Here is a 40,452-nt window from a genome sequence, read left to right as displayed (position 1 = left end):
ACAGCCTGGCAGAGCTTACCGAGGAAGAGGCCGCAGCGCTTCGGGCATGGTATGGTAATGCTGCTTCCAATGCTGAGAAGTCAATTGCCCTCGCTGTGATCCGGCAAGCCAAGGTGATGAACGGCTGGATCGAGTGCGATTGCCTCACCTGTCGGCTCCAGCCCCTCCTCGCCCCGATCCGGCAACAGCACACCTATACGCTGCGGCGATTGACGTCGAAAGACGAAGACCCTGTTCGTCATAAGGAGCGGCCAAACCACACAATCAGTTGCCCTTTTCACGTGGATAAGGACGCGACGCCAGCGCTCATCGATCGTAGCTACCACATTCGGCCTCTCCGAAAGTCCGATCGGAGTTACATCGACGCATTGCCGGCCATTCCCGACCGTCTTGCTGACGTCGCCGAGCACGACATCAATCGCTCGACGGAGCGAAACGACAGACCGTCGAGGCTCGGTGGCATCCTGTGGCGGTTGCTCGACGACGCTGGTGTGAACATCGTTTCTCCCCTGCAGGATGAGTACGATCTGACACTACGAAATCAGTTGTCAAAGCTGCGCGCCGCCGCCAAAGAACTTCGAGTCTTGAGAACATGGTCACTTAATGCCCTGCTGTCGACGTGGGCGGCCGATTATTGGGCAACTGACAGCCGCTGGCAACGCCTGCTCGAAACCTCGCGTCCAGACTGGCCCGGAAAGCTTCGTCGCACGGGCTTCATGCTGCTGTATGCGAAATCCATATCCGTTCAGACAATCTTGCCGGCATCGTCCTCGCGACCAATCGACGTGATCGGGAAAGTGCGGCAGCCGTTGCGCGGTGACCCGGCGCGGCGCGGCCCATTCCTTACTTTGCTAAACGTGGACTTCGGCGACGATGACGAGGGACCAGCCAGGGCTGTCCAAGCCTATGCCCAGCCGGTCTACAATGGCGACACATTGTATCCGGTGGAATCCGGTTTTGAAAGAGATGTGTGCCATCTCCTGTTCTGGCTTCAGGGGTCCCTGTTGGAAGGCGTTCCTGATCTCCGTATCAAGATCACCAAGCCGCTTTTTGCGACCGAAACACCGCTTGGGCCCTGCCGGCCGGATTTCATAGTTGAGGCAACCTACAAGGAACATACGCCCGCAACTTTGATCGTCGAGGCCTTCGGCATGGAAACTGATGAGTATCGCGAGGCCAAGGAAAAAACCGTTCCGCGCATGAAGCAGCTCGGACCGATGTTCAGTATCTTTCCCGAGGATCTAACGGAGGCAAATGCGCAAGCGACAGCGAAGCGCCTGCAAGGTTGGGTCATCGACAATGTCCGGCACATGTGAAGCGTAATTGCAAGGATTTCAGGTATGCGCAAAAAACCGTCAGGCAGGCTATGGACTGATTTTCAGCTTAATAATATCAGGCTATAGCCGTGTTTTGATACTTTCCATTTCACGTTATAAGCTGATCCCAGGTTTGTGGAAATCAGGCTATGGCCTGATGTGGCACTGGCAGGCAGGGCAACGTGAAAAGCGATGCCCGCTGGGGAGCCCGACTACGGCTCGACGAGAGGCTCGACGGGCTTAGGCCGACCGACCGCTCAAAGGCGCCGCCGAAGGGCGGGGTGCGCGCGTTGCGCGATGCGATCGGCATGACCGGGGCGCAACTCGGCGTGCGAATGGGCATCCGGCCGCAAACCGTCGAGACGATCGAAAAATCCGAGGCGGCAGGTACGATCCAGCTGAACACCCTGCAGCGGGCGGCCGAGGCGCTCGACTGCACTCTCGTCTATGCACTCGTCCCGAACACAGCGCTCGAAGCGATGGTCAATGCGCGCGCACGCAAGATCGCGGTGCGCGAACTGCAGCGCGTCGCGCATACGATGCGGGTGGAAGCGCAGGGCACGGACGATCCCGATCTTGAAGCAGGTATCCAGACCTATATCCGCGACCGGCTTTCCGACCGTGATCTCTGGAACGAGACATGGCCGATCTCTTTCAAAAGCCGGAGGATGCGAGACCGCTCGATCCGCAGGAACGCGAGGCCCTGCTGCAGAGCTGGATCACGCACAGGAAGGACCTCAACGAAGCCGAGCAGGAGAACATCGTCGAAGCCGCCGCTATCAATGGCTGTAGGTCAGCCCGCAACGAACTGGTCGGCTCTATGGATACTCATCCAGCTCGCGCTTTGCCGCAGCAAGGAGGGCATCCTGAACCGGCACCAGCATGTCTTGAGGGCAACTCCCAAACATGCGCGTTACAAGTTCGTCCGCGAGATCAGACAGTGTTGGCTTAAGCCTCTTTGGAAACAGATGGTCGATTTTGCTCTCGTCAGCACCGAGGCGCCTGAGCTCAACGCGCATCGTTCTCAGTTCCATTTCGCGCTCCTTCACCATCAGCCAGAAGCCCGGGTCGGCACGGGCCGCGGAAACGATTCGTTCGAGATGCCGTTCATCGGCGATATGAAGCGTCGAGAGGCGCTCGATTTTGGCCATGGTTGGTGTTCTCCTGATGCTCGGGCACCGCGACCTGACTTGGTCTGGCCCTGTGAACTACGATTGATCTGAGGCCAGCCAGCTACTCGTTCCCCGGCATGCTATCGGGCGCCGCCTCATCTTCGCGCAAAGGATCGCGCGCAGTGTCTGCGAACTCGCGTAGCCATGCCTTCGAACTGTCCTCCGTCAGCTTGCCTGAGAGAGTGTCTATGAGGAGCTCAACGTCCGCGTTCAGCGTTTGTGGCTCAACCACATTTTCCGCAGCCTGCAGGAAGATGATGTCATTCAAAGCCTGAAGTTCGCCTCCGAATGCTTCTCTTACTTCCTGGCGTCGGAGAATAGGAGAACCGGATGCGCCATCCGGATAATTCTGCCGCCTTGTCGGAGATCCCGGGTAGAAAGATTGGCCAAGCTTTTCTTCATCGACATCGAGATCAATCTTATCGGCGTTTTTGACGAGGGCTTCCTTCGGCTCACCACGTTTCTCTCTCCGGCCAGCCGCGCTATGCGAGGGTTTACGTCCCGGCTGCGGCTCATCGCCAAATTCTTCTTCTACCAGGCCTGCGGCGCGGGTCTCATCGAGGTCCAGACGGCGACGCAGCTCGTCAAGAGAGGAAATATAAACGTGACGAACGCCGTCCTTCACGATGTAGCGAAGATCTTGCGGCTTCCGGACCCGCTCGATGGCAGCCAGATCGATGTCAGCTCCGAATTTCAAGCCGGCCTGATCGCTGGGCGCGGCTATATCCGGTGCGGCTGGCGTGACGGACCCGAGGCGGTCACTGTCGGCTATCGTCCACTCAACAGGCTTCAGACAGGGTTTCGATACCATCTTGAACTTGCGGACTTTCGCGAACATACGCTCGCCCCCGGCGTCCAGTTTCATGATCCGCATCAGCGGCATGCCGGTGACCTGCAGGATCGCCTCTTCCGGTTTCATCATCATCAACGTGTTCAACGGAAGGAGATCGACTGACATCGGCACCTTCGAGATTGATCGCTGACGACGGCCATGGCGATGGGAATAGGACGATTGTTCGACCCATTCCGTCGTCTTTCCGGCCGCGAGCGAGACCGCCATTGCATCGTCCTGGTTCTGGAAGTTCATGAAGACCTTGATCGTCGATGCTCCCATCAGAATCTTCTGTCCGGACCGCTGGTACAATCGCTCCAGCTGGGCACCGTCCTGAAGGATAAAGACGAACCGCACCCCGTTCTTGCGGATCAAGGGGGCGAGCGTCAGCACCGTGTCAATGCGGCCACCATTGCCAAACTCGTCAAGCATCATCATCACTTCGTGCTCGCCATCGGGCAAAGGACCCATTTGAACCAGCTTGTCGGCCATTTGCTGGATGAACATCGAGATCAGCCGCTCATAGATCTGGATGGCATTCCAGTCGGCCTGGATATAGATCACCAGCTTGCGCTTCCGTATGGTATCGACCGGAATGGTGGTGATTGATGTCAACGCCTCCACGAGCGGGTTCTGCAGGAAGTTGAGCTTGGCGACGATTTCGGCCGCGATCCCCTCACCCAGCTTTTCGTGCCGGCCGGCAAATTTGGTGAGCTGCATACGGGTCTGGTCGGAAAGGACCGTTTCGTAGTTCTCCAGCAGCTGAACAATCGCCGTACGCTCGTCGGACATCGAGTTAAGGATACGGTACAGCTCGCTTAGCGACTTGCGGGTGTCGGGGCATTCGAGCACGAAGCCAAGCATGGCGGTGAGCAGAATCCGGGCGCTCTCCTCCCAGAAATCGGAAGAATCGGAGCGAAGCCGCTCCGGTAGCAGCATCTGCGTCAATTTCTGGAGGTCGGTGATGCGCTGGTGTGGGTCCGTACTGATCAGGTCAAGCGGGTTGTAACCGTCGGTAAATTTCGATCCTGGCGCCAGCAGAAAAGTCTCAAATCCCTTGTCCTTCAGAAAACCGGAGGTCTCCTCGAACAGCTCACCGCTCATGTCGAGCACCACCTGCGAGCCCTCGAAACTCATCATGGAGGGAATGACAAAGCCACGCGACTTTCCCTGTCCGGGGGAGCCGATCAGCATTACATGCTGGTCACCATCGTTGCGAAGAAGAAGTCCTTGCTTGAGACCAAGCACGATCCCGTGTTTGTCGCGCAGGCGAAAGTCTGCCGCATCCTTGAGGGTGGCGAGACGGGCCCTGCCCATGATCATCCGCTGGCGTTTCTGGATTGCTGCACCAATCGGAAACCCCACCAGCGCGCCGGCGGCGGCGAGCCCCACGAGTGTAGCCTGGACCGTCTGCCGGGAAGGCCGCTGATAGACCCCGGCTGTATCCGTCGTTCCGAACGGCGCCTGATACATTGCGGCAAGATGGCTGCCGTAGTAGCTGGCGATTTCGGCATGTTCGCCAGCCTTCGTGGCGACGAGATAAAAGGCAAAGCCGTAGATAAATGCGCCAGCCCAGGCGGCGGCAAAGATCAGCGCGGTCAGCGCAATCAGGCTGAACATCGAACGGACATGCAGGAGGTAAAGGATCTTGCGCGACAACGCCCTGCCGCCCTTGAGCATCCAGATGCATATCAGGAAGAACAGGAAGGGTGATGCAAGCGTGAATGCCAGAAGCGACAAACCAAGCGTGTTGCGCGTATGGATGATCGACCAGGTGTAGCGAGCGGCATCAGCGAACCGCACGTGGCCAACATAGTCGAAATACGACAGTGAACCGAAGGAAACGACATAGGCGTCGTAGATCAACGTGAAGAAGGCCAACCATATGCAGACCACGCCAACCAGCGCGACAGGCAGTGTGAGAAAAGACAGTTTCTGGAGACCCGTCCATTTCGGGCGATCAATCTCTCCGTCCGTGTATACGCTGGCCATGTTCATCAACCTCGTCGGCAAAATAAATCTCGCTGACACCGCGACCGCCGGCGGCATCGCTCTTCTTCAACTGAACTACGATCGGGATGATCGAGCGGATGTAGCGGATGATATCGTCGCGTTCCATGCGGACATTGCTGTTGAGCACCAGCGTCGACAGCCGGTTGAACGCATGATGCGGCGAGTTAGCGTGGATCGTTGACATCGAGCCGGGGTGACCGGTGTTGATGGCATTTAGAAAATCAAACGCCTCGTCTCCCCGCAGCTCGCCCATGAAGATACGGTCGGGCCGAAGGCGAAGCGCCGTGGCGAGAAGGTCGCCCATTGTCACCCTCGCCTCCCCTTGTCCGCCCTTCGATACCAGCAAAGAAACGACATTTTCCTGGCGTGGCTCCAGTTCGGCCGTGTCCTGCATGAGAATGAACCGCTCATGGTCGGGGATTGCGGTCAGCATGGTATTGAGGAAGGTTGTCTTACCGGTGGAAGTCCCGCCCGAAATCAGCATGCTTCGATGATTGGTGGCCGCCAGTTCCAGAAAATCGCGCGTCTTTCCGATCCGCAACAGTCGCGAGAGCTCGATATCGACATCATCGAGATAGTCGTCGCCGGTTATCTTTGTGAAGCGGAAAGCGCCCGCTTCCTCATAGTCGTTGAGGTCGAACCGTCGGATAAACTGCTTGCGGATCGAGAAGGCGTGACCGGTTGCCGAGGTCGGGCTCAAGACAAACTGGACGCGTTCGCCTCCCGTCAGCGTCGCCGAAAGAAGTGGATTTTCAGCATTGATCGTCTGCTTTGTGAAGGAGGCAGCGCGAGAAGCCATATGGCGGATGACATCCTGATCCAGTCCGTCGATCTCGTGGCGCACCATCCGGAGCTGCCCGATCTTCTCCAGCCAGACCTCGTTGCTGCGCTGGCAAGAGATTTCGACGACAGCGGGATCGTCGAGGAATGACCGGATCGGTTCCAGCGCCTCGGTCAGAAAGTGCTGTTCGGCGGAAATCTGGGGGCGCGCATTCATTTGCCGTATCTCACCTTGCGCAGCCGCTCGAACTCTTCGCGGACCGGGTCAGGATAAAGGCCGGCAAAATCGAGGTCGCGCGTCACGAAAACATTGATATCCGAGCCCTGCGGAATGTGGATGGTCGGACGAATGTTGCGGGAATCCTCAAACGCTGTAGATGCAATTTGCTGGATACCCGATGCGATGGTTTCCGCCGCAATCGCACGGGCACGGTCCTGTGAGGTCTCACCGTTGTCCTGTGGAATGCGCGTGACACTGCCATTGTCGTTGACGATGGTGATGTAGCGATCTTGCCTCTGGCCAAGCTGCGCAATGTATTGTGTCGCGCCGCCGATCAGCGTCATAAGGGCCGGCGGTCCGAAACGTTCCCAATTCTTTCTGTCGACCATGCCGGTCATACCCGAACGGCCAAGACGGTCCGTCCCATAGGAACCGAGCTGCACCGAGACGCCGTCGCCGCGGATCATCCGCGTCCAGACAATCAGGATCCGCTCCTGCCCCCTCTGGACGCCGGACTTGTAATCACCGATCAGCGAGGATCCGGCGGGGATAAGAATACGACGGCCATCGAAGGAATAGACGTCCTCACGCACAATCCCCTTCACCATCCCGGCGAGATCGGAGTTGATGGCTGTTTCGAGCGTACCGCGGATCATCGTGCCCTGCGGTATCCAGGCATCGGTACGGCGATTTTCTGTGGCGGCCGACACCTCCACCCCCTGTCCGCCCATCGCCTTCAGGAAGGCCCGATCGCCATCGACAGCCCCGCCGCCATCTCCAGTAACGGTATTTGATGCACTGGCCGTGCTACTCGCCCCAAACGGACCTGCGCCAGCAGCGTCGGACGACGTCGCCGAAGCGCTTCTCGTCTGGTCGGATTGGTCGAAGACCATGGCGGAGGAGCGGACGCGCTCCAGCAACTTCGCCTTCCGCTCCAGCTCAATGCATTTCGGGTCGTCGGGATTTTTGCCCCGGGAGCAATCGATGTCCGCAGGCGGTGCGACAGGAGCTGAGGCCGGCACCCGCGGCGCCGGTGGTGGCGGAGGCGGAGGTGGTGCTGCGGGGACTTCGACCGTGGGCAGCGGTGGCGGTGACGGCGTCCGGAACCCTTCATTTCTCGGTGTCTGGACCGGCCGGAATTCCTCGCGAGGGGTCGTGTCGATCGGCGGCTCTGCCTCCCCACCCGCCAGAAGGAAATACAGGACGACACCAACGCCGGCGATGCTGGCGACGACTGCAAACGGGCGCATGAGGCCTATACCACCGCGCCTGACCTGTCCGCCGATGGATGCATCAGCGTCGATGGAATGGTAGTTGGGATCCGACATGAGCGCCTCCTATCTTGATTGCGATTGTTGGTTGGATGTCCCGCTGCCAATTCGCTTCGGCGATACCGCGCCCTCGATCGGCGCCGGTATATCGGCAGGCGTTGTCCTCAGATTGAAAAGGCAGGTTTCGGCTTCGGTACCAAAGCGCAGCGTCCATTGCCGCGAGACCTTGTCGATAACGATGTAGTCGGCCTCGCGGCGATAATTCACCAGGCTCTCGCGGCGCCTGCCATCGACGATGAAGATTGCCGGGATGTCACCGGTGAATTTCATGAAGGTCTTCAATCCATCGTCGAAGACCCAGAGCGGTTTGGCTCCGTCACTGCCCTTGAACCCGTAGTCGTAATTGACCTTGTCGCGGCGGATGTTCTTGATGTTCGGATTGCGCTGGGCTGCCTCAGCCTGTTTCCAGAGCTCCGCCGTGCCTTTGAGGCCCGCGTCCTCCGGATAGGTGAACCGCAGCTTGAAAGTCTGGTTCTGCATCGCCTTGCTGTCGTTGACACGCAGGTCAAAGGAGTAGGTCCGCTTCGTCGTGACCACCGACAGGTTAGTGGCCGCATCCTTCTCCATCGGTTTCAGGGTGAGCGAGCGCCGGTCGGCCGAGGTGAGGATCTGCCAGGAGACGGTGTCACCTGCGACAACCTGCGTTATGTCCTCATCCGCGCCGAAGAGGATCGTCGTCACCAGCCCGTAGGTGCCCGTCACGAGGAAGACCTGCTCGGCCGAATAGGGAAGTGAGCGGATTCTCGGGTCGAAGCGACCCGGCCTGGCAACCAGCTCAGCATGCGCAACCAGTGGACCCAGCAGCATGAACAAGGACATTGCAACCATCCGCCGCATCATGGCGCGATCCCTGACGGCATGGTCTCGGGCACTCTCGCATACTCGGTCACAACAAAGCCAAGAGGATTAAATAGACGGACCCGGTTACTGGCGGAAAGGTTGATCTGCCGGTAGCGTATCGTCGCCGACCAGCGCGTGATGACATCGCCGCCACGGCGACGTTCCCTTGTTTCGAAGCGAACAGCCATGGTCGATGGATTAAGCGGATTGACCGAGAGGATTTCCGGGCGGATTTCTCCGGTTGCGCCGAGCATCTTGACCGGTCCCCTCGGATTGGAGGGGTTCATCCAGTCCTCGTAGTCTTTGAAGGCCTGCGAACCGGGTTCCGACCACAGCGCAATCATGTCGAAATTATCCGACAGGTAGCGGGGATCGTAGGTTTCGCGGCGGATCACGTAGTTGCCAGCGAAAGCCGCGCGCACGGCCTGATTTTCCGAGACCGTCGCACGGTCTTTATCGAGCGTGGTCACCGTCTCCATGTAACCGGTATTCCGGTCGACGATCAGCGGCACGACCTCGGTGCGAACGAGCGGAAAGAGTTGCGCCACCGAAAACGACAGCACGCCTGCAACAGCCCAGCCGGCCACGGCAAACCCCAGCAGGATGATGCCGATCAATGTGCGAAGCGAACGGTTCTTCTCACCCCAGGAAAGGTGCTGGTCGTAGATGTCCTGCGGCCCGGCAACCTGGTCGGTTGGTACGGCTCGCAACTGCCTTCTGAACAATGCCACGTTCTATCCCCAAAATCATGATCGTCGTTAGGTTTGCGGGCTACGTCGTCGGTGAAAACCGGCTTCCATATGGATAAGCTGGATTCGACCCGCGCATTTCTCGCCTCATTCACCGCTGCGCCGGCGCATGGTCAGCATCCGACCGAGCGCTCCGGCACCTGCCATCGTGCCGCGGCCGGCAAGTGCCGCCGCCGTCAACGCGCCTTTTGGCCCAGCCATCATGCCAAGGGCCACTGCGGCGGCCTGCCCGCTTCTGGAAGTGCTGGAACCGAGTCTCGCGCGAGCCGCGCCATATATCGTGCTGGCGCCGCCTCCGCCGGGAGTACCTGACGTCATCGTGCCGTAGGCAAATGTTCTCGCGAAATCAGGAACCTGGAAAATGAAATAGGAGATCAGCGCCAAGTAGAGCACCATCGCCAGCACGATCGCGAGCGCATTTTCCTTGGTCGCCATGTCGCCACTGATCGTGTCCATCATGCCGATCAAAAAGCCGAACGACAGCCCAGCCATGACATAGGTGAAAAGCAGCATGAACATGCCGTAGGCGATGCCCCTCACCCACGCATCGAAGACGAAACGCGTGATACCGAAGAAATAGGAAAGGATGGCGATTGGGCCGATAGCCAGCATGACTGCGGTGATCATCTTGGCGAACAGCGTCACGCCGGTCAGGATGAGCAGCATCGGCAGCAGGCCAAAGACCAGTACGATGAAGACCACCACTGCACCGGTAACGTTCGGCAGCCATCCGGATTCATAGGAATTGAACAGCTGCATGGCGAAGTCGTAGACCTTGCGCGACATGCTGGCGACTTGGCTGGCAAGATCGGAGCCGGCGGATTGCCCTCCCATCGCCGAAGAAATGGCAGCCCCAAGATCCTGCGGTGACGTCAGCACGAACTGGCCGATATTGTCGTAGAAGGTCGCCCAGGACATGACCAGCGCATAGGCAAGCGCGAGTTTCGAGGCCGTGATCGCCATATCCTGAAGAGATACGCTCGACAGGCCGAGCGCGCCCCAAAGAAAGTAGAGAATGAGAAACAGCGCCAGGATAGACGAGACCAGATTGCCGTTCTCGGCGAACAATCCCCAGGCCCTCTCAAGGGATGCCTCGTTGATCTTGTCGAAGTATGAGAGTGCGTCGCCATAAAAATTGACCGCATAGCTGACCGGATCCATCATCCCCCCTGAAAGGAGTTGACGGGTCGCATCGGACCGCAATCGTTGTTGACGATGTCCGCGAGCGCTTGCTCCGGTGCCGTCGACTTCTGCCCTGTCTCGTAGGCGAGAGCCGGTATGGGGTTCTCATCGGCTGAGCATTTCGCCAGCTGTTCGAACTTGCCCGCGCATCCGGACAAGATGATAAGGGCGAAGACCGGAGCCGGGAGAAATCTCACTGGTTCTGCTCCTCGAATGCCTGTAGCTGGTCGCGAATCGAAGCTTCGCCCGCGCCACCACTGCCATCGCGCATCACGCTGTCGGGAAGCGTTGCGAACGTCTTGAGGTTCTGGGATGAGGTTGCGAGGGCCGCCTTATACTGCTGGTTCAGCAGCATCACCTGGTTGTTGAGCGAGCCGACGGCCTCGTTGGCGGTCTGGTTGCCCTGCAGCACCATCTGCGTGTTCTGTTCGAGCGCGCCCTTCAGATCCTGTGCCGTGCCGATCTGCTCCGTCGCCTGCATGAAGGCGTTCTGCCGGTCCTTGGTGGCGCTGTTCATCGCGTCAGTAAGGGCAGTCAGCGTCGTCAGCGCGTTGATGCCTTGCGAATAGGCTTGATTGGCGCCTGAAAGCTCGCCTCCCTTGACGGTATCGACAACCATTTTCACCAGATTGAGCCCATTGATCAGCTTGGCGGCGGTGTTTTGGAATTCACCGCTGATGCCGCCGAACAACGCTTCGTTTCCCGACAGGATGCTGTTGAAATCAGGCGCCTGGCCCATACTGAATCCATTGCCGGTGGCGAGCTTGGCAAACTGGCTTGCATCCTGTGACCGGTCGCCAGTGATCGCCTGAAGCGTCTTGATCGTATTGTCCTTGACGATCGACGTGTCGCCCTGGATCTGCTTCGAGAGCTTTTCGATCTCCTGGCTTATTGCGATATTGGCCGCGTCTTTGACGGGGACCTGCGCAAAGGCGTGCGACACAGTGGTGATGCTGAGCGCTGCGGCAACAACGATTTTCTTCATCTGCCTGTCCTCTCTCTCTCTTCCTGTTCAATTTGCCGTTGGCCTGGCGTCAACGACTGTCACGAGCCCAAGCGCCGGATCCTCCAAAACCGAGAAGGTCGCGACATCGCCAGTGGCGCGTGCCTGCTCCTGAAGGTCCTCGAGCCAACGCTGAATCTGATCTGTGGTGGCGGTTGTTGGCACCGCAAAGCATCGGGTGCTGCCGGTATCAATGACTGTCGAGGGGCACTGGACTTCAGCCATGACGAGGGAACCATCGTGGTCCTTGGCGTTGCCGCCTCCCGAGCCGCGCAAGGCCGCAGAAGAAGACTGGAGCCCAGCCTGTAGACGCTGCAAATATTGCTGGTTTGCCGCCAGCGATTTTCCCAGAAGCTCGTTCCAGACTGAACCGCGTTCGACCTGCGCCTGAGTATTGCGGTCGACCGCCTTTTTCAGCTGCTCCCCGCATCCGCGCGCATCACTGACGGTTTCCGTCTCGACATCATCGCCCGACGGGGTCCGGTCGCCGTTCTCAGCCTTGTTCCGGCTGTAGTAGGCCGAGACTTTTTTGACGTAGTCTTGTGTCTCGGGAATATTGGGTATCCTTCCGTTCTGGAGGGACTGACGATAAGGCCCGGCATTGTATCCAGCGGCGATCAGGTCGTAGCGATTGCCGAACATGCCCTGCAGTTGCTTGATGTATTTGACGCCGCCGCGGATATTGTCGCGCAGGTCGTAAGGGTTGACGCCAAGTCCCGCCGCAGTCCCAGGCATCAGTTGCATGACGCCGGTCGCGCCAACCGGCGAGCGCGCCGATTGGCGGAAGCGTGATTCCTGCTCGGCAATCGCCAGCGCAAAATTGGGATCGACCCCCTGGCGGATGGCCTCGTCCGCCACCATACGGGCGACTTCCTGCTGGCTATGCGTGCGTTTCGACGGGCTGGCAGGCGTGGTCTCACCGGCCATGCCCTCGGCCGAGCAATCCGCCGGCGCGCCGGAGCCCTGCCCGGGCGCAACGCTGTCGGTCGTTCCGCCTGACGCACCCTTCAACGCTTGCGTATCCGACTGATAGGTCTTGTACCAGTTCTCCGTCGCCTGCTGGATATTGCGGCGGGCATTGTCGATTACCGGGACCTGCGCGACCGCAGCGACCGGTGTAAACATGCTGGCCAGTACCACCGCGCCGACGGTCGCCAACTCAGGAAGTCTTGCGTTTGTCATCGGACACATCCCCCTCCCAGTCGCAGAATTTCGAAAGCCAGGTCTTCGGATCGTTGCCATATTCGTCGAGCAGCATCTCGACCTCGCGGACGGTCTCCTCGCGACCGGACAGGACCTTGATGAACTCCGGCATGTGGGACATGTCGACACGGGCGATGACGCTGCTCTTTGCCTGCTTGATCAGCATGAAGCGCGAGGCCGGATCGCCATTCTTGACCCAATCGAATTCAGCCCTGGAAAGACCGAAATGCTCCATGTAGGAGTTTTCGTCCGCCTTTGGATTGGCGAAAAAGATGTTCGTCGACGTCTGTTCAATGATCGTCCGGCTGACGCTCGACTGCACCACGTCGTCGGCCGACTGCGTGCCGAAAATGACGAGACCGTTCCGTTTCCGGATGGTCTTGAAATAGTCCTTCATGGTGCGTTTGAATTCGTCGTCGTCGAGCAGCTTCCACGCCTCGTCCATCAGGTTGATGATCGGCGCCTTGCCGTCATAAACCTCGTCGAGCCGATGGAACATGTAGAGGAGTGCTGCCGTGCGCACCGAGGGATCGTCGAGGATAGACGTCATATCGAAGCCGATCATCGGCCGGGAGACATCGAGATTGTCGTCGGCATTGTCAAAGAGCCAGGCATAGGGTCCGTGATCGACCCACTTGTCGAGCCGCGCAATCAGGCTTCCCTCCGTCCGCTCGCTGCCCGCCAGCAGGGCGCGAAGTGACGACAGTCGACGATAGGACCGGTCCTTCGTCTTCAGGACCGACTTGATCGCGGTGCGGATGATGGTCTCTTCCTGTGGTGTCAGGCTTTCGCCTTCCTTCGCCGGCTTCAGCATGAAGCTCAGGAGACGATAGAGAAAGACGCGGTTCTCCTCGGTATCGTCGAGGAGAAGCGGGTTCCATCCCGACGGTTCGCCGGGTTCGAGCGTCATGTAGGTTCCGCCCGCCGCCCGTACCATGATGTCGAGGCCGCGGTCCTTGTCGAAGACGATGGTCTTCAGACGCGGGCTGACGCGGTAGGCCTGGAGGATCAGGAAGGCCATGATGACGGTTTTGCCGGAGCCGGTCGGCCCAAACACCGTCGTATGCCCGACATCGCCCTGGTGGAAGTTGAAGAAGAACGGCGTCCCTGACGTCGTCTCGAATATGGTGATCGCCGGGCCCCAATGGTTGCCGTCCGGCTTGCCATAGGGATAAGCGTGGAAGCTGCTCAGGCCCGCACAATTGAGCGTCGAGATAACGGCACGACGGGCTATATAGGCCTGATTGCCAGGAAGCTGCGCCCAATAGGCCGGCTCAGCGTTTAGATCCTCGCGGACATAGGAGGCACCCAACGCACCAAGTTCGTTGCCAATCAGGGCGACGCCGTCGTCAAGCTGGATTGCGGATCTCGCCACCGGCATGACCGTGAGATGATGCTCAGCGAAGGCAACCCGTTTCCTCGCCAGTTCATCGCGCGCAATATCGAGACTGGCCTGGACGCTGGAACCGCCCTCATCAGCTTTAGACAGCTGCCGATCCAGGCGTTCGATACGACTTCTCGCCGCAATGTCGTCGATAAAGGACATCGACTGCGTCAGCACCATCTCGAATGGAAGCTTAAGGATATAGTCGAGCATGCCGGCGCCGGTCTCGGGCGGATACTCCTTCAAGGAAACCATTGCGGCATAGCGGTCATCGCCGGGCGTATCGCCCTGAAGATGGATGGTCCGGTTGCCGATCGATGTGCGACGCGCCGGCAGCATCGCATCGATGGGAAGGTTGCCGAGCCGGATCGGCCGGACACGGCCGCCGTTCAGCAGCGTGTAGAAGAATTCGCATTGTTCCGAAAACCAGATTTTGGAGGTTCCCTCCTCAACCTCCATGCTTTCAGAAAAGTCGCGATAGATGGTCTGGCCGTTGCCCAGGTCCACTTGCACGCGTTGCACGTCGCGGAGGACTTTGGGTCCATAGGCGGCGAGCGACTTTTCGAGCGCTTTCGTCGCCTCGACCAATTTATCCCGCATCGAGCGAAACTGCTCCTTGCGAACGACATCGCCGCCGATGCCCATGATGCGGGACAGCGCGGACCCTTGTTTGAACAACGGGCGCACGACGAGCGAGATATAGGTGTCGTTGACGAACATCTCGTTGCGAGAGATGCTCGCTTGATACACATCGTCCAGTCGCTGGATGAAGGGGTCGGTGAATGTTGCCGGCAAGGACGGTGCGACCTTGCGCCTGACGACATGGGTGTAGGCCGCGAAATTGCCAATCGAGGAAATGGCGCGAAAAGCCGAGTTGCGCTGCCGATGCAGCATGTTGATTGTTTCGATGTCGGCCGTTTCGAACGAGAAGCCTGTGAGACGCAGGGTCGATACCAGGCAATCGTTCTTTAACCGGATAATGCCGTTTTCGATCGGAACGTAGAAGGGAACGTGGGTTGAGATACTGCGATCGGCGAAGATCTCCCAGCCCTTTGATAAACTTCCCTTCAGCGATCTTGCCATCGTGCTCATCAGTCAGGCTCCGTAGGTCCGGATGCCCCCGCCGAGTTTGCGGCCGAGGGGATTGACGCCGCACATGCTGAGGCGACCGAGGATGTCGAAGAACCAGAGATCGAGTTTGACCGTCAGCACATAAAGAATGCCGTGCAGGATGACGAAGGAGACGGGAAACCACAGGATGGAACCCAGCACCATGAACACCATCAGCGAGACGAAGCATTCCGCCAGGAAGTAGGTGTACGGGATCCCCATTACCGTCGGCGGCCGCGTGAGGGCCAGGATGACGGGATAAGATTCGATATAGTCGTCCCCGCAAGAAGTCTTGTTGCCGGAGTTCGCCATGTTCACGATCCGGCGCCAGCTAAGAAGTCGACAAGCTCAGCGGCAGCGAACATGCCGGCGAGGCTTCCACCGACTCGCAGAAGCGCGCCCCAGGACCAGAAACCAAAGGCGGCAGCCAGGAACATGCCGATGAACGCGATCGCTCCGACGGAGCGGCCGAATGCGCCAGTGAAGAACTGTACCAATCTGTCGGCAGCATTCTCCAGGGCATCGAGGCTCTGCGCTGCCGCCGGCTCGTATTGACTGACGAACAGCACCGAGGCGGCAAGCAGCACCATCACCGCATGGCCGGCCCACTTGCGTTTGACCAGGGAGCGGCAGGTGACGCTGCCAACAAGAATTGCCATGACCACTATGTTCATTGAAGTACCTCTTCCTTGACGATTTTGACCGGGCCGCCGCGTTGCGCCGCGTTCAGCGGCTGTGGGAGGCGGCTGTCCGACGCGAGCGGGCTTGCAACTGAGAAGACGAGCATCGGCGACCTTGCCCGGTCGGCCGGGCCTGAGCGGCGGTGCTGATTGGATTGAGAGTCAGGTGTCGGAGCACGTGTAGGGGGCTGGGAGCTTGCCGGCTTGCCGGTGTAGTAGCCGACAACACGCGTCACATAGTCCGCGGTTTCGCGGATCAGCGGCAGGGATTGATGCGCATCAACGCGGGGTTCTCCGGCATTGTATGCGGAGGCGATCAGCACAGGGTTGCTATACTTGTCGATGAGCACCCGCAGGAAACGCGTGCCTGCACGAATGTTCGGTCCGGGATCGGTGAGGTCATGGACGCCAAAGGCCTCGCCGATGTCAGGCATGACCTGCATCAGACCGATGGCGCCGGCCGGACTGACAAATGCGGGATTGAACTGCGCGTTTTCCGCGCGCATGATCGAGAGTACCCAGTTCGGATCGACCTCCTCCTCAACCGCAATTTCCACCGCAAGGGCCGCGTAATCTTCAGGCACGCCGGAAAGCAGGTCGGGACGGGCTTGCGTCCTTGTGCGATCGGAAGGCGTTTGGGGTTCGATGGCCGGATTGGCAGACGGATGAACGGCGTTTGCGTCAGACGAGAAGACACTGATGGGAGAGAGCACGGCGCGGTCGCGCCGTGCTCTCATGCTGCCGGCCGCTTCTCCCGGTAGCTTTGGCGTACTGTCGTCAAGTTCAGTCGCTGGATCTGCAACAAATGACAGATTTGCGGGAACTGCGTTGGTATTGGCCTCTCCCCAAAAACGCTCATTGAAACTGGTGAGGTCGATGCTTGGCGGTGGTTGTGGGTCAGCGTCAACGGCGAGTGCTGACAGCGCACCGGGCTCACTTGAGATTCCGCCCGCGAACCGGAAGGACCAATCGGCATGGTCATGGTTCTCGCCGATCTTGAACGGGTCGCTCTCGGCGGACGTTGCGGCAAGACATGTCGCCAGGAGCACAGACGTTACCGCAGGCCAGACTGCTATTTGTAACACTCTGGGTCGCGGTCTCATCACAGAAGAAAGCGGGCTGTCATCCATTCCGAACCAGTCCATAACTTGTACTTCAATACAAGTTATGGACTGCAATCCGCGCCGGAAATCAACTGAAAAATATAACTGGAGTACAAGTTTTATCCCGAAGGTCGATATCGTCTTGAAAAATATTCCACAAAATCAATCGTGTAAGCGCGACCAACGATCCGGCTTCCATCGATACTCGATCTGGTCTCGATCGCCCAGGATGCGCGCCAAACGAACAGCGGTTCCACCCTTGACCAGCACCGAACCGGCATCGGCACCTGACTGCCCGTGAGAGATTCGGCATGTGAAATTGGGTAGTTCCCGTTGAACTCTCGAAACCGGCCAGCAGGCAGTGATCTGATAGCGAGAACCATCGAGGTTCGTCGCGAGGTCACGTGAGACCTGCTGTACCGGGCCGAGACGATGGCGCCCGAACTGTGTACCGTAGTCAAGTTGGCACTCGACGATATTGCTGGGATAGTGCCGGCAAGCGGTCAAACTAAGATAGGCATACGGTGCTGGCGGCAGCGGGCGTGAAGACTGGGCGTGCTGCCCGCATGCGGCCAATGGAATTGTTATGGCCAACGGCCAAAACAGCGTTTTGATGATTCGCACGGCGTAGCTCCTAAATCTGCTGCTGATATCCGGCATGTTCGAGGGCTTCGAGAAAGAGGTCCCGGGCAAGACCACAATAGGGCGACGAAGGCTGCGCCAGGTGCAGTTGGGTTAACACCAACCCGAGCGTTCCAATGGTGGCTGTCACCTCCATGAGATCATCATTGAGGCCATCGCGAAGCAATTCGTGGCCCTCTTGGCCTTTGACCACAAACGCATAGTCGTTTCGCGCAACACTGTGCCAAAGTTCAAGCGTGCCGGTTTCGCCGCTCTGGGTTTCGGTGTCGCAGATGAGCATCATCGCGTAGTCTGGAAGACGAAGGTCGCATTCCTCGATCGAGGTTCCACCACTAAACTCCGTGAGCGACACCGCAGATGAGAACAGTAGCAAACGTTCGTTGACCAGAAGCCGCCGTTGTCCGAGGCGCACAAAGCCGTTCATGACGCCCGAACGAATAACTTTTGGCGCGAGACTTTCCTCGCAGTGCTCGCAGACCTGCACCAACTGATCGTTCCTGAAAGAAAACGTGTTGTGGAAACGACCGAGAAGGAAGCGCTCGATATTGTCGGTGCGACCGCCGAGCGACTCGACGAATGCGAACGCACCAAACCGCGTCCAGGCTTGCTTGACATCACTCTCAGCCGATAGCCCTGCGATGCTTACCAGGCTGGATGGACCGGCCACGATTCCCGCGGTCCGCGTCTCCACACCGCAATGCGGGCAATCAATGCTGACTGGCACCCTGTACCATTCCTTCGTCAGAAGCGATCGGTGGCTTGTCAGTGGGAAACCCGCCTTGCTATTTTACTGGAAGAACTCGCAGAGATCAGTGCATAGCCGACGCTCGTCGCCTTGCTGCAAGAAAGAAATGTCATCGAACATGCTGAGAATACAGCGACAAAACTTGCACTTCAATACAAGTTTGTAGCAGTCATAATCGAAACGCTCAAGATGGGGAAGTCAGGTTTGGTGGTGGAACCGGCCCAAAGCAATCCGGTCGTGTTCCACTGAGATTCGCGGGTGTTGCGCCGACCGCCTTGGGGCTGGAGAATTACCGTTCGGACACATCCTCGACAGTTGCGCTTTCCGGCTAACGAGGCTCGCCCGACGGAGTTCGCCGGACGTCAATGTCTCGACCTTAAGCCCAAGCTGTACAGCAAATTCAAACGGCAGCAGAAACATTCCTTCCAGAACACTGGGTCGTTTCAGGTCGAACAGAACTAACGCATCGGAAACCAAAACGGACACCGTTCAAGCCGCCACCTGGTCCAGCCTCCGGTCGAGTTCGCGAACGGAAATACCAAGCAGTTCAGCAGCCCGCGTTTCGCCGATAACGCCCTCAGCTAGGGCGCGGAAGCACAGGCGCTCGAAGCGCCTGGGCTCTTCTACTTCAGGAGCCAAGCTTTCCGGCTCCTCATAGGGCGCATCGCGCCATCCTCTTTCTGAAAAGATCTTGAAGAGTCGTGTGCAAGCAGCCTGACTGATGATGCCGAGATCCTGACAACGGTATGCAAGCGCCTGGACGCTCACACCGAAACGTTTCTTCAAAGCAACCAGCTCTCCAATGCTGATCGACGATCGATGCGCGCCAACCTCTGCACGCAAAACATCGGCCGGCATCAGGAAAGCGCCAGCGAAGCGATGTGCGGCTTTTTCCTCGTCAACCCCGTCGCACGGCGCAATGACCATGTGCCCCAATTCATGTGCAAGGTTAAATCTTTTGCGCTCGGACCAGGTGCTGCGCTTGACGACAATCACTCGCGCAGCTTCGCGCTCCTTACGTCGAACCTTGGCGGCGAGCCCATCCACACTGTCGAGATCGAGTGATAAAACCTTTATTCCTCGTTCTTCAAGCAACTCTGCAAGCTGTGGAATCGGATCGTTGCCGAGACCCCAATCGTCGCGGACGGATCGGGCCGCATCCTCGGCATCGCGAACATCGGTGACTGGATGCGGCGCGCTCCGTGGCTGCTCCCACTCTACGCTCCGCAAATGAAGCAGGTCTTCAACGGCAAGATAGCGCTCTAGCATGTGGATGGCACGCGCCTCCAGCGTTGCTACTTCCTTGGAGGACGTTCCTACTTTTTTTCGGAAATCTACACCCTCCAGCGAAAGCTCATCGTCACTGAGAAGGTATTCTTCCGAGACGGCGAGGGCCTTGGCCAACGCCATCAGAATTCCAGAACTTGGCATGTCCTCGTTTCGTTCATATTTTCCAATGGCTTGCGCCGAAACGATCCGCTCCATGGCATCCGCAAGAGCGCGCAACGAGAATCCCGATGCCGATCGGGCAACCTTAAGCTTGTTTCCGATCATGATGGCCTCCTTGTAACTGTCAGTTTCCATAACGCTGGGCATAACTCACATCTGTAAACCAAGTTCCCTTGCAGGTTGAAGAATGCACTCCCATATCCGGAGCGCTGCGGCGTTTGGCCCACCTTTGTAAACCGGACAATAGGGCGCCGCGACTGCTGCCGCTATGGCGAGTTGCAGGCGGACAAGACGACAAATGGAGCTGGATATGGCGGGTACGGACGATCAGGTTGAGAGATTTCTTCAGGCGATGGCGGAGGAACTGGCCATTCCGGAATCCCGGTATGAGCAGGCGGAAAGAAGCTATAGGTCTCTCGGCGACTGGTTTCATCGGCCTGAAAGCACGGTTCGCAATTTTGATCCGACCGTTTACGTGCAGGGATCGTTTCGACTCGGAACCGCAATCCGGCCGATAAACGATTCCGAGGAGTATGACGTCGACTCGGTTTGCGAGCTCAAGAAGCTTGCGAAAGGTGACCTTACCCAGTTCGACCTGAAACAGCTTCTTGGTTTCGAAATCAAAGCCTATCATGATGCCAAAGGCATGACGAAGCCTGTGGAAGAGGGTAGACGCTGCTGGGTGCTTTCCTATGCCGACGGTGCGCAATTCCACATGGATATCGTGCCTGCCCTTCCTAACGGGATGGAACAGCGACTTCTCCTGGAGCGTGCCCATTTCGACGTACGTTGGGCAGATACTGCCATCGCCATCACCGACCGGGAAGTCCCGACCTACAGGCAGAAGACGTATGATTGGCCGCGCTCCAATCCTAAGGGGTACGGGGAATGGTTCAAGTCACGAATGGCCGTGGTCCTCGCGCGGCGGAAGCGGGAGCTGGTGGAATCGTTGCGCCAGCGAGGCGTGACGGCGAGCGTCGAGCAACTACCGGACTTCCGCGTACGCACACCGCTGCAAGCCGCGGTGATGATTTTGAAGCGGCATCGCGACAATATGTTCGCTCACGAGGCCGACTTGAAACCTATTTCCGTCATCATCACGACCCTGTCTGGCCACGCGTACGGTCAGGAGGACACCATTGCCGGCGCTCTCTTCTCCATCCTCAACGCAATGGATCGATATATCCAGCATGACGGGTCCAAATTCATCATTCCAAACCCGACCGACCCTTTCGAAAATTTTGCTGACAAGTGGGAAAAGAACCCGCGCAAGGCCGAGGCCTTCTTTCGATGGCTCAACCAAGCACGGGAAGACTTCGGTCGGGCTGCCCGTGCCGCGACGTTGCAGGGTATGAACGAGGCGGTGTCGGCCCGTATGGGCGCAGCATTGTCGGATCGTGCCACGCGCCGCATCGGCGGCGGCAGCGGGCTCCTGAGGGCGGCGTCGGTGGCTCCCATCGCGCCGGTCGCAGCGATTCCGTCTTTTGGAAATGCCGCTCGGGTTCCCACTACGCCGAAGGGATTTGCATGAGCTGGTGGCTTACCGACGTTGCCCGTGCGAAAGCCGAGCGAACTGCGATCGCGCAATTGTCTGAGCGCGATGGCTGGTTGTCGGGTATCTCCTGGCGGCTGGGAGATGATCTTCATCTGATCGTGGATTTCGACGTGCAACATGGCGCAGAGACGTTTGGTCTCTCCATGACATATCCGTCCACCTTTCCCGACACACCACCAATGGTGCAGCCCCGCGATGAACGGCGCCTTTCTTGGCATCAGTACGGCCCCGGCGGTGAGCTCTGCCTCGAGTTCAGGCCGGACAACTGGGCTCCTTCGATCACCGGCGCAATGATGGTTGAAAGCGCCCATCGTCTTCTGTCAGGAGAGCGGCCAGGCGAAAACGAGCCCGGTATCGTCCGCTCAGCGCATCAGGCATCAATCGGCAGGGAGACCCGTGGGGAGTTTACGCGCTTCATTCTTAACGACAGCGCCGCGACGGTTCTTGCAGCTTTGCCCGTTGATGTTCCGACAGCCATCACCGTCTGGGATCGGCTCGCCAAGCCAACCTGGGTCGCATCGCTCATGAGCGTAGGTGAAGGAGGGATTTTGTGGGCCCAGAATGCGCCGCAACCCTCGCACTCCTCGGTCGCAAATGGGTTCGTTATCCGGACAACGCGAAATGTTGACCGCTTCCGCCTAAGCCCCAAAGATTTCGCCGAAGTGATGCCGGTAGAGTTTCCAGACCTGCTGGCAAAACTTCCCAAGAACCCATTCGATGGTTTTGTGTTGCTTGGAAACGAGAACCATTGGGTCGCGCTAAATCTTTACCCCTATGAGGGCAAACAGAGTGTCTTTGGCTATAAGATAATTGTCGCCCCAAGCGTCTCCGGAAGGCTGCCTGCGGGTTACGCCAGCTTGGCCCAAAAGCGGATCGCAATCGTTGGCTGCGGTTCTGTGGGTTCAAAAATCGCAAGCACGCTCGCGCGATCTGGCGTAAGCAATTTCACGCTGGTCGATGACGATGTCTTCTTCCAGGCAAACCTTGTCAGGAATGATCTTGATGCGCAGGCAATCGGTCAACACAAGGTCGATGCGCTTGCAGCCCGCCTGCAGAATCTGGTGGCAAACGCAGACATTTCCGTTCGGCGGATTGCACTCGGTCAGCAGGAAAGTGCGGGGTCGACAGAGTCCGTTATGGAGGAGCTGGTCCAAGCCGACCTATTGGTCGACGCGACGGCAGACCCCCGTGCGTTCAACCTCGTTGCAGCCATTGCCCGTCGTCATAGCAAACCCATGGTCTGGTGTCAGGTCTTTGCGGGCGGAATCGGCGGCATCATTGCTAGGGTCCGCCCGGGGTTTGATCCGATCCCTACCGAAGCGCGCAGCCAAATCCGCGCATGGTGCGATAATCATAACGTGCCCTGGATCGCCGCAACCGAAACGGACTATGGGATCGAGCGAGATAACGCCCCACCGTTGATCGCCGATGACGCTGATGTCAGCGTGATTGCCAACCATGCGTCCAGGTTCATTCTGGATATTCTCACGCGCGAGCAAAGTGTCTTTCCTTGCTCTGCCTACGCGATCGGACTGGTGGCCGAATGGATTTTCCGTGCGCCCTTTGATACCTGGCCAATCGATCTTCGGCAGGAAGGTGACTGGGGTGGTACCCAGGAACTGGCTTCATCCGAAGAGCTCAAAGAGCTCCTTGCATCGCTGTTTCCGAAGGTGAATGCGTGATCAGGATCACACTCTCCAGGCAGATCCGTGATCGCATGAAGTTACCGTTGAGACGAGCCGGATTGCGTGAAATCGGCGGCATTCTCATGGGACAGGAGATTGCAAGCGGCCATTTCTCCGTTCTAGACTTCTCGGTGGACGAAGCGTCAGGAGCCAATGCCCACTTTGTGCGTGATGCTGATCATCACCGCCATGCGCTGGATGCGTTTTTCGACCGAACAGGTCACAATTATCAAGCATTCAACTACTTGGGCGAATGGCATTCCCATCCAAGTTTCTCGGTTCGGCCAAGCCTCACTGACGTGCGCTCCATGCAGGAACTGGTTGATGGTGAAAGAGATATCGGTTTTGCCGTGCTCCTGATTGTGAAGCTTGGGTTCTGGGGCCGTTTCAATGCATCAGCGAGCCTGCACCGGCGTGCACTCCCGCCTGAAATGATCGACCTGCGCGCAAATTGAGGGGCATCGCGATGAACTGGAATACACTAGATTTTGTTGTTCGATCTTTGGTCTCGTGGTTCGTGCGAGCCCGTCATGCTGAAAGCTGGATTTTCCGCGGAGCCGTTGCGGTCTTGGTTGCAATCCACGGGGTAAACTGGGTCTTCAAATATTCCGGTACCATCGGAGGTGAGCCCGGATCGATAGAGTTCGGGACGGCAGGTGCTGTGCCCGATAGTATTCTCTGGATCATCACGGTCGTCTGCATCACCCTTATGCTGGGATCGGCCGTGTGGGCCTGGATACGTTATGCGAAGGAGCAACAGCGTCTTGCGCGAAAAAAAGTCTTTGTCATCGAGGGGAGAGGTTTGCGCGATGATGATGGATCATCGCTCAAATCCGCCGTACCCGAAAGCATCACGGGCACGCGTATCGACTACATGCTCGATCTGCGGCAGCGCAAGGATGGTATGATCGTCGAGCCGGAAGATCTCCTTCCACCTGTTGCCGCAATGAAAACCTGGGTCCATCAGGCGCAGAAGGGCAACGAACGTAGCGACCTGACAACAGTCTATGGCGGCCTGACGGCCGTCCCATTGACCTTTTTGACCGGTCTGCTTCTGGACGACGAAGGCGATATTGTCGTCATGGATTGGGATCGGGTTGCAAGCCGTTGGCGCCTGCTTGACGGTCAAGACGATGCATCGCGTTTTGAAATTACCGGTTTGGAACAGGTCGGGGCACAGCGGGAAGTCGTTCTCGCGATCTCGGCTTCGTATATGGTGAAAACCGAGGATCTCGCAACGACGTTTAACTGCCCGATTGTCAGGATGACATTGCCTGACCTGCAATCATCTCATTGGTCTCAGGCGAGGCAGTCAGCGCTGGCCGATCAGTTCCTCGGCGTCTTGAAACAGCTCGATGCAAAAGGCGTGGAGCAAGTCCATCTGGTTCTGGCAGCCCAGAACAGTGTCGTGTTCAATCTCGCTCGTCGATATGACAAGCGAAATCTACCGAGGGTCGCTGTCTATCAGTTTGAACGTTCCCAGGAACGGCGATACCCGTGGGGAATCGAGATGCCTGTTGCCGGGGTAAATGTTGCCCATGTGATTCAGACGGATGAAGGCGCTGCGAGATTTCCGGAACGAACGTAAGGGTGAGCCTCGAGGACAGCTGGGATATGGCGAACGCCTGAGCGTATGGTGCATTTGAGAAGTGTTAGCTCATTTTCGGACCGGGCACTGATCTCAAGGCCAACCTCCATCAGGAGCCGGTCGAGTTTCGCGCGGGGATCAACAGTCTCGTGGTCCCGATGCAAGACGTGATGGAAATGGACCGCTTGCCCATCATTCGAGCGTTCAGCAATCGCCAGCGTGACCGCTTGAAACTTTTGTTCTTTGAACGGTGTTGTATCGCAACCGATGCTATGGTGGTTCAGCCTGCAACAGCCGTGGATGCGCATCGAAAATCGCAGACGTCCCGTTGCTCGCCGACAAGCTTGTCCGAAGCCAGTACCCTGGCTTTTGCCTGTTTGTTTTCTTCGGCACATCTTTTCCAGAAGCGAGTATCACGTAATGGGACAAGGTTGCCATGTGTCGGGTTTTTGCATATATTCAGTGTCGGGTTTTTGTAACGGGAAGCCGATCATGGATCAGACATTGAAGCAACGGATCAGGACAAGAGTTAGCCGGACGAAGAAGACCGACGTCTTCATTCCGCGCGATTTTGCTGACCTGAGCGGCGACGATCAGGTTCTTCGGGCCCTGAGAGCATTGGTAAAGGATGGCGCACTCATACGCCTGGGCTATGGTGTCTATGCCCGGGCCGTACGGTCACGGCTGTCGGGGCGGGTTATGGTCTCCAGTTCAAACGGGTTTCACGGTGCTGCCCTCCAGGCCCTGAACAAACTCGGGGTCCCTTGGGAGCAAGGTGACAGCACCCAGGCCTATAATAGGGGGCAGTCCACCCAGGTCCCGGTTAATCTTACCGTCAAGGTCGGGAAACGTTTCAGCCGCCGGCTATCCGACGGCCGTACGGAGCTTCGCGTTGAGCGATAAGCCGGACCTGCAGACGCTGCTCGAGGTGCAGGACTACTTCGCCCTGCCCTCGACGGCCCTCGTCGAAAAGGACTGGTTCGTCGTGCGTGCCCTCGCGGCGATCCACGACGTAGAGGTCGACGGACTGACGTTGGCTTTCGGTGGCGGGACGGCGCTCGGCCGGGCATATCGTCTGCTCGAACGCATGTCAGAAGACATAGACTTGCGCATCGTAGGGGAAAATGCAGGTGAGCGCGGGTCCCTCAAGCGTATGAGACGTGCGGTAAGCAAACGTCTGCAAGACGCCGGCTTCACGGTCGAGGGCCACGTGCGGGTACTCCAGAACGGCTCTTATGTGCGATACGACCTGCCCTACGAGCCGATCGCCAAGGGCGAGGGTGTCCTACGCCCGGAGATCAAGATCGAAATCGCGGCATTTCCGATCTGCACGGCCCCGGAGTTGTGTTCGGTCACCTCATTCGTCGGAGAAGCCACCGGTCGGCCGGCCGAGGCCAACGATGTTAAATGCGTTCGTCTGGTGGAAACGGCTGCCGACAAGTTCGTCGCGCTCGGGCGCCGGGCAGGTTTTGCTTTTGCCGGGCACGAGCCGCTAGACCATACGCTGGTCCGTCATGTCTATGACATTTCACGCATGGATGGTACGTACGACCTTGATACAGCAGTTGCGATTGCATTGGATACCATGGTGACCGAGTCAAAAAGTGACCGGGCGGACAAATATCCGGACTACAAGTCAGATCCTCGCGCTGAGACGCTCAAGACGTTCGAGATAATGGCGACGCATGCTGAATTCGCTGCGCACTACGAAAAGCTCATGGGCGACATGGTATACGGCGCGCGGCCAAGTTTCGCGGAGGCCTTCACCGTTGTAGAACGCTTTGCGCAGAAAGTCCGCGAAGCCTAAGGGCGGTTTCGCCGATGAAGACTGGAACATTGACCGGAAACGCAGACCCCATCGACAGCCGCCCTGCTAGGCCGGTGTTGCTAACGGGTCACCCGACCTAAAATGGCAGCAATAGGGTCGCAAGCTACCTGACAAGCCTGTCCCCGTTGATGCTTGATTGCGATTCTTGAGGCTTGCGCAGTTTCACGAGGCTGATACCGACAAAGCTGCATCGAGCGACCTGCGCCCACTGCGCGCAAGCCAGGACCTGAAAGTCAGCAGGTCGGGGTTGATTTCGCGCATGAGTTCCAGATCGACCTGCTCGGCGAGCGGCCCGTCTTCCAGACTCTCCGCCATATGGGCGAGATCAGCGTTTGCAGCCAGAACATCTTCCGGAAACCGTTCGTAGGCTATCGGACGACCAATTGCTTCGCTGAGTATGACCGCAAGCTCGCGCCCGGTCAGGCGGTCGCTGGCGATCTTAAGTGTTGCGCCGCCAAAGCGGGACTTGTCGGCAAGCACGGCAGCGACAAACCTGCCGATGTCTTCCACGGCGGTAAGCTGAATGGAATGGTCGGATCGGATCAGGGACACCAGCCGGCCCTCATCCAGACCGAAGCCAGGTCGCACCAGCATTTCCATGAAAATCATCGGCCGGATGATGGTCGTAGTCATGTCGAGCTGTCGAATATGGGCTTCGATACGAGGCTTGGCGTCGAAACGCGGAACGCCTGTCAGTTCATTCCCCACGCTGGCGCCTGAGGAATAAACAAAATGGTTGACGCCGGTTTCAGCAGCGATATCCGCAATCGATATACCATGACGGACTTCGTCTTCGGCAGCCAGGCTGGCTGGCAGTACGCTAAAGACACCGTAAGCGTCTTTCATCGCTGTGCGGACTACTTTGGTCTCTTCAAATGAACCCTGCACAAGCTCGACACCTGAATTCCGCAATTGCAGCGATGCAGCTTTGGTGGAGTCCGGAACGAGTGCGCGAACAGGCCATCCCGCCTTCAACAAGGCTTTGGCGACAGATCCGCCTTGCCTTCCGGTAGCGCCGAAAACCAGAATGGGGTGCTTGCTATTGGTCACTTGAAACCCTCGCGTTAAAACAAGGGCCATCTATATATACGAATGTAATTCTGCCGGAAGACGGCACATTTTTCAGCATCAGGCACAAGGACGATACCCTTGGATATACAGATCGATGCCGGTCCATCGCGCGGATCAGAAAACGACAGACACTTCAGACCCATACCGTCAAACGGGGTCTGCAGCCTGCTGAGTGACAAATGGACTCTGCCAGTTCTTTGGCGTCTTTCTGTCGCGGAAGATCATCGGCTCCGCTTTTCGACATTGAGAAAAGAGGTCGGTGAGATCACCCAGCGCATGCTGACGCTCACGCTGCGAAATCTCGAGCGCGACGGATTTGTTGTACGTCACTATTTTCCCGAAGTGCCGCCGCGTGTCGAATACGAACTGACAGAGATCGCCCATGGAGCTTTGCGCGCCCTCGACGGATTTAACTTCTGGGTCCACGACAATCTGGACACCATCAAGGCGCGCCGGAGCACTTACGACCGGGCAGAGTCTTAGATCAGATCCCCGAGAAGAGCTGAGGTGGAGAGGCCGCTCCAGGTAACCGTTTCGCCAGGCCCGCTTTCCGCGTTATTGGTTCCGCGCTCAACGGCTACGTTCAAGGTCGCAAGCCCCATTTTGTGATCTGTTGTTGTCGATCGTGCCCACGGGGATGTTTGGGCCTGTCGTATCAAAACGACGGTTCGCTCATTGACCTATTTGCCGATTGGAGCATTCGCCGGTTTGCACAATGACAGAACAACCAGTTGGCGGACTCACCTCTTCGCCCAACCGGTGTTTCACCGCTTCACCGCTTCACCGTTTCACCGCTTCGCGTCTTCGCTGATTCACCGATTCTCCGGTTGGCCTGAACACCGATTCGCTCATTCACCGACTTGCCCAATCACGGATTCGCCTGGTCGCGCATCCGCCGGTTCACCGCGTTACCTATTCGGTGAATATGCATTGTGTCATTTCGCCGATACGCTTCTTTGCCGATCTGCCGATGTACCTATTCAGCCAAGCACCGAGCCACTCATTCGCTTATTTGCCGATGCACTCACTCGGCGAAGCACTCATTAACACCATCGCTCAGCCGCGGATTCGCTGAACCACCCGCCCACTTATTCGCTTATTCACTTAACCGCACAATCGCCGATCACCGGAATTACGGGATATCTTCAGCCGGATGAAGGCTCCGGGAACCCCTCAAAACAGGCGGAACCGCCCTCCTCACTTCCGGCCGTACATCGATCGCTCGCGCCCGTCGTTTTTGCCCAACTCTGGCAAAAATTGCAGATCACGGAGATGCCCGGTCGCCCAGGCGACCATCGCCCCTCGGGCGAAACGGCTATTGGTATACCAATAGCCTATCCTGCCATCTCTCACCACCATGTCCAGCCCACGTGCCCGACCCGCCAATGCTGTTGCGAGTCGTCAGACGATGCAACAGCGATCACAGGTGTATCGCCTGTGATCCGCGGAGGAGGAATAGCGCGTGGGCCGGACATGGTGGTGAGAGATGCTGAAGTGAGCCGCCGTCGGGAGCAGTCGGGATGCCCGTGACCGCAGGGAGCGGACATCGATGACATGCGAACGACTGGGCGGCGAACGCACCGCAGGAGAGGAGGATCGTCTGGAGCGGATGCCCGAAGCATGAGGGCGCAGCGCAGGACGATCCTCCTCTCCGTATTGTTTGGGGAAGTCGCGGCAGCGTCCGTTTACCGGCCCGGGAGGCCGGGCGGGGCCTGCCCCGCACCGCAGGGAGAGGGGAGTTTGAGGGGAGAGGCGGCAAGTCTCGCCCCTCAAGACCGCGCGCAGGCTCGATGCCGGCAAGCGGTCAGGACCACGCGGAAAAGACGAGAGGCGACCGTGCCGCCTCTCGTCTTCATATCAGTCGGTCCCCAGTTCGCGGATCACGGCGGCGACAGGCCAGTCGCCGAAATGGGTCCGGCGCTGGGCAACGAGGATGTCGACGGCCGTCTCATTGGCTTCGATGGCTCGGATTGCCTCATCCATATCGTCATAGGGGCCGAGATTTTCGACCGGCTCATAGTCGCCATAGTCTTCGTCCCAGCTGCCGGCAATGTATTGCGGCGCGTTTTTGACACGGATCAGTGCCCGTTCTGCCTCGCGGATGAGACGGAACCCCTCGGTGCGCTGCCGCCAGTATTCCGGGCTTCCACCATCGATGTATTTGATCTTGCGCTGTGTCATAGGAAGTCTCCTTTCGTTTTCTGACGGAAGGAGTCCGCACGATAGCCGCGAGGGGTCAGGGATCGCGGAACGCGGCCGCCGGAGGCGGCAAGCGGGGGAGCCGATTTTCTGACGACGCCCAAAGGCGGCGCCTGAAAATTGGGGGAACCGCGCAGTCCTTGACGCCGGAGTGGCGGGTGCAAAATGGGAAGTCAGGTGCGACCTGGAAAGTCGCATAAGTTTCTGTTTTACAGGAGGAATTCGAGAGATGAACTAACTGATAAAACCGGTTGTTCCATCAACCGTTCCCTACCCGGACATGCGGAGTTGGCAACGACTCGGTGTGAAGCTTCGGGAACAATGTAGCCACCGGGCATCCGGTACACTAAGCCGTGAGGCAACGTGGAATCTGCCAGCACGAGGGCGGTGAGGCGCTAGGGACGAGCGGCAACGATCAACATATGTGAACCTCTGATAAACGTCGTAACCATTGACAAGCCAAACGTGCTGACAGGCTTGACCAAAAGGTATGCAGCAAGGTGTGGTCTCTTCTGACGTGAGCCACCATGGACGATGTGCTGCCGGCGAATAGGAGGGATCCGACCCGCTCAGAGACTTATGTGGAACAGGGTAAGCCCGTAGCGCTGCCGGAAACGGCAGGCGAACCGTAAGGAACGCTGTTGGCGCTGCGGGTAAAGGAAAGCGGAGAAAGCGAAAGCCCGGCTGTAATTGTCGGGATACGGGCTGCAACATCGCCCGACACGAAAGTGGGCAGACTTCCGCTCGGTCATTCATGGCGAGAGAGCATGACAAATCGCTGGACGAGGAAAAGCAGATGACGGCTACCGATGCGAAAACATCGATGGCTGGTGCGTCCTCGCACGAGGCTCAGATGTGGGATCAGGCGAACTGGCTCCACATTGAGGCAACCGTGGAGCGACTTCAAGTACGTATCGCCAAGGCCACTCGCGAAGGCAGATGGGGCAAGGTGAAAGCCCTGCAACGTCTGCTGACCCGCTCGCACAGCGGCAAGATGCTTGCTGTGAAGCGGGTGACGGAAAATCGTGGTAAGAATACGCCGGGGGTGGATGGAGCAATCTGGTCAACCCCGGCGGCCAGATGGAAGGGAATGACGACGCTACAGCACCGTGGTTATCGAACGATGCCACTACGCCGCGTCTATATCCCGAAAAGCAACGGCAAGAAGCGCCCGCTCGGGATTCCCTGCATGCGGTGCAGGGCGATGCAGTCCTTATGGAAGCTCGCTCTGGAACCCGTGGCAGAGAGTCGGGCGGACCCGAACTCCTATGGATTTCGGCCCAGACGCTCGACAGCCGACGCCATCGGCAAGTGCTTCATCTCGTTGGCGAGACACGTTTCGCCAGCGTGGATTCTGGAGGGTGATATCCGTGGCTGTTTTGACGAAATTAGCCACGATTACATCCTCAAGCATATACCGATGGACAAGGGTGTCCTGCGAAAGTGGCTTCAAGCCGGATATATCGAAGAGGAAACCCTGTTCGAGACGACGGCGGGAACTCCCCAAGGCGGGGTAATCTCGCCGACGATCGCGAACATGGTGCTGGATGGGCTCGAAGCAGCGGCACACGCAAGTGCGGGTTCTACGAAACGCGCGCGCGAGAAAGCCTGCCTAAACGTCATCCGCTATGCGGATGATTTTGTCATCACCGGCATTTCCAAAGAAATACTGGAGGACAAGGTCATGCCTGCGGTCAGGAAGTTTCTGGCCGCTCGGGGTCTGGAACTCTCGGAAGAGAAGACCAAAATAACGCATATAGCGGAGGGTTTCGATTTTCTGGGCCAGAACGTACGCAAGTACAACGGCAAGCTCCTGATAAAGCCGTCCAAGAAGAGCGTTAAATCGCTTCTCGACAAGGTCCGGAAGGTCATAAAAGGCAACGCCACCGCTACGCAGGCGTCATTGATACACAAGCTCAACCCCATCATTCGAGGATGGGCCATGTATCATCGTCATGTCGTGGCAAAGGCAACCTTCTCTTTGGTGGATGACCGCATCTGGCGAATGCTTCGGAAATGGGCGTGCCGAAGGCACCCCAATAAGGGAGCACGATGGGTGCAGAGCAAGTACTACCGGATTTATGGAAACCGGAACGGGGAATTTGGCACGGAAGACACCAAATATCGGTTATTCCGCGCAGCGACGGTCTCAATTAGGAGACACATCAAAATCCGCGCTCCGGCCAGCCCATTCGATCCAGTGTGGCACGAGTACTTCGCCCATCGTCGAGCCACGAAATCAGCCGTCGAGTGACCGGGTGCCACGGCATGGTGCTGAAGAATGGCTTGAGCCGGGTACGGGGCGATCCGTACGCCCGGTTCTGAGGGGGCAGCGGGGCAGCAATGCCCCGCTGCTACCCGACAGAAGAAGAGCCCACGGCGCCAGGGGCGCCGTGTCCGTGTTGAGGGAGAGTGTGAGAGGGCTAGGCCCTCTTGCCGCCGGGCGGGCCGGTCGATCCGGACCACCCGGCGAAGGTGCGATGACAGACCCATCCGTCGGGTCCTTAGCGCGTCGTATCGGGTGAGCGGGGACGGGATTGCCGCCCCCTTCTGTCGCCCTCACACCGTGGCGATGACGGCCGGATTGGCGGCCTTCAGCGTGGCGGTAAAACCGCTGACGCGGCTGCCGAATACATGCGGTCCGCTGATTGCCTCGAAAGTCGGTGACAGGACCGGGAACCGGATCGTCAGGATGGCGGCAAAATCCTCGATGGGCCGCTGCGGTGAAACGGTTTCGCCAAACTGGTCGGTACCGACGATCAGGAGATTGCCGGCCAGCGGACTTGCATAATCCGCCACCTCGGTGAAGCATGGGATCTCGTCCATCAGCCCGTTGTCGTCAACGATGATGCAATGGTTCCGGTCGATCCTCACCATGTCGATGAGGTTGCATCCGATATGACGGCGAATGTCGGCAAGGCTGTTTGCCGGATCGATCGTCACCATACGGATGCTGCGGGTTTCGACTTCGACAAGATAGGCGTTGAGGGTCATTTTGAAGCTCCTTCGGTTCGCGAAGCGAAGGGCCTTTCGTCAGGAAGCAGGCCCCGCTCCTGCTTCCCGAGCGCGCGCGGAGCGGCGGGTGAGAGGGGGGCAAGGCGCAGGCGCCGGAGGGGGATCACCCGTCCTGCACAAGCCGGCGCGGAAGGACGGGGAGACCGGCGACTGGACCTTGCTGGGGAGAGAGGGCGGCGCCCTCTTTTCCCGATCAGACCGGAATGGATCGCCAAAGGCGATTTCCGTCGGCGCAGCCGAGGGAGAGGATCGTCACCGGCATCGGCGGAGACCGCTTGCGGGCTCCGTTCGCGCAGCGAATAGAGCCGTCCGCGTAGCGGCTCGCCCTCAATCCCCTTTCACTCCGCAAATATTCGGATAAGGCGGGAAACGAAACAGATTGCGAGGAACGGCAGGCATTGAAGAAGATCGTCAAGCTCGATGACGAGCGAAGCAAACGAACCGACAAGCGGAAACCAGCCGCCACGGCTGAACGAAGACCGCCGAAACGGCCGAGGTGGAAACGCAGCCGTATCCGACCCAGCAGCATCGTATTGGCGACCATCATCGCTTTGGTGGTGTTTGGCGGTTATCTTGTCGCAACGCAGGACATCATCGTTGATCTCGGGCCGCCGATGTCTGCACGGGCAAACGCTCCGGTTTCGGTTCGCTTCGATATCTGTCCGAATGGACCGCATCGCGACTGCGTGGTCGACGGCGACACGTTCTGGCTTGGTGATCAGAAGATCAGGATTGCGGATATCGACACGCCGGAACTCAGCCCGCCGCGGTGTGAGGCGGAGAGGATCAAGGGCGAGGCGGCGAAGACACGTTTGCTCGACCTCCTCAATGACGGGGCATTCTCGCTTGTGGCGGGTGATCGGGACGAGGACAGGTATGGCCGGAAGTTGCGCAGGGTTGTCCGCGACGGGCAGTCCATCGGCGACATTCTGGTTGCTGAAGGTCTGGCGCGGCGCTGGGACGGCGCACGGCATCCCTGGTGCGATTGATCCATCACCGAGATGAATCGGTCGGGCCTGACCGATTCAAATCTCTGGTTGGACGCAGAATCGGCAATCGACGATTCTGTCGTCATGATTGCCCAGCCCTATCAGCTTTATATCGAACGCAGGGACGTCTCGATGAACATGGCTCGTTATTATGCCATGGATATCTCGGAGACCCTGTTTGGAGAGACCCGGCTGACGCGCCGCTGGGGACGCATCGGCGCGCGCGGCCAGTCGAAGGCGCATATCTTCCAGCGTGAAGAGGAGGCGGTGCTGCTGTTTCTCGATCTCGTTCGCCAGAAGCGGACACGCGGCTATCGCCCGGCGGGACGTCAGGTGGAACGAGGCCCGCGCGAGCAGGCCTCGACTGGTGCCTTATCGGCGCCGGTCCCAGTCCGTCTCGAAGGCGATCTCGATCTCGACGAAGAACGGGATCTTGATTGCGAGCTTGAGGCCGAGTTTGCCTTTGCGGAAGAAATGGCCGGCGACTTTGCCGAGTGCGCGCAGCCGGCGACCGGTGGCGGTGAGGAATTGGGCGAGTTGGCGCATGATGTTTACTCCTTTCGATAACGTGTCATTGCGGGGATAGGCCGCGGCCCGGAAAGGCGTGCTGCACCCGAAAGGGCCGCAGCGTATGCGGAGGACCTGCCGGCGACGGAATTTTGAAGCGCGAGGAGCCGAAGGCGGGGAAAACTCCGTTGCCGGCAGGTTGCAGTGCAACGACCGGGCTGCAACATCCCCGATGCCGATGACAGGGGATCTAAAGGAACGACGCGGCAACCTTCCCGATCTCTTCCGGTGGGATGCAGGCTGCGGTATTGGTGTGGTCGGTGGCGAAGCGAAGCGTCGGGCCCTGGCCGCCGGTCGATCCGGCGGGCTGGGCCGGCAACTGCGGCAGAAGCCTCCGTCAGAACGGAGGCTCCGAGGAATGGCTGCCGTCCTGTTCGGCAAGCGCGGCGGCCAGCTCAGCCTGGGCGAGTTCGAGCTCGGCCTTGATCTGGCGGCGCTCTGCGGCATCGACTACGGCCCGCATCTCGGCGCGCAACTCTTCAACCTGGATTTCGAGGGCATAGGTCATCGTCGTCTCCTTGACGTTTGTGAAAGACGGGGACCAGCGGCGTGAGGGGATGGCGGGGTCAAGGATCGCGGCACGCGACCGGCGAAGCCGGCGTATGGGGGAGCCGATTTGCGGAACCTGCCCGGCAGGGCGGGCGGAGCAAATTGGGGGAACCATGCGTCCTTGAGGCCGTCATTTCCGAACGGCACAATGGGACGATCTGAGCAGACCCCACCTCTCCGTATGGCACCGGAAAGAAGCAGGCGGGTTCGATACCCGCCTGCTTCTTCATCGTATCGGGAGAGACCTGACCTGTTCGTCGGCCTTGTCCATTGGACGGGGGTAGATGGCCCGCCGGGCCTCAGGGACACCCGAAGACGCATAATTCCTGTGGTTTTCGCGCCTTTTCGGTCGAATGCGGATGTTTCGCACTTATCGTTGCGGCATCTTCAAGATCATACCGGAAGGTGTGAAACACGAGGAGCTGTTATATCATGACCACGACCAATGAAATTGCTGACAAGATCGCGTCCGAGCAGAACCTTAGCAAGGTGCAGGCCAAGGCGATTGTGGAGAGCGTCTTCCGGCAGATTACCGAGGCGGCGCTGGCCGGTGCGGAGACGTCCATTCCGAGCTTTGGCAAATTCAAGCTGAAGGAAACACCGGAGCGCGAGGGGCGCAACCCGGCAACCGGGGCGACGATCAAGATCGCGGCCGCGAAGAAGCTGGCGTTTACGCCGGGCAAGGCCGTAAAGGACGCACTCAACGCCTGAGGCATCCCATGACAATGACAAAGCCGGATCCTGGCTCGCTGCCCGGCTCCGGCTTTGTTGCTTTTTGCGAACGACCCCGCCTCGCGGCGGGGCCATTCGTGGATCCCGGTCATGCGGCCTCGCGGTTCGGGCGGGACCAGACGAGGACGTAGTCGCCTTCTTTTTCGGCCGGCCACAGGGCGGCGTTGATCGGGGCGTTGAAGCTCGGATCGTCGAGCTTGAGGGAGATGTAGGGCTCGCCGTTCGCCGAGACCGAGTTCCAGCCGGCTCCCACTTCGGCGGCGCCAGAGGTGACGCGGAAGTCCGGGGCGTCGCGGGAGACGCGCTCGATGGGATTGAGGCGGGCCTTCATTGCGACGGTTAGAGTGCGAACGTTGCCGACGATGGTGTTGCCGTTGGTGGTGAATTCGCCGATGACTGCCATGACTTGGTTCCTTTCGTGTGATCGGGCTGCGCCCATCGCTGCCTCGATGACGGTGTAAGGACCGGGAGCGATCGGTACTGCACCCCTTCAGGGGCCGGAACGCAGTGGAGGGCGGCTGGAGCGGGCTATTTTGTTTCGCGATGCAAAGCCCGGCCTGCCGGGCGGCGGAAAATAGTCCGGGCCGGTCGTTGCGGTCGGCCGATCGAGCCGCAGGCGTCTTGCGGTCACACCAGTTCCATCGAGGTCTGCGTGGGTGCACCGGTGTCCAGGGCGGAGGAACCTGGCAGGGCGCGGGGTCTCGGCGGTCCCCTGCTTCAAACGAACCCTTTCGGTGGCACGGACGTTCGTGATCGGCCGCATGCTGGCGCTTTCGTCCGGCGACGACTTTTTCCGGGACGGTGGGTTTTCCGCCTGCCCCTCCCGTTGCGTTTGAGGCAGCGCACGGATGGACTTCACCGACGCACGGCACAGCTCATCTCATCCCTGTGATGCGTCAGCGGCGGCACCTGATATCTGCCGTCGGCAACCCTGCCGAAAGGGATGAAGACCGCCTTGTCCGGTTCACCGCCGATCAGAACGCCGGGTGTCATGTCCAGGGGCGCCATTGCCGACTTCCGCCTCTGAGGCACGGGTTGCGCTCGCCCGATCGCGCCGGGCTCCTGTCAGACGCGCGATCCGATAGAGATGCCCGGCATAGACGGCAACGGCTTTCCAGTAGACCGCCATCGGCGCCTTGTTCTGTCGCCAGCTCCGTTCGGCGCGTTCCCGCGCGTCAAACGACAGTTCCCGCAGAAGCTCTGCCAGAACCGCACGCGCTTCCGGTGGCAGAGATCGCATTTTTTGCGCCGCGGGCAGTTGCAGAAGAGGGTTGCGCACTTCGGCGCTGGAGGATCGATCAGACACCGCACATCCCCTCGCATTCATTCGGCCACAGATCGAGCTGACCGTGGTCGGCGGCCGTCGACAGGTCCGCCCGATCGAGCGGCACGCCCGAGCGATGGAGAAAGACCTGCCCGCGAATGCCGCGCAATCCGCTGCGAATGGCGCGGTCGACCTCGACCGCATCGATCCAGGCATCGGTGTCGTGATCGCGCATGAAGCGCCAGCGTGCATCGTCATGGAAGGGGCACCCGATGCAGGCGGATTTCGGGGGCTCGGGATAGTCATGGCGGCGCAGCCACGCAAGGCAATCGCGTCGGCTCATGCGCTGTTCGATGAGCGGCCATCGGTTGATTTGCCATGCCTCCCGACTTGGTTTCATTCTGACGACTTCATCAAGGCTGATGCCGATCCATTGTTCCACAACCGGTGCGTCGGGAGACCGCCGGCGGGTGAGCCCGGCAAGCTCGCGGACCTTCCTGCGGATCGGAACGATCTTGTAGTCGGAGGTGCATTGGCGTCGGATCATGCCAATCGAGATTGTCTCGGTTCTGGTCTGGCGTGTGCCGACGGTGACAATTTCGCCGTCCTCATCTTCATCGAGGATCGGCACACGGGAACCGACTGGCGTTACCGTGCGGGTGAAGGCGGGAATGGAGGCCCAGCGGTTGCCAGCGCCTGCCTCCATGAGCTGGTTGCGGATGTTTCCGTTCGAGACGATATGGACCGGGAATGGCAGGACATTGGATGACATCAGCCATGCGAGATGATCATAGACGGCCTTCGGTTCCCATCCGGTGTCTGCGAAGATGGCGCAATCGGGCATCGGACCGATCTCTCCATGGGCCGCCATCAGGGCCATAGTGGTCGATTGCACGCCAGCACCGAGGCTGAGCGCCCGCAGCCGGATTTCAGAGGATCCGGTGACCTGGTTCGGGACAAGCGGAGAATACGCCATCAGCCCGCCTCCCCGTTCTGGTCGACGAGCCACCGGCGCAGGGCGCGTCGCATGAAACCGATGGATTCATTGATCTCCGTGATCCGGGCGTCACCGGCGACATAGCCGCCTTTACAAAACAGATCGACAAGGTGCCGCATGACGTCGAGATAGAGATGCCCGCCGGCGAGCGCGACGTCGCAAAAGGCAAATTTCCGATGCTCGGTGAGCGAAGCGATGTGCATTCCCGGATGTTCGCCAGACGGCATGACGCGGGCATGAGACGTCGGTCGCGGCCAGCGTGTTCCGAGATCGCCCCTCTTCATCGCAGCGACCATAGTTTCCGTCATACGGGCATCGTAGATTTCGATCGGCATGTCTGCAGCGCGGAAGCCGAGATGGGCGGAGAGAAAGGCGACTTGCGCCTTCTCCCTTCGCGGATCGACCGTGCGCAGCGTCCGCCAGAGCGGGCCATCGTAGCGGTCGATGGCCGGCATGTATCGGGGATCGTTGCGTTTGGTCGCCGAGCACGCCAGGATGAGCAATCTCGTGCACGGGAGGGCCATCACGCAGCCTCCCTGTGTTCAGCACCGTTCGGCTGCAAGCCATGCAGATAGGCGGTGGCGCGTTGCGCATGGGCCGCTGCCTGGAAGATTGCGCGCTTATCTTCACCCAATACCTTCAACCATGAGTGGAGGTAGCTTGCATGGTCGGGCCGTGGTTCGAGCTCGGGCGAAATTCCCACGTCCGCGGCTAAAAAAACGCTGCCCAGCTCGGCAATTAGCTCTTCGCGGCTACGCTCCGATCTGTCCTTGGCATAGCGGCTGAGGTCGCGTCCGACCCGCTCCGGACTTGCCGTCCAATGGGTTGCCTCGTGACTCAAGGTTGCATAGTAGCTGGCCGCATCCTTGAACGTCTCGAAGGGGGGCATCTGGATGTAGTCCATGACCGGCGAATAATAGGCCTGGCTACCGCCATGCCGGATAAGGGCCCCGGTGCGGCGAAAGAACCGGTCAACCTGTTCGAGGCGCTCGACGGGATCGATCTGCACGACCGGATGATGGTAATAATGGTCGGGCAGACCGTCGATCTGTTCGACATTGAATACGCTGTAGGCCTTCAGGAACGGGATCTCCCGATCGACCTCGCCGCCCTTTCCATCGTCCTCGGACTTTGTGAAGCGGCTGGCGAAGACGACGGTGGAACCGGTCTCGCCCTTGCGCACGGCAGCATCCAGCTGCAAGGCCTGTTTGAACGTCATCCAGGTCTGTGAGGCAAAGCCTCGCGCGATACCCTCCGACCACAACAGGAGGACGTTCATGCCGGAATAGGGCTGTCCGTTGTGGCGCAGCGGCCGGGTAACCCGACCAGCGGCGTTGGCGGAACTCCAGGGTTTCATCCACGGCCGGACGCCTTTTTCCAGATCGGCGATGATCCGGTCGGTGATCCGTGAATAGATATCGCTTCGATCGCTGTGCTCTTTCCTGCTCATTTTCCTTTGCCCTCCAATCAGGAGGCCGCGCCATTGCGGCCTCGTCGCGGAGGGACTAGGGCAGGAGCTGTCAGGCGGTGAGCTGCACCGGAACGGCCGGAACGCAGTGGAGGACGGCGCAGCCGTTGCGGCTTGCCGCCGGCTCCTGCAGGACCGACAGCAAGGACGGGGCCGCATTGCAGCGACCGTTCAAAGCCTCTTGGCCATCGATGCGCTCACGGCAGGGGCAGACCCACACTGGTCCTCACCCGAAGACGACAAAGGGGTGGCGCGCTGGACGGAGATGGATAGGGTCAATCCTGTTGGGTACCGCCGATATCGATACCGGGTGTGCCGCCGGCCATATCGGCCTGCAATTTTCTTTGGCGGCGAATTTCGGTCACGCGCAGTTGCGCTGCCATTCTGTCGTCGGCACTGACCGGCGATGTCGGACGTCCGGCAATATCATGGCGCATGGCATCCGGCTGGGCGCAGGCCAGCAGGTAGTTTTTTGCAGCCGCATAGGCGGCGACAGCACGCCGAAGACGGATCCTGGCAATTCCAGGCTGAAGTCTGCCGCTGAATTGCTCGAAGATGCCGATCTCGAATGGTAAGATCGGATCGGTTTCCTGCTGCGGAAGGATTGCCGCGGGTTCGGTCAGCAACTCGTTGATGGCAGCGGCTTTTTTGAGATCATTGGCACTGGCAGGAACCGGGCCTTGCGAGGTGACCCAGGGCTTCATCTTGGACGTTTGTTCGTTGTTCATGTGATCCCCTTCGATAACGCCGTCCATGGGGATATAGTGACAAACTGCGACGGTTAAACGGCTGCCGGCGAAGCTGGCCGAAAGCGGGCACCGCTATAGGCACAAAAAAAGCGGGGCCGAAGCCCCGCCATCTTGCGGATCAGTCGAATGCCGCCATCTGTGCCGCGGCAGCCTTGCGGTCGAGATTTTGGCCGGGATTTTCGACCGGGCGGTCGAACGGCTTCCAGCTTTCACCAACCACCTGTTCATAGGCCGCGACGGCCCCTTCGGCTGCCATCCGCAGGGCGTGGGACTGTATCGCCATGTCCGCGGCAAACTCGCGTTTGCGCTGGGCGGCGCTATCGTAGCCGACCGGTCCATCGAGGTCCTCGTCGCGGGCGTCGTTGGCCGCCTTGGCCGTTGCATCGCGAGCCTCGGTGACGGCGCGGCTGTAAAACTGTCCCGCACCATGAGCGGACCCGAC

Annotated in this window: 40 protein-coding genes and 3 pseudogenes (1 of these 43 only partly in view); 15 read left to right on the top strand and 28 right to left on the bottom strand. The window is 59.1% G+C overall.

Annotation, left to right across the window (positions count from 1 at the left end):
• Window positions 1-5: 5 nt before the first annotated feature.
• The 3 genes and pseudogenes from ACODTZ_RS28625 to ACODTZ_RS28615 form a co-directional block, all read left to right on the top strand.
• A complete protein-coding gene (locus tag ACODTZ_RS28625; protein ID WP_489029830.1) occupies window positions 6-1,316 on the top strand; it encodes a DUF8535 domain-containing protein in 1,311 nt (436 codons plus the stop codon).
• Window positions 1,317-1,498: 182 nt separating this feature from the next.
• Window positions 1,499-1,954, top strand: a pseudogene (locus tag ACODTZ_RS28620) (mobile mystery protein A); the annotation flags it as partial.
• Window positions 1,955-1,956: 2 nt separating this feature from the next.
• Window positions 1,957-2,142, top strand: a pseudogene (locus ACODTZ_RS28615) (mobile mystery protein B); the annotation flags it as partial.
• Between the two features lie 407 nt (window positions 2,143-2,549).
• Here ACODTZ_RS28615 and ACODTZ_RS28610 read toward each other — a convergent pair.
• The 16 genes from ACODTZ_RS28610 to ACODTZ_RS28535 all read right to left on the bottom strand — a co-directional run bounded on the left by ACODTZ_RS28610 (window position 2,550) and on the right by ACODTZ_RS28535 (window position 19,859).
• Entirely contained in the window at window positions 2,550-5,312 is a 2,763-nt protein-coding gene (locus ACODTZ_RS28610; RefSeq protein ID WP_489029828.1) for a type IV secretory system conjugative DNA transfer family protein, read from the bottom strand.
• Complete coding sequence (gene virB11, locus ACODTZ_RS28605; RefSeq protein ID WP_489029825.1) at window positions 5,281-6,330, bottom strand: P-type DNA transfer ATPase VirB11; 1,050 nt, start codon at window positions 6,328-6,330, stop codon at window positions 5,281-5,283. The genes ACODTZ_RS28610 and virB11 overlap by 32 nt, the downstream gene beginning before the upstream one ends.
• Window positions 6,327-7,661, bottom strand: coding sequence for a type IV secretion system protein VirB10 (virB10, locus tag ACODTZ_RS28600; RefSeq protein ID WP_489029823.1), 1,335 nt, complete (start codon window positions 7,659-7,661; stop codon window positions 6,327-6,329). Before virB10 ends, virB11 begins: the two co-directional genes overlap by 4 nt.
• A gap of 9 nt (window positions 7,662-7,670) precedes the next feature.
• The gene (locus ACODTZ_RS28595) at window positions 7,671-8,483 is read right to left on the bottom strand and encodes a TrbG/VirB9 family P-type conjugative transfer protein (RefSeq protein ID WP_237681497.1); all 813 of its coding nucleotides are present in this window, start codon (window positions 8,481-8,483) and stop codon (window positions 7,671-7,673) included.
• A 17-nt stretch (window positions 8,484-8,500) separates the two neighbouring features.
• Window positions 8,501-9,235: a VirB8/TrbF family protein gene (locus tag ACODTZ_RS28590; protein WP_174066790.1), complete on the bottom strand. Its 735-nt coding sequence runs from the start codon at window positions 9,233-9,235 to the stop codon at window positions 8,501-8,503.
• 105 nt (window positions 9,236-9,340) lie between these two features.
• Window positions 9,341-10,414 carry a TrbL/VirB6 family protein gene (locus tag ACODTZ_RS28585; protein WP_489029820.1) on the bottom strand — a complete coding sequence of 358 codons (1,074 nt, stop codon included), beginning with the start codon at window positions 10,412-10,414 and terminating at the stop codon, window positions 9,341-9,343.
• Window positions 10,414-10,632 carry a hypothetical protein gene (locus ACODTZ_RS28580; RefSeq protein WP_489029818.1) on the bottom strand — a complete coding sequence of 73 codons (219 nt, stop codon included), beginning with the start codon at window positions 10,630-10,632 and terminating at the stop codon, window positions 10,414-10,416. Before ACODTZ_RS28580 ends, ACODTZ_RS28585 begins: the two co-directional genes overlap by 1 nt.
• A complete protein-coding gene (locus ACODTZ_RS28575; RefSeq protein WP_489029816.1) occupies window positions 10,629-11,420 on the bottom strand; it encodes a conjugal transfer protein in 792 nt (263 codons plus the stop codon). Before ACODTZ_RS28575 ends, ACODTZ_RS28580 begins: the two co-directional genes overlap by 4 nt.
• A 27-nt stretch (window positions 11,421-11,447) precedes the next feature.
• Window positions 11,448-12,620 carry a lytic transglycosylase domain-containing protein gene (locus ACODTZ_RS28570; protein WP_489029814.1) on the bottom strand — a complete coding sequence of 391 codons (1,173 nt, stop codon included), beginning with the start codon at window positions 12,618-12,620 and terminating at the stop codon, window positions 11,448-11,450.
• Window positions 12,598-15,117: a VirB4 family type IV secretion/conjugal transfer ATPase gene (locus tag ACODTZ_RS28565; protein ID WP_489029812.1), complete on the bottom strand. Its 2,520-nt coding sequence runs from the start codon at window positions 15,115-15,117 to the stop codon at window positions 12,598-12,600. The genes ACODTZ_RS28570 and ACODTZ_RS28565 overlap by 23 nt, the downstream gene beginning before the upstream one ends.
• 3 nt (window positions 15,118-15,120) lie before the next feature.
• A complete protein-coding gene (locus ACODTZ_RS28560) occupies window positions 15,121-15,447 on the bottom strand; it encodes a VirB3 family type IV secretion system protein (RefSeq protein ID WP_489029810.1) in 327 nt (108 codons plus the stop codon).
• 2 nt (window positions 15,448-15,449) lie between these two features.
• Window positions 15,450-15,809, bottom strand: a complete 360-nt coding sequence (locus tag ACODTZ_RS28555) for a TrbC/VirB2 family protein (protein WP_142843492.1) — start codon at window positions 15,807-15,809, stop codon at window positions 15,450-15,452.
• Window positions 15,806-16,864, bottom strand: coding sequence for a lytic transglycosylase domain-containing protein (locus ACODTZ_RS28550; protein ID WP_489029807.1), 1,059 nt, complete (start codon window positions 16,862-16,864; stop codon window positions 15,806-15,808). Before ACODTZ_RS28550 ends, ACODTZ_RS28555 begins: the two co-directional genes overlap by 4 nt.
• A 216-nt stretch (window positions 16,865-17,080) precedes the next feature.
• Window positions 17,081-17,542 carry a hypothetical protein gene (locus tag ACODTZ_RS28545; RefSeq protein WP_125269948.1) on the bottom strand — a complete coding sequence of 154 codons (462 nt, stop codon included), beginning with the start codon at window positions 17,540-17,542 and terminating at the stop codon, window positions 17,081-17,083.
• Between the two features lie 10 nt (window positions 17,543-17,552).
• Window positions 17,553-18,284, bottom strand: coding sequence for a hypothetical protein (locus ACODTZ_RS28540; RefSeq protein ID WP_234797305.1), 732 nt, complete (start codon window positions 18,282-18,284; stop codon window positions 17,553-17,555).
• 510 nt (window positions 18,285-18,794) lie between these two features.
• On the bottom strand, window positions 18,795-19,859 hold the full coding sequence (locus tag ACODTZ_RS28535) for a helix-turn-helix domain-containing protein (protein WP_062653253.1): 1,065 nt from the start codon (window positions 19,857-19,859) through the stop codon (window positions 18,795-18,797).
• Between the two features lie 205 nt (window positions 19,860-20,064).
• On the opposite strand from ACODTZ_RS28535, the gene ACODTZ_RS28530 reads away from it, so the two are divergent.
• The 7 genes from ACODTZ_RS28530 (at window position 20,065) to ACODTZ_RS28500 (ending at window position 26,389) form a co-directional block, all read left to right on the top strand.
• On the top strand, window positions 20,065-21,285 hold the full coding sequence (locus ACODTZ_RS28530) for a nucleotidyltransferase domain-containing protein (protein ID WP_036589601.1): 1,221 nt from the start codon (window positions 20,065-20,067) through the stop codon (window positions 21,283-21,285).
• Window positions 21,282-22,991: a ThiF family adenylyltransferase gene (locus ACODTZ_RS28525; RefSeq protein WP_062653229.1), complete on the top strand. Its 1,710-nt coding sequence runs from the start codon at window positions 21,282-21,284 to the stop codon at window positions 22,989-22,991. Before ACODTZ_RS28530 ends, ACODTZ_RS28525 begins: the two co-directional genes overlap by 4 nt.
• Window positions 22,988-23,449, top strand: coding sequence for a Mov34/MPN/PAD-1 family protein (locus ACODTZ_RS28520; protein ID WP_107341216.1), 462 nt, complete (start codon window positions 22,988-22,990; stop codon window positions 23,447-23,449). Before ACODTZ_RS28525 ends, ACODTZ_RS28520 begins: the two co-directional genes overlap by 4 nt.
• An 11-nt stretch (window positions 23,450-23,460) precedes the next feature.
• Complete coding sequence (locus ACODTZ_RS28515) at window positions 23,461-24,582, top strand: SAVED domain-containing protein (RefSeq protein ID WP_072492868.1); 1,122 nt, start codon at window positions 23,461-23,463, stop codon at window positions 24,580-24,582.
• Window positions 24,583-24,653: 71 nt separating this feature from the next.
• Entirely contained in the window at window positions 24,654-25,061 is a 408-nt protein-coding gene (gene tnpB / locus ACODTZ_RS28510; RefSeq protein ID WP_107341217.1) for an IS66 family insertion sequence element accessory protein TnpB, read from the top strand.
• Between the two features lie 13 nt (window positions 25,062-25,074).
• Window positions 25,075-25,485, top strand: coding sequence for a DUF6088 family protein (locus ACODTZ_RS28505; protein ID WP_036589581.1), 411 nt, complete (start codon window positions 25,075-25,077; stop codon window positions 25,483-25,485).
• Complete coding sequence (locus ACODTZ_RS28500) at window positions 25,475-26,389, top strand: nucleotidyl transferase AbiEii/AbiGii toxin family protein (protein ID WP_036589577.1); 915 nt, start codon at window positions 25,475-25,477, stop codon at window positions 26,387-26,389. The genes ACODTZ_RS28505 and ACODTZ_RS28500 overlap by 11 nt, the downstream gene beginning before the upstream one ends.
• A gap of 183 nt (window positions 26,390-26,572) precedes the next feature.
• Here the strand turns inward: ACODTZ_RS28500 and ACODTZ_RS28495 are convergent, their stop codons facing one another.
• Complete coding sequence (locus ACODTZ_RS28495; RefSeq protein WP_036589575.1) at window positions 26,573-27,460, bottom strand: NmrA/HSCARG family protein; 888 nt, start codon at window positions 27,458-27,460, stop codon at window positions 26,573-26,575.
• Between the two features lie 99 nt (window positions 27,461-27,559).
• Here ACODTZ_RS28495 and ACODTZ_RS28490 point away from each other — a divergent pair, with 99 nt between their 5' ends.
• Complete coding sequence (locus ACODTZ_RS28490; RefSeq protein ID WP_036589573.1) at window positions 27,560-27,964, top strand: winged helix-turn-helix transcriptional regulator; 405 nt, start codon at window positions 27,560-27,562, stop codon at window positions 27,962-27,964.
• Between the two features lie 1,374 nt (window positions 27,965-29,338).
• On the opposite strand, the gene ACODTZ_RS28485 is transcribed toward ACODTZ_RS28490, so the two are convergent.
• Window positions 29,339-29,662: a hypothetical protein gene (locus ACODTZ_RS28485; RefSeq protein ID WP_011982970.1), complete on the bottom strand. Its 324-nt coding sequence runs from the start codon at window positions 29,660-29,662 to the stop codon at window positions 29,339-29,341.
• 814 nt (window positions 29,663-30,476) lie between these two features.
• On the opposite strand from ACODTZ_RS28485, the gene ltrA reads away from it, so the two are divergent.
• Window positions 30,477-31,934: a group II intron reverse transcriptase/maturase gene (gene ltrA / locus ACODTZ_RS28480; RefSeq protein ID WP_036589594.1), complete on the top strand. Its 1,458-nt coding sequence runs from the start codon at window positions 30,477-30,479 to the stop codon at window positions 31,932-31,934.
• A 305-nt stretch (window positions 31,935-32,239) separates the two neighbouring features.
• Here ltrA and ACODTZ_RS28475 read toward each other — a convergent pair whose 3' ends face one another.
• The gene (locus tag ACODTZ_RS28475) at window positions 32,240-32,674 is read right to left on the bottom strand and encodes a DUF3846 domain-containing protein (protein WP_011982969.1); all 435 of its coding nucleotides are present in this window, start codon (window positions 32,672-32,674) and stop codon (window positions 32,240-32,242) included.
• A gap of 554 nt (window positions 32,675-33,228) precedes the next feature.
• Here ACODTZ_RS28475 and ACODTZ_RS28470 point away from each other — a divergent pair.
• Together ACODTZ_RS28470 and ACODTZ_RS28465 are read left to right on the top strand one after the other, a co-directional pair.
• Window positions 33,229-33,684 (top strand): thermonuclease family protein, encoded by a 456-nt coding sequence (locus tag ACODTZ_RS28470; RefSeq protein WP_234800337.1) that lies wholly within the window; start codon window positions 33,229-33,231, stop codon window positions 33,682-33,684.
• A gap of 12 nt (window positions 33,685-33,696) precedes the next feature.
• Window positions 33,697-33,954, top strand: a pseudogene (locus tag ACODTZ_RS28465) (WGR domain-containing protein); the annotation flags it as partial.
• Window positions 33,955-34,441: 487 nt separating this feature from the next.
• Here the strand turns inward: ACODTZ_RS28465 and ACODTZ_RS28460 are convergent.
• Together ACODTZ_RS28460 and ACODTZ_RS28455 are read right to left on the bottom strand one after the other, a co-directional pair.
• Window positions 34,442-34,570 (bottom strand): hypothetical protein, encoded by a 129-nt coding sequence (locus tag ACODTZ_RS28460; RefSeq protein ID WP_280637034.1) that lies wholly within the window; start codon window positions 34,568-34,570, stop codon window positions 34,442-34,444.
• A gap of 18 nt (window positions 34,571-34,588) precedes the next feature.
• Window positions 34,589-34,759 (bottom strand): hypothetical protein, encoded by a 171-nt coding sequence (locus ACODTZ_RS28455; protein ID WP_011982966.1) that lies wholly within the window; start codon window positions 34,757-34,759, stop codon window positions 34,589-34,591.
• A 473-nt stretch (window positions 34,760-35,232) separates the two neighbouring features.
• Here ACODTZ_RS28455 and ACODTZ_RS28450 point away from each other — a divergent pair, with 473 nt between their 5' ends.
• On the top strand, window positions 35,233-35,511 hold the full coding sequence (locus ACODTZ_RS28450) for an HU family DNA-binding protein (protein ID WP_011982965.1): 279 nt from the start codon (window positions 35,233-35,235) through the stop codon (window positions 35,509-35,511).
• Window positions 35,512-35,620: 109 nt separating this feature from the next.
• Here the strand turns inward: ACODTZ_RS28450 and ACODTZ_RS28445 are convergent, their stop codons facing one another.
• The 7 genes from ACODTZ_RS28445 to ACODTZ_RS28415 all read right to left on the bottom strand — a co-directional run.
• Window positions 35,621-35,935, bottom strand: a complete 315-nt coding sequence (locus tag ACODTZ_RS28445) for a DUF736 domain-containing protein (RefSeq protein WP_035226669.1) — start codon at window positions 35,933-35,935, stop codon at window positions 35,621-35,623.
• Window positions 35,936-36,496: 561 nt separating this feature from the next.
• Window positions 36,497-36,838 carry a hypothetical protein gene (locus ACODTZ_RS28440; protein WP_198650704.1) on the bottom strand — a complete coding sequence of 114 codons (342 nt, stop codon included), beginning with the start codon at window positions 36,836-36,838 and terminating at the stop codon, window positions 36,497-36,499.
• Complete coding sequence (locus tag ACODTZ_RS28435; protein ID WP_036589571.1) at window positions 36,831-37,772, bottom strand: hypothetical protein; 942 nt, start codon at window positions 37,770-37,772, stop codon at window positions 36,831-36,833. The genes ACODTZ_RS28440 and ACODTZ_RS28435 overlap by 8 nt, the downstream gene beginning before the upstream one ends.
• Entirely contained in the window at window positions 37,772-38,317 is a 546-nt protein-coding gene (locus ACODTZ_RS28430) for a hypothetical protein (RefSeq protein WP_011982962.1), read from the bottom strand. Before ACODTZ_RS28430 ends, ACODTZ_RS28435 begins: the two co-directional genes overlap by 1 nt.
• Window positions 38,317-39,243, bottom strand: a complete 927-nt coding sequence (locus ACODTZ_RS28425) for an ArdC family protein (RefSeq protein ID WP_062653237.1) — start codon at window positions 39,241-39,243, stop codon at window positions 38,317-38,319. Before ACODTZ_RS28425 ends, ACODTZ_RS28430 begins: the two co-directional genes overlap by 1 nt.
• 293 nt (window positions 39,244-39,536) lie before the next feature.
• Complete coding sequence (locus ACODTZ_RS28420; RefSeq protein ID WP_036589660.1) at window positions 39,537-39,989, bottom strand: ProQ/FinO family protein; 453 nt, start codon at window positions 39,987-39,989, stop codon at window positions 39,537-39,539.
• Window positions 39,990-40,128: 139 nt separating this feature from the next.
• Window positions 40,129-40,452, bottom strand: partial view of a hypothetical protein gene (locus ACODTZ_RS28415; protein WP_011982959.1) — the 3' portion only. 276 nt of this gene lie beyond the right edge of the window; the window shows 324 of its 600 coding nt (coding positions 277-600); the start codon falls outside the window, past its right edge; the stop codon is at window positions 40,129-40,131.

It is taken from the genome of Rhizobium sp. FG113 (assembly GCF_057809895.1).
The sequence above is the reverse complement of the archived record's forward strand: the minus strand, read 5'-3'. Positions and strand labels throughout refer to the sequence as shown.

Excerpts from the sequence above, each read along its gene's own strand:
- ACODTZ_RS28610 (WP_489029828.1), bottom strand. The coding sequence starts at position 5,312 with ATGGCCAGCGTATACACGGACGGAGAGATTGATCGCCCGAAATGGACG.
- virB11 (WP_489029825.1), bottom strand. The coding sequence starts at position 6,330 with ATGAATGCGCGCCCCCAGATTTCCGCCGAACAGCACTTTCTGACCGAG.
- virB10 (WP_489029823.1), bottom strand. The coding sequence starts at position 7,661 with ATGTCGGATCCCAACTACCATTCCATCGACGCTGATGCATCCATCGGC.
- ACODTZ_RS28595 (WP_237681497.1), bottom strand. The coding sequence starts at position 8,483 with ATGTCCTTGTTCATGCTGCTGGGTCCACTGGTTGCGCATGCTGAGCTG.
- ACODTZ_RS28585 (WP_489029820.1), bottom strand. The coding sequence starts at position 10,414 with ATGGATCCGGTCAGCTATGCGGTCAATTTTTATGGCGACGCACTCTCA.
- ACODTZ_RS28575 (WP_489029816.1), bottom strand. The coding sequence starts at position 11,420 with ATGAAGAAAATCGTTGTTGCCGCAGCGCTCAGCATCACCACTGTGTCG.
- ACODTZ_RS28570 (WP_489029814.1), bottom strand. The coding sequence starts at position 12,620 with ATGACAAACGCAAGACTTCCTGAGTTGGCGACCGTCGGCGCGGTGGTA.
- ACODTZ_RS28565 (WP_489029812.1), bottom strand. The coding sequence starts at position 15,117 with ATGAGCACGATGGCAAGATCGCTGAAGGGAAGTTTATCAAAGGGCTGG.
- ACODTZ_RS28560 (WP_489029810.1), bottom strand. The coding sequence starts at position 15,447 with ATGGCGAACTCCGGCAACAAGACTTCTTGCGGGGACGACTATATCGAA.
- ACODTZ_RS28555 (WP_142843492.1), bottom strand. The coding sequence starts at position 15,809 with ATGAACATAGTGGTCATGGCAATTCTTGTTGGCAGCGTCACCTGCCGC.
- ACODTZ_RS28535 (WP_062653253.1), bottom strand. The coding sequence starts at position 19,859 with ATGATCGGAAACAAGCTTAAGGTTGCCCGATCGGCATCGGGATTCTCG.
- ACODTZ_RS28530 (WP_036589601.1), top strand. The coding sequence starts at position 20,065 with ATGGCGGGTACGGACGATCAGGTTGAGAGATTTCTTCAGGCGATGGCG.
- ACODTZ_RS28525 (WP_062653229.1), top strand. The coding sequence starts at position 21,282 with ATGAGCTGGTGGCTTACCGACGTTGCCCGTGCGAAAGCCGAGCGAACT.
- ACODTZ_RS28515 (WP_072492868.1), top strand. The coding sequence starts at position 23,461 with ATGAACTGGAATACACTAGATTTTGTTGTTCGATCTTTGGTCTCGTGG.
- ACODTZ_RS28505 (WP_036589581.1), top strand. The coding sequence starts at position 25,075 with ATGGATCAGACATTGAAGCAACGGATCAGGACAAGAGTTAGCCGGACG.
- ACODTZ_RS28485 (WP_011982970.1), bottom strand. The coding sequence starts at position 29,662 with ATGACACAGCGCAAGATCAAATACATCGATGGTGGAAGCCCGGAATAC.
- ltrA (WP_036589594.1), top strand. The coding sequence starts at position 30,477 with ATGACGGCTACCGATGCGAAAACATCGATGGCTGGTGCGTCCTCGCAC.
- ACODTZ_RS28475 (WP_011982969.1), bottom strand. The coding sequence starts at position 32,674 with ATGACCCTCAACGCCTATCTTGTCGAAGTCGAAACCCGCAGCATCCGT.
- ACODTZ_RS28455 (WP_011982966.1), bottom strand. The coding sequence starts at position 34,759 with ATGACCTATGCCCTCGAAATCCAGGTTGAAGAGTTGCGCGCCGAGATG.
- ACODTZ_RS28450 (WP_011982965.1), top strand. The coding sequence starts at position 35,233 with ATGACCACGACCAATGAAATTGCTGACAAGATCGCGTCCGAGCAGAAC.
- ACODTZ_RS28445 (WP_035226669.1), bottom strand. The coding sequence starts at position 35,935 with ATGGCAGTCATCGGCGAATTCACCACCAACGGCAACACCATCGTCGGC.
- ACODTZ_RS28435 (WP_036589571.1), bottom strand. The coding sequence starts at position 37,772 with ATGGCGTATTCTCCGCTTGTCCCGAACCAGGTCACCGGATCCTCTGAA.
- ACODTZ_RS28430 (WP_011982962.1), bottom strand. The coding sequence starts at position 38,317 with ATGGCCCTCCCGTGCACGAGATTGCTCATCCTGGCGTGCTCGGCGACC.
- ACODTZ_RS28425 (WP_062653237.1), bottom strand. The coding sequence starts at position 39,243 with ATGAGCAGGAAAGAGCACAGCGATCGAAGCGATATCTATTCACGGATC.
- ACODTZ_RS28420 (WP_036589660.1), bottom strand. The coding sequence starts at position 39,989 with ATGAACAACGAACAAACGTCCAAGATGAAGCCCTGGGTCACCTCGCAA.